Raw genomic sequence first — 57,671 nt, forward strand, 5'->3', positions numbered from 1 at the left:
ACGCCAGCGGCGCCGGCAAGTGCCTGGCGCCGGTGCTTACCAAAAGCCTGATGATTGCCCGCCTCAGCAGCTTTATGCAGGCCCATTCAGGGGTGCATAAAGATGTGGTGTACCTCCTGCGGGACCTGATCAACCATAACATTTACCCCTGCATATACGAGCACGGGGGCGTAGGCGCCAGCGGAGACCTGGTGCAGCTGGCCCACCTGGCCCATGCCCTCATTGGCGAAGGCCACGTGCTGTACGAAGAAGAGATACGCCCCGCCGCGGAAGTGTACAAACAGCTGGGCCTCAAGCCCATGCAGGTGCATGTGCGCGAAGGGCTGGCCGTTATCAACGGTACGTCTGCCATGACGGGCATTGCCCTGGTGAACATCATTGAGGCCCGCAAGCTGCTGATGTGGAGCTGCGCCCTTTCCGCCATGATCAACGAAGTGGTGGAGGCCTTTGACGACCACCTCAGCTACGAGCTGAACGCGGTGAAAAAACACGCCGGCCAGAACGCCGTTGCGGAGCTGATGCGCGCCATGCTGAAAGGCAGCAAAATGATCCGCCACCGGCCGGACCACCTGTATAAAGAACTGGAAGAAGAAATATTCAAGGATAAAGTGCAGGAATACTACTCCCTGCGCTGCGTGCCGCAGATACTGGGCCCTATTTACGATACCCTGGCCCACGCGGAAACCATTGTAGTGGGAGAGCTGAACTCCGTGAGCGACAACCCCGTGGTGGACCACCACCACAAGAACGTGTACCACGGCGGCAACTTCCATGGAGACTATATCTCCCTGGAAATGGACAAGGTGAAGATAGCCATGACCAAACTGTCCATGCTGAGCGAGCGCCAGCTCAACTACCTGCTGAACGACAAGCTGAACCACAAGTTCCCGCCCTTTATGAACCTGGGCAAGCTGGGCTTCAACTTCGGCATGCAGGGCGTGCAGTTCACCGCCACTTCTACCGTGGCCGAGAACCAGACGCTGAGCTTCCCTATGTACATCCACAGCATTCCCAACAATAACGATAACCAGGACATTGTGAGCATGGGCTGCAACGCCGCGCAAATGACCTATAAAGTGATAGAGAACACTTTTGAAGTGCTCACGGTACAGATCATGACCCTGCTGCAGGCGGTTGATTACCTCAACTGTCAGGACAAGCTCTCCGGCTTCTCCCGCAGGATCTACCAGGATGTGCGGGCTATTTTCCCTAAATTTATAGATGACGCTCCCCGGTATGCAGACGTACAGCAGATAAAGGCTTACCTGATGCGCCACGAACCTTCTGTGGTGGCGGGGCCCAAAACCGGCAAACGGCAGAAAAGTTCCGTGCAGTAACTTTGGCGGGCAAACGAAAAGAACAAATAACGAAAGATGATACGATGTGCATTGATAACAGGCGGTTCCCGGGGCATCGGCAGGGCGGTATGCGTTAAACTGGCGGAGCAGGGGTACCACATCCTGATCAATTACAAAGGCAATACGGCCGCCGCGGAAGAAACGCTGGCCGCCGTAAGGGCCAAAGGAGCAGACGGCACCCTGCTGCAGTTCAATGTAGGCAGGGAAGAAGAGGTACAGCAGGTGCTGGGCGCCTGGCTGGAAGCCAATAAAGACAAACAGGTGGAGGTGCTGGTCAACAATGCCGGCATCAGGGAAGATATGATGATGTTCCAGATGAGCGCCGAAAAATGGAAAGGCGTGCTGGAACCCAGTCTTGACGGATTTTTCTACGTTACCAAACAGGTGCTTACGGGCATGTTGCTGAAGCGCTACGGCCGCATCATCAACATGGTGTCCCTTTCCGGCCTGAAAGGCACGCCGGGGCAGGTGAACTACAGCGCCGCCAAGGCCGGCCTGATAGGCGCCACCAAGGCGCTGGCGCAGGAAGTGGCCAAAAGGAACGTAACCGTGAACGCTATTGCGCCCGGTTTTATCAGAACAGACATGACGGAGGGGCTGCCGGAAAAAGAGCTGGCGGCCATGGTGCCCATGCAGCGCTTCGGCACGGCGGAAGAAGTGGCGGAAGCAGTGGCCTTTTTTGCATCAAAAGGCGCTTCCTACATTACCGGCGAAGTGCTGAACATCAACGGCGGCCTTTATTCCTGATACGGTCAATAGGGGTCATCCCGCAAAAGAACGTTACAATTATTGTTTGGCCCGCGTCCAGTTAGCGGCAAATAAGTATACAAGCACATGAACAGAGTAGTGATTACAGGCATAGGTATTTACTCCTGCATCGGCAAGGACCTGGAAGAGGTACGGGAATCCCTGTTCCGCGGCCGCTCCGGTATTGTGCTGGATGAGGAACGCAAGCAGTTCGGCTACCGCTCCGGGCTCACCGGCGCGCTGCCCCGGCCCGAGCTGAAGGGCCTGCTGGACCGCCGCGCCCGGCTCATGATGCCCGAGCAGGCGGAATATGCCTATATGTCTACCCGCGAAGCGCTGGCCAACGCCCGAATGGACCAGGATTACCTGGACAGCCGGGAGGTGGGGCTGCTCTTCGGGAATGACAGCTCCGCGAGACCCACCATTGAAGCAACAGATATTATCCGCGAAAAAGGAGATACCATGCTGGTAGGCTCCGGCTCCGTGTTCCAGACCATGAACTCTACCGTGAACATGAACCTGGCCACTATTTTCAAGCTGAAAGGCGTGAACTTCAGCGTGAGCGCGGCCTGTGCCAGCGGCAGCCATGCCATTGGCCTGGGGTACATGTTCATCCGCAACGGCCTGCAAGACGCCGTGATCTGCGGCGGCGCGCAGGAAGTGAATAAATACGCCATGGGCAACTTTGACGCCATAGCCGCCTTCTCCGTGCGGGAAAACGAGCCGGCACAGGCCTCCCGCCCCTTTGACCGGGACCGGGACGGGCTGGTGCCCAGCGGCGGCGCGGCCACGGTGATACTGGAAAGCCTGGAATCAGCACAGCGCCGCGGCGCGCCTATACTGGGAGAAGTGCTGGGCTACGGTTTCTCCAGCAACGGCGCCCATATCAGCAACCCCAGCGTGGAAGGCCCCCGGCGCTCCCTGGAAATGGCCCTGAAAGAAGCCGGCCTGCAAGCCGGGGACATAGGCTATATCAACGCCCACGCCACCTCCACCCCCGCCGGGGACGCTAGCGAGGCCCGCGCCATCCACGAAGTGTTCGGCGATGCCCGCACCCCCGTTAGCTCCACCAAAAGCATGACGGGCCACGAATGCTGGATGGCCGGCGCCAGCGAGATCGTTTACTCCATGCTCATGATGCAGAATGGCTTTATTGCCCCCAATATTAATTTTGAGAACCCCGATGAGGATTCTGCTAAATTAAATATCATCAGCAATACAATTAATAATAATTTTAATATATTTTTGTCTAATTCTTTTGGCTTTGGGGGTACAAACTCCTCCCTGATCATCAGGAAATGGCAGTAAATCCTTATATGAGCATCCTGTAAGGATTTTATATAATTTTGCCGGAGCAAGCCCATTGAGTGGATAACGGAGCATGCTGTATTTGTCATCAACCTATATCTGGAACACACTATTTATGGAAATTAATGAGATTATAAAAAAGACGAATGCTTTTTTAGCGGAGGAATTTGAGGTTGCTCCGGAAAGCATAACCCCCGGGGGAGACCTGAAGTCTACCCTGGAGCTGGACAGCCTGGACTATATAGACCTGGTAGTGGCCATTGAAAGTAACTTCGGTTTTAAAGTGAAGCCGGAAGACTTCCAGGGTATTGTTACCTTCCAGGATTTCTATGATTACGTAATTGCCCGTGTTAAACAAAAAGAGTTGGTATAATGCCTTCCTGGCAGGGTAAGTCCAAAGGAAATAAGCTGGGGTACAGGATCTTTATTGGTGTATTGCGGTATGGAGGAGTGCGGCCCGCTTATTTTCTCCTGGGATTTGTAGTGTGCTACTACTGCCTGTTCTCCTGGCGCTCTACCCGGTCCATATTTCAGTATTTTCGCTATAAGATTGGCCAGCCCCGCATGAAAGCGCTCTGGAGCGTTTACCGGAACTATTACGTGTTCGGGCAAACGCTGATAGACAAGATCGTGGTGATGGGAAACATACCGAACCGTTTCACCTTTGAGTTTGACGGCGAGGAAAACCTCCATGGGCTCGTATCAGGGCAGCATGGGGGCATTATGCTGAGCGCGCACCTCGGCAACTGGGAGGTGGCCGGCCACCTGTTCACCCGTTTGAACACGCGTATCAACATCGTGATGTTTGACGGGGAGCACGAGCGCATCAAAAGTTACCTGGCCGGCGTTACAGGTGGGCGGAATGTAAATGTCATTGTTTTAAAGGACGATTTGTCGCATATTTACGCCATCCACGATGCATTGAGCAAGCGCGAGTTGGTGTGCATGCATGCGGACCGTTTCCTGGAAGGGAACAAGACCATGGAAATGCCTTTCCTGGGAGAAGCGGCCCGCTTTCCCATGGGGCCTTTTCTGTTGGCCGCCACGTTCAGGGTGCCGGTTTCATTTGTGTTCGCATTCAAGGAAACCGCCACCCATTATCATTTATACGCCACCACGCCAAAGGCGTACCCCGGCGCCAAACAGGGCGGCCTGGAGCAGTCAATGGCGGATTTTGTGCAGGTGATGGAAGAAAAAGTGAAACGGTACCCCCTGCAGTGGTTCAATTATTACGATTTCTGGTCCAAGGACTGATATGCATAACAACATGACCCATACAGAAAATATTACGGAATACATTCCGCAGCGCCCTCCCATCGTGATGATCAGCCGCCTGCTGGAGGCAGGAGAGAAGAACATCCGCACCGGCTTTGACATTGTCGCGGATAACGTGTTTGTGGAAAACGGGCGGCTGCAGGCCCCCGGCCTGGTGGAGAACATTGCGCAGACCGCCGCGGCGCGCATCGGCTACCTGGCCAAACAGAACAATACGCCGGTGCCCCTGGGCTTCATCGGCGCCATCCAGCACCTGGAAGTACTGGAGCTGCCCGCCGCCGGCAGCAGCCTGGAAACGGAGATCGTGATCGAGCACGAAGTGTTCAACGCCACCGTGGTACATGGGGCCGTAAGGCAGGAGGGAAGGATACTGGCGCAGTGTGATATGAAAATTTTTGTTTCCCAATCAAAATAAACAAACACAATGAAGAAAATCGTAATGCCCCTGCTGGCCCTGGTAGTAAGCGTGTCAGCCGCCACTGCACAAACCGCCAAAGACGTATTTGACAGATCGGTGAAGCTCACTTACCTGGGCCTTGACTTTACCAAAGCGCGCATTGTAGGCGATGCCGCCGCCAAAGTGGACGAGATCATTGACAACCACTATCCCAATATCAATCAGAAAGTGGTGAACGAAGCCAAGAAATTTGACGTGGCCGGCGCGTTCAGAAGGGAAGAAGTGTCTACAGACATTGGCCCCGTGAACAAACGCAACGCTAAAATAGACCCCGACAATGTAAAGTCAGACAACTCTGATGATTACCAGGCCATGAAGCCCGAAGACGTGGCCGCCCTGGTAAAAGGTTTTGACTTTGCCGGTAAAAGCGGCATCGGCATCCTCATTGTGATGGACGGTATGAACAAGACCAAGAAGGAAATATCAGGCTACGTGACCCTGGTAGATATGAAAGCCAAAAAGGTGCTCTTTACAGAACGCGTGGAAGGCGGCCTGGGCATGGGCTTCGGTTATACCAACGTGTACCTCACCGGTATCAAGAAAATGATAGATGCCATTGAGAAAAAGAAATACACCGAGTGGAAATCCACTTACGGCGGGTAATTTGATCAACTCTTTAAAATAGTACATGCAACCTGTATTGAGAGACAGTGCGGAGGTAGTCATCCGGTTCAACGAAGCAGATCCCCTGGGCATAGTCTGGCATGGCCACTATATCCGGTATTTTGAGGACGGGCGTGAATCCTTCGGCGCAAAATACAGGTTGCGTTACCTGGATATCTTTGATCACGGCTTCACCGTACCCGTGGTAAACGTGGAATGCAATTACAAAAAACCCCTGCGTTACGGGGATACGGTGGTGATAGAGACCCGGTACGTGCATACGGAAGCGGCCAAGATCCGCTTTGAGTACACGCTGTACAACAAGGCCACGCAGGAGGTAGTATGTACCGGCGCTTCCGTGCAGGTATTTCTTGACAAGCAGGCCTCTATGTTACAATTGACCATACCCGCCTTTTTTGCGGAATGGAAAAAACAGTGGGGAGTGGGATGATGAACGTATTTGTAGCCGCCGATAACATTATTTCGCCGCTGGGCGTTACCACCCGTTCCAATGTAGAACAGGTGCTGAAAGGCGCCGGTGGTATCAGCCGCCGGCCCGGCGGCGGCTACGGGGCGGTGATCCCTCCCGGTACCCTGGAGCCCCTGGCAGACGCCGCGCAGCTCCAGGCCTATACCCGGTTTGAACAGCTGTTGATACTGAGCGTGAAAGACGCCCTTTCCCGCACGCACATCAGCCTCCGCAACGAACGCACCGCGTTCATTGTATCTACCACCAAAGGCAATATTGCCCTGCTGGAAGAAGGAGATGTGCCCACCCTCCGCCTGCACAACACGGCGGAAAGAGTGGCCGCCTGCCTCGGTGCAAAAAACAAACCCCTGGTGGTCAGCAATGCCTGCATATCCGGTCTGCTGGCCATTCTCATCGGCCAGCGCCTCATCCGCTCCGGCCAGTTCGACCATGCGGTGGTATGCGGCGCAGACCTGTTCACCCCGTTCGTGCTCTCCGGCTTCCAGTCTTTCCAGGCCGTAAGCGATGAGCCCTGCCGCCCCTTTGACGCCGCCCGCAGGGGCGTTACCCTGGGAGAAGGCGCCGGCACCGTGGTACTGACCAACCAGGCAACATCACTTGCAGGCATGGTGGCCCGCCTGGGCGAAGGCGCCTCCTGCAACGATGCCAATCATATTTCAGGCCCTTCCCGCACCGGCGGCGAGCTGGCGGGCGCCATCCGCAAAGCGGTGGCCGGCAGCGGCCTGCGGCCGGCAGATATCGGCTTCGTATCCGCCCATGGCACCGCCACCCTGTATAACGACGAGATGGAGGCCAAAGCCTTCCACCTGGCCGGTTTGCAGCAAACGCCGGTGAACAGCCTGAAAGGTTATTACGGCCACACCCTGGGTGCGGCCGGCCTTATTGAGGCCATTGTGGGCATGCATGCCATGTTTGAAGGCATTGTGCCGGCTACGGCCGGTTTTCAGCAGCCGGGCACCAGCCTCCCGCTGGTGGTGAGCGGCCAGCCGCGGCAGCGCCCCATGGAGCATTACCTGAAAACCACTTCCGGTTTTGGCGGGTGCAACGCCGCCATGGTGTTCAGCAAGGTCATTTTGTAAATCATTTTTAAAAACGCATACCGCAACATGAATTTTTTTACCAAGGAAACAAAAACCGCCCTGCAGGCCAAGGAACAGGCCCTCTGGCTGGCATTTGCCCCTATTGCCTTCCAGGCCTCCAAAGCGCTGCGGGACCTGGGCATTCTGAAAGTAGTGGCAGACAGTGGCACCCAGGGTGTTACCATTGAAGAAATTCTGGAAAAGGTACAGCTATCCCGCTATTCCGCCCGCGTACTGCTGGAAGCAGGCCTGGGCCTAGAAATGCTGATCGTCAACAATAAAAGATATACGCTTACCAAAACAGGCTTTTTTATCCTGAACGACCGCCTTACCCGCATCAATATGGACTTTTCAGCAGACGTTTGCTACAAGGCCATGTACCACCTGCAAGACAGCCTGGTGGAAGGCAAGCCCCGCGGCCTGCAGGAGCTGGGTACCTGGGAAACCATCTATCCCGGCCTCTCCCTGCTGCCGGAGCCGGCCCGCACCAGCTGGTTCAACTTTGACCACTACTATTCAGACCTGGCCTTCCCCGCCGTACTGCCCATCGTGTTTGAGCAGCAACCGAAAAAACTGCTGGACATTGGCGGCAACACCGGCAAATGGTCTATGGCCTGCGCCGGTTATGACCCTGACGTGCAGGTAACCATCGTAGACCTGCCCGCACAGGTGAACGTGGCCCAAAAGAACATTGAGGAAGCCGGGCTGCAGCACCGCATTGATTTTTACATCACCAACATACTGGATGAAAGCCAGCCGTTTGCGCAGGGCTATGACGTGATATGGATGAGCCAGTTCCTGGACTGCTTCTCCGAACCCGAGATCATCAGCATTCTGCGGCGCTGCCGCGAAGCGCTGAACGAGGGCGGCAGCATTTTTATACTGGAACCTTTCTGGGACCGCCAGCAGTTCAAGTCCGCCGCCTTTTGCCTGCAGCAGACCTCGCTGTATTTCACGGCCATTGCCAACGGCAACAGCCAGATGTACCATACAGACGATTTCTTCAGCTGCATCCGCGCCGCGGGGCTGGAAGTAGTGCTGGAAAACAACGATGTAGGCCTGAGCTATACATTGCTGAGATGTGTAAAAGCATAATAAACATTTTAAATCCCAAAACATATGCAAACTGAAAAGGTGGACGTACTCGTAATAGGCGCCGGTCCCTCCGGAACGGTTGCCGCGTCTATAATCAACAAAGCCGGCTACAAGGTCAGGATGGTGGAAAAACAGAAATTCCCCCGCTTTGTGATCGGGGAGAGCCTGCTGCCCCGTTGTATGGACGCTCTCACGGAAGCCGGCTTCATTGACGCCGTAGCCGCCCGTGGTTTCCAGCAAAAAACCGGCGCCAAGTTTGTCAAGGATGGCAAAATTTGCGACTTCACCTTTGAAGACCAGCACACCCCCGGCTGGACCTGGACGTGGCAGGTGCCCCGTGCGGACTTTGACAAAACCCTGGCAGACACCGTAGAGAAAATGGGCGTGCCGGTAGAATATGAAACAACCGTAACAGACATTAAATTCTTTGGCTCCGATTCTGTAACCACCGTGGAAGACATTCACGGCAATAAAAAACAGATAGAAGCCCGTTTTATAGTAGACGGCAGCGGCTATGGGCGTGTTATTCCCAAGCTCTTCGGGCTGGACAAACCTTCCGTAATGCAGCCGCGCAAGGCGCTCTTTGCGCATACCAACGACGTGCGCCGCGCCATGGCGGACGAGCCGAACCGCATCACCGCCGTGGTACACCAGAAAGGCGTATGGATATGGATCATCCCCTTTTCCACCGGTATCACTTCCGTGGGTTTTGTGGGAGACCATACCTTCCACGGCCAGTTTTCCGGCTCCAACGAAGCGCAGTTCCGCGCCATGCTGGAGGCGGAACCTCATACCCGCGAGCGTTTCCGGGATGTGGAACTGATATTTGAGCCGAGGGTGCTGGAAGCCTGGTCTGCCACCACAGACCGCTTTTACGGAGACGGTTTTGTGCTCACCGGCAACGTAACAGAATTTTTAGACCCTATTTTCTCATCCGGCGTAACTTTGGCCACTGTATCCGCCCAAAAGGCGGCTAACCTGGTGGTGAAAAAGCTGCAGGGCGGAGAAGTGGATTGGGAGAAAGATTATATGGAGCCTACCATGCAGGGCGTGAACGTATTCCGTTCTTATGTGCTGGCCTGGTACGAGGGTACGCTGGACACTATTTTCTTCAGCAAGAACCCTGACCCGGTCATCAAGCGGCAGATATGTTCCGTTTTGGCAGGGTATGTGTGGGACCAGAGCAACCCGTACGTGCAAAATCACGAAGAAGGGCTGAAACGCCTTGCCAGGCTCATTGAGGTAACGGACAAACTAAATTCACCGGCTTGAGTAATACCAGCGCGCATATCACCGCATCGTGCATCATCCGCGGCAACACCGTGGTGAAGAACGGCGTGCGGGTATATGAAGCGCCGCCCGATGTAACGCTGCCGGAGTTTTTGCGCGGCCTGTATGACCGCTACAGCGGGCAGTATCCCAAGTTCCATAAAATGGACCTGCTCAGCAAGCTGGGCTGGGCCGCCGCGGAAATATTGCTGCAGGAAGTACCCATGGAGCACTACGCGCCGGAAGATACCGGCGTGATACTGGCCAACACCAGCAGCAGCCTGGATACGGACGAGCGGTACGCGGAAACCATGAAAGAGATTGCCAGTCCCGCGTTGTTCGTATACACCCTGCCCAACATTGTGATAGGGGAGATCAGCATAAGGCATACGTTCAAAGGCGAGAACGCTTTTTTTGTGGCAGATGCTTTTGACATTCCCTTCATTACCGGGTACGTGCAGCAGCTCCTGAACGAAGGCACGCTGCAGGCTGCCGTTTGCGGCTGGGTGGAACAGTATCACAGCGGGTACGACGCGGCGCTCTACCTGGTGGAAAAAAAGCCGCGCAACGGCTCATTGCCGTTTACCGCCAACGAAGCAGAAAAATTGTACAGATAATTATATGGAAAAGTTGATGGCAGATCTGAAAGTACAGATCATTCAGCAGTTGAATTTGCAGGAAGTAAAACCGGAAGACATAGAAAATGACCAGCCCTTGTTCAAAGAAGGCCTGGGGCTTGATTCCATTGATGCGCTGGAGCTGATCGTATTGTTGCAGCAGCATCATAACGTACGTATTGCCAACCCGGAAGACGGGCCGGAAATTTTTTATTCCGTACGCACCATGGCGGAATATATTACCGCGGAAAAAAGCAAACAGGGATGAGTGAGCAGGTGTGGATAGCAGGCGGCGACGTAATTTGCGGCACAGGCCTCAACCTGGCGGCCTGCCTGGATGCGTTCGAAAAGATGCAGCCGGGCATGGGCGCCATGCAGCACCTGCGTTCTGCGCATGCCAACACCTTTCCCGTAGCGGAAGTAAAAGCCGGTAACGATGAACTGGCCGCCATGGCCGGTATGCCCGCCCACTGGAGCAGAACGGCGCTGCTCAGCATGATAGCGGCACAGGCCGCCTGGAACAGCACCGGGCTGGGGGCCGTATCCAATTACAGGGTGGGCCTGGTGTCTGCCAATACGGTTGGCGGCATGGACAAAACGGAGCATTTTATGGAAACCTACCTGCAGGATACGGCCACAGGCCGCCTCCGGGAGGTAGTACACCACGAGTGCGGGAGCATTACGGAACTGGTGGCCGATGCGCTGGGCGTACGCCACCATGTGAGCACCATCAGCACCGCCTGCTCCTCCGGCGCCAACGCACTGATGTACGGCGCCCGCATGATACGCGCGGGCATGCTGGACGCGGTGATAGCCGGCGGCACCGACGCGCTCACCCGCTTTACGCTCAACGGTTTCAATACGCTCATGATACTGGACCAGCAGAAATGCCGGCCCTTTGACGATACGCGCACCGGCCTCAACCTGGGCGAAGGCGCGGGGTACGTGGTGTTGGTGTCTGACCGCCTGGCGGAGCAAACCACCGCCTGGTGCCGGCTCAGCGGTTTTGCCAATGCCAATGACGCTTACCACCAAACCGCTTCCTCGCCAGAGGGTACCGGCAACTTCATAGCCATGCAGGGCGCGCTGAACATGGCCGGCGTGCAGCCCGCAGATATCGGTTACATCAACTTGCACGGCACCGGCACGCAGAACAATGACAGCTCCGAAGGCCTCGCCATTGTACGGTTGTTTAACGGGCATTACCCGCCGGTAAGCTCCACCAAAAGTTTTACCGGGCATACGCTGGGGGCCAGCGGCGGCATTGAAGCGGTGTTTTCCGCTTATGCCCTGCGGCACGGCATCATTTACCCGAACGCGCAGTTCACCACACCCATGAAAGAGCTGCCCTTTGCGCCGGTCACCACGTTTTCGCGGGGTAACGCGCTGCGGCATGTGATGTCCAATTCATTCGGGTTTGGCGGGAATTGTTCTAGTTTGGTGTTTTCGGAGTAGGGGCAATGAGAGGCATCCTGCGCGGCCGGCGGCTCAAAGTATTGACAGCTGTATGTTCAGGTTTGGAACCAGGCACCGGATCATCCTGAAAAGGCAGAGATAAAAAGTTAATCACGCAAAAGGGAGGAACGCAAGTTTTTCTCTTTTACATTTTAATATGAAAGCATTCATACAAGGCACAGGCAGTATATCCGCACAGGATAGTACCGTATTTCCCGCCACCATACGGGAATACGAAGGCAACCGCCTGCCCGTTGCCGACCCGGACTACAAGCAGTGGATAGACATCAGGCAGATCCGCCGCATGGGCCGGGTGATCAAGATGGGTGTGGGCGCGTCGCACATCAGCTTGCAGGATGCAGGCCTCACCATGCCGGATGCCATCATCACCGGTACGGCCTACGGCTGCCTGGCAGATACCGGCGTGTTCCTCAACAAGCTGGTTACCCAGCAGGAAGACATGCTCACCCCCACCGCTTTCATTCAAAGCACGCATAACACCGTGGCCGGGCAGATAGCGCTCATGCTGGGCTGCCATGGCTACAACAATACATTTGTACACGGCGCCTTTTCCCTGGAAAATGCATTGCAGGACGGCCTGCTCTTGCTGCAGGAAGACCCTGCGCGCAAGGTGCTGGCCGGCGCGCTGGATGAGATCACGGAGTATTCCCACACCATCCTTTCCCGCTTTGGCCTGTATAAAAATGCGCACACACAGCAACTGCTGCGCTCCGGCACGCCCGGCACCATGGCCGGCGAAGGCGCCGCTTTTTTTGTATTGGGCGCGGAAAAGAACGCACGGTCCAAAGCAGAGCTGACGGGCGTTGAAATGATCTACCGCCCCGCCTCCGCGGAAGAGACCGCCGGGCATATCGCCGGTTTCCTGCAACGCCATGGCCTGCAACCGGCGGATATAGACCTGCTGCTCACCGGCAGGAATGGCGATGTACGCGGAGATGCTTATTATGACAACATAGAGACCACCCTGTTTGCAGGGCGGCCCGTGGCCGCTTTCAAGCATTTTTGCGGGGAGTACCCCACCGCCGCGGCCTTCGGGATGTGGATGGCCGTGCAGGCCCTGCATACCGGGCAGGTACCGGCGGCGGCCATGTTCAAAGGCCATGCCCCCGCCACACTGAAACGGGTGCTGATCTGGAACCACCAGCATGCCACCCATCATTCACTGATATTATTAACGGCATGCTGAAGCACTGGATAGTCATATATATCAGCATCGCCGTAGCCGGTTTGCTGCTGCTCCTGGGCCTCAGCCTGTGGCAGGCAGTGGCGCCCGTGCTGCTGGTCAAGCTGGGTATAGACGCCTGGGGCGCCATACGGGTAGATTCCAACTATTACATGAACGTGCTGTGCAAGGCCCCGGCCACAGAAAAAGCCGTAGCGCTTTCTTTTGACGACGGGCCGGTTAACAGCTTCACCCCGCAGATACTGGACATCCTGAAGGAACACCAGGTGCCCGCCGCTTTTTTTTGCATTGGGCGGCGCGTGGAGGAAGCGCCCGGGCTGGTGAGGCGCGCGGAGGAAGAAGGGCACCTCATCGGCAACCACAGCTACTCGCACCATGCCCTGTTTGACCTTTACCCGGTGTATAAAATGAAGGCGGAGCTGCAAAAGGCCAACCAGGCCATAGAGGCTGCCAGCGGCGTAAAACCCGCGCTGTTCCGCCCGCCTTACGGGGTTACCAACCCCATGCTGGCCAGTGCCGTAAAGGCCACCGGCTACACGCCCGTGGGCTGGAGCGTCCGCTCGCTGGATACGGTGATCAGGGAAGAAGATAAACTCTTTGAAAGAGTGACCCGCAAAGTATCCGCGGGAGATATTTTCCTCTTTCACGATACGGCCGCGGCCACGGTGAAGATCCTCCCCGCCCTCATCAAACAGTTGAAGCGGGAGGGTTTTGCCATCAAAAGAATAGATGAACTGTTAAACATACCGGCTTATGCGTAGATGGGTATTTTTAGGATGTTGTGTAATGCTGGCGCTGCAGGCCGCGGCGCAAAAGGGTTTTACGCCCGTGGCCAATATGGAGCTGTTCAAACAGCAGTTCACAAAGGCCGCGCAGCAAACACAGACCATCAAAAGTGATTTTGTGCAGGAGAAGAACCTGAGCATGCTGTCTGAAAAAGTGGTAAGCAAGGGGAAGTTCTGGTTCAAGAAAGAGAACAGGGTGAGAATGGAATACGCATCGCCTACTTATTACCTGATGGTGATCAACGGGAAAAATTTCCGGATCAAAGACGCGCGTACGGACAAGCAGATCTCCGCCAGCGGCAACAAACTGTTTGAACAGATCAGCAGGATAACGGCAGACTGCGTGCAGGGCAATATCCTGGGCAATAAAGATTTTACCGCCAGGGTACTGGAAAGCCCGCAGCACTACCTGCTGCAAATGACGCCGGTGGCCAAAGGCCTGAAAGATTTTTTTTCCAGTATAACGCTGCTGGTAGATAAAAAAGACCTGTCTGTGATCAGGATCACCATGCACGAGCGCTCCGGAGACGATACGGTGATCAGCTTTATACAGAAAGAAGTGAACGTAGCCATACCAGATGAACTGTTTGCGCTTAAATAGCCTGTTGCCCGCGTTGTTGTGCCTGCTGGCCTCCTGCGGCTCCGCCTACCGCCATTTGCAGGGTACGGAGGAGAATGCGGAGTGCCTGGCGCCGTTCCGCCCCCGGTTTGACACCACCGTGCTGTACAATACGCAGGTAGACGTGCTGCAACACCATTTTTCCGGGCTGCTGCTGTTCAAACCTATGGAAAACGGCAGCATGCGCGTAGTGTTCCTGACGGAAACGGGCGTGAAGTTTTTTGATTTCGAGTTCGGGGAGAACGGCAGTTTCACCAAACACTACGTGCTTCCTAAAATGGATAAAAAAGCCGTGGTGAAAACGTTGCGGAAAGATTTTGAGATGATACTCATGCGCCAGCCGCACGCCGGCGGCACCGCGCTGACAGACGGGCAGTACCGCTACACCGCGTTCCCGCTGCGGAAAGGCCGCATCTACTACATTACCGGCATGGATTGCAAAGAGCTGGTACGGGTGGAGAACGGCGGCCGCCGGCCGGTAGCGGAGGTGTTCATGAAAGATTATAAGAACGGTTTGCCAGATAGTATACTGGTACAACATAAAAAAGTAAAATTCAATATTTCATCACAACGCGTGTATCAATAATGTTAGCAGGAAAATTTTATACCATTGTTGCGCAACAGCAGCCGGCAGAACAGGCGGTGCATACTACCATTGCCTGGAACGCAGACCATGATATTTTCAAGGGCCACTTCCCTGACCAGCCGGTAGTGCCGGGGGTATGCATGATGCAAACCATACAGGAGCTGTTAAGCGCAGCCGCCGGTAAAAAGCTGCTGGTGAAAAAGGCCGCCAACATGAAGTTCCTGAACATGATAGACCCGCGGCAAACGCCGCAGGTAACGGTTGAAATTACTTACACGGAAACGGAAGAAGGGTACAAGGCCAATGCTGTTGTTAAACATGAGGCCACCGTTTTCATGAAATTCCAGGGGCTTTTCCGGTAGGGAAGGAATGCCAGTGACGCTAACACCGCCATATGAAGAATACTATCAGCAAATGACACCAGCAGCGCCATATGACCAACGCACCACGCCCATGACGCTAACGCCGCCATATGACCAGCAGTGCAGCATGCAGAAGATCTGTGTGCTTATACCCACGTACAACAACGCCGGTACGCTGGGCGGGGTGCTGCGCAACGTATTGCAGTACACCAGCCACGTTATTGTGGTGAATGATGGCGCTACAGACCACACGGCCAACGTACTGGCGGAGTTCCCGCAGGTGAGGGTGGTGGCGTACCAGCCTAACCGCGGCAAGGGTATTGCCCTGCGCAGGGGCTTTCAGTATGCGCAGGAGAACGGGTATGACTTTGTTATCACCATTGATGCGGACGGCCAGCATTTTGCCAGCGACCTGCCGGCGTTTTTCGATGCCGTACGGCAAAAGCCCCGCGCCATCCTGATAGGCGCGCGCAACCTGCAGCAGGAGAACATGCCGGGTAAAAACACTTTTGCCAACAAGTTCTCCAACTTCTGGTTCTACGTGGAAACGGGGCTGAGAGGGCCCGACACGCAATCCGGTTACCGCCTGTACCCGCTCCACGCCATGAAAAAAATGTGGTTCATCTGCACCAAATACGAATTTGAAATAGAAGTATTGGTAAAAAGCGCCTGGCGCGGCATCAAAATAGAATGGGTGCCCGTGCAGGTATATTATCCGCCTGCGGAGGAAAGGGTATCCCACTTCCGGCCGTTCCGGGATTTTTCCCGCATCAGCGTGCTGAACACCGTGTTGGTTACCATTGCTTTTCTATACATCCACCCCCGCAACTTTATCCGCTTCCTGTTTTCCAAAGGAGGCTTCAGGCAACTGCTGCGGGAGCAACTGCTGGCGCCGGAAGAAAGTAACGCCACCAAGGCGCTGTCTATCGGCTTCGGGGTATTTATGGGCATTGTACCCATCTGGGGTTTCCAGATGCTGACGGCGCTGGTACTGGCCGCGCTGATGCGGCTCAACAAGGCGCTGGTGATCATTGCGGCCAATATCAGCATCCCGCCCATGATACCGGTTATCGTATACCTCAGCTTTTTCACCGGCCGGTTGTATGTACAGGAAGACGCCACCTGGGTGCTGTTCAGTAAAAACCTGACCATAGACGCCATGAAACAGAACGTGTTCCAGTACGTTACCGGCGCTGTTACGCTGGCGGTAATAGCAGGCGTGCTGGCCTGGGCGCTGGCGTACGTGCTGCTGGCCGTGTTCAGGAAAAAACGCATATCATAATTGAGACCATGGGAGTTTTGTTTATATCCATCTATAATTTCTTCAACGCACGCAAATGGCTGCTGTGGCTGTTCACGCTGGGCTGCTTTGTGCTGTGCGGCTGGCTGGCCTCCCGCATCCGGCTGGAAGAGGATATTACCCGCATTCTCCCCCGGGATAAAAAAATAGACCACCTGCAGCAGTTCATGCAAAACTCGAAGTTTGCGGACAAGCTGGTGGTAATGCTGGCCCAGCAGGACACCACCGCCCCGGCGGAGCCAGACAGTCTTGCCGCGCTGGCGCAGGCGTTCACCGAAGGCCTGCAGCAGGCGCGGTTGCAGCCTTATATCAAAACCGTGCAGGGCCAGGCGGATGATGCGCTGGTGATGGAGCTGATGCAGGCGGTGCAAAACCACCTGCCGGTGTTCCTCGATGAAAAAGATTATGCGGCTATAGACTCGCTCATTACGCCGCAGGCGCTGCGGCAAAAAATGGCGGACAACTACAACACGCTGCTTTCTCCCGCCGGGCTGGTATTGAAGCGCATGATACAGGCAGACCCCGTGGGCATTTCCTGGCTGGGCGTCAAAAAGCTGGAGCAGCTGCAGGCGGGCGGGCAGTTCGAACTGTACAACGGGTACGTGATCTCCAAAGATCACCGCAACATATTGCTCTTCATCACACCGCAATACCCGCCCAATGAAACGGGTAAGAACAAACAGTTCCTCGCCGGCCTGGATGCGCTCATGGACTCGCTGCACACGCAGCACCCGCGGCGGCAGCTCAGCTACTTCGGCGCCACGGCTGTGTCAGTGGGCAACGCGGAGCAGCTCCGGCAGGATACCTATTTCACGCAGGGTATTACCGTACTGCTGCTGATAGTGCTCATAGCCCTGTTCTTCCGGAAAAAACGCGCGCCGCTGTTGGTGATGCTGCCGGTGGTATTTGGCGCCCTGTTTTCCCTGGCCATGATGTACCTGCTCAAGGGGCAGGTGTCTGTAATAGCGCTCGGCGCTGGCTGCGTGGTGCTGGGCATTGCGGTGAACTACTCGCTGCATGTGTTCAACCACTACCGCCATTTGCCCAACATCCGGCAGGTGATCAAAGACCTGGCCATGCCCATGACGGTGGGCGGCCTTACCACGGTAGGCGGCTTTCTCTGCCTGCAGTTCGTAAAGTCTCCCATGCTGCAGGATATTGGCCTGTTTGCGGCTTTCAGCCTGGTGGGCGCCTCGCTGTTTTCCCTCATTATACTGCCGCATTTGATGGCCGCCGGCAAACCCGCGCCGGTGCAGGCAAGGCATAATGTGATAGACCGGATTTCCCGGTGGCGGCCGGAGCGCAGCAAGTACCTCGTGTACGGCATACTGGCGCTTACCGTGCTGTTCTTCTTCACGGCCCGCCACGTAACGTTCGAAAGCGACATGATGCGCATGAACTTTATGCCGGAGCGCCTGCAAAAGGCGGAAGCGCAGCTGAACAGGCTGAATGCTTTTGCCGCACAGTCCGTATACATGATATCCGAAGGCGGCACGCTGGGCGAGGCCTTGCAGCGCCGCGAAGCGGCAGCTTCCGCCATCCATGCGCTGGAGCAAAAGGGCATTGTAAAACAGGTAAGCGGCACCGGCGGCCTGGTGCTGTCTGAACAGGCGCAGGCGGAAAAGATAGCCCGCTGGAAGGCATACTGGACGCCGGAGAAACAGGCCCGCGTGCTGCAAATGCTGCGCGCGGAAGGAGCGCAGTACCGTTTCAGGCCGGATGCCTTTGATAATTTTGCCACGCTGCTGTCAAAAGAATACGCTCCCATACCCCCGGAACGGTCTGAACTGCTGCAGGTAAGCGGCGTCAGCGATTATGTAACGCTCAAACCCGGCGCCGCTTCCGTGATCAGCCTGCTGAAGGTAGACCCGGCGCAAAAAGCGGCCGTATATGACGCCCTGGAACAGCAACCCGGCACCGTGGTGTTCGACAAACAATACACCGCCAACCGCCTGGCCGAAATTATCCGGGACGAGTTCAACACCATTGCCTGGATGACCTCCCTGCTCGTATTTTTTGCCCTGCTGCTTTCTTATGGCAGAATAGAGCTGGCGCTTATCACCTTCATTCCCATGCTCATCAGCTGGGTATGGATACTGGGTATTATGGGGCTGTTCGGTATTCCCTTCAACATTGTCAACATCATTCTTTCCACCTTTATATTCGGCCTGGGGGATGATTACAGCATATTTACCATGGACGGGCTGCAGCAGGAGTACAAGAACGGCAGCAAACACCTGCCTTCCTTCAGATCGTCTATCATCTTTTCGGCCATTACCACCATATTGGGGCTGGGCGTGCTCATTTTCGCCAGGCACCCTTCCCTGCGCTCCATTGCGCTGATTGCGGTCATAGGCATTATGAGCGTGGTGCTCACGTCCCAGGTGCTGATACCGCTGTTCTTCAACTGGCTCATCACCCGCCGCGTGAAGAACGGCCGCCCGCCGTGGAAGCTCTGGAGCTGGGGCAAGTCCATGTTCGCATTCACCTATTACGCCACGGGCGCGGTGTTGCTGACCATATTGGGAGTATTGCTGACACGCATCAATCCTTTCAATATTGAAAAAGGGAAGAAGATCTACCACCGTATCCTCAGCTCGTTTACCTGGAGCCTGCTGCACATTATGGGCAACATCCGCAAACGCACCATCAACACCACCGGTGAAGATTTCAAAAAGCCGGCCGTGGTGATCAGCAATCACCAGAGTTTTTTGGACATCCTGATGTCTACCGCCATGCACCCCAATGTGGTGCTGCTCACCAACCAGTGGGTATACAATTCCCCGCTGTTCGGGTACGTGGTGAAGATGGCGGATTACTATCCCGTGGCGGAAGGCGTGGAAGGCAGTATTGACAAGCTGCGCAACCGCGTGGAGAACGGCTATTCCATCGTGATCTACCCGGAGGGCACCCGCTCTACGGACGCCAGCATCAAACGTTTTCACAAAGGCGCCTTTTACCTGGCGGAACAGCTGCAGCTGGACATTCTGCCCGCCGTGATACACGGTACGGCCTACACCATGTCCAAAAACGATTTTCTGCTGAAAGACGGTATTGTTACCATGAAGTACCTGCCCCGCATCAAGCCGGAAGACAAGCGCTGGGGCGATAACTACAGCACCCGCACCCGCCTCATCAGCCGGTACTTCAGGCAGGAATATGAACAGTTGCGCAACGAGATCGAGACCCCGGCCTATTACCGGGAGCAACTGATTTACCAGTACCTTTACAAAGGGCCCGTGCTGGAGTGGTACATGCGTATAAAAACAAAACTGGAGAACAACTACGCCCTCTTCCACGAGCTGCTGCCCAAAAGCGGCAGGATCATGGACATTGGCTGCGGGTATGGTTTCATGAGCTATATGCTGCACTTTCTCTGCCCGGAGAGGCAGATACTGGGCGTGGATTACGACGAAGAGAAAATTGCCGTGGCGCAGCACTGCTACCTGCGCGGAGAACAGCTCCGCTTTGAAGCGGCGGATATTACACAATACCCGCTGGAGCACCAGGATGCGTTTGTGATGCTGGACGTGCTGCATTACCTGCAGCCGGACGCGCAGGAAAAGCTGTTGCAGCAATGCATCAGCAGGCTCAACCCCGGCGGGGTGATCATTGTGAGGGATGGGGATGCGGACCTGGCGGAACGCCACAAGGGCACCCGCCTTACCGAGCTGTTCAGTACCCGCCTGCTGGGTTTCAACAAAACGGGCAACCGGCCGCTGTCTTTCTTCTCCGCCACCGCCCTGCGCAATATTGTAGAGCGCAACGGGGCCATCATGGAACGGATAGACAATACCCGGTACACGTCTAACGTGATCTTTATCATTAAACATTCATTCACCGAGCAATATGCATAATTACGATGTGGTCATCATTGGCAGCGGCCTGGGCGGTTTAGCCTGTGGAGCCATTCTGAGCAAGAACGGCTACAAAGTATGCGTGCTGGAAAAAAATAAACAGATCGGCGGCTGCCTGCAGACCTTCAGCCGTAACAAGACCGTGTTTGACTCCGGCGTACACTACGTAGGCGGGCTGGCGCCGGGCCAGAACCTTTACCAGGTATTCAAATACCTGGGCATTATGGACAAGCTGGACCTCAAGCGGCTGGACATGGACTGTTTTGACCGCATCGCTTTCCACAACGACCCGAAAGAATATAAAATGGCCCAGGGGTACGAACACTTCATCCAGGGCCTGTTGCAGGACTTTCCCGGAGAAGGGAAGGCGCTGCGCGAATACTGCCATATGCTCCGCCATATCTGCGACAAATTTCCGCTGTACAACCTGCGGATGGGCGGCTTTGAAGAAAAGGAATCTGTGCTGGGCATTGACGCCGCTGAATTTATCAACAGCCTCAGCAGCAACCGCCGCCTCACCGAAGTGCTGGCCGCCAACAATGCCCTCTACGCCGGCGTGGAAGGCAAAACACCCATGTACGTACATGCGCTGGTGCTCAACAGTTACATAGAAAGCTCCTGGAAGTGCGTAAACGGCGGCTCCCAGATAGGGAAGTGGCTGGCGCGGGGCATCCTGGAGAACGGCGGTACCATCCTGAAACACCAGCAGGTAAAAAGGATAGTGGCAGATGGGCCGGCGGTACAATATGTAGAGACCACGGCCGGTAAACGTTTTACCGCAAAACACTTTATTTCCAACGTACATCCCGCCGTTACGCTGGATATGCTGGAGAGCGACGCCATCCGGCAGGCCTACCGCACCCGCATCAAATCCCTCCAGAACTCCAACTCCGCATTGATGGTGAACGCCGTGCTGAAACCCGGCATGTTCCCGCATATGAACTACAATTATTATTACCATAGCGCAGACAGCGTATGGGGCAGTCATGACTACACGCCTGATACCTGGCCCGGCAGCTATGCCATGTTCATATCCCCGGAGCCGAAAGACCACCGTTTTGCCAACGCCCTCTCCATCATGTCTTACATGCACATCAGCGAAGTAGAGCAGTGGAAAGACACGTTCAATACGGTATCTAATGAAACCAGCCGGGGCGCGGACTATGAAGCGTTCAAGCGGGAGAAGGCGGAAAGGCTGCTGGACATGGTGGAGCAGCGCTTCCCCGTGCTGCGGCAGTGCATACACAGCTATTATGTGGCCACGCCGCTGTCTTTCCGGGATTACATCGGTACGGCAGACGGCTCCATGTACGGCATTATGAAAGACAGCACAGACCCGCTGCGTACTTTTATATCCCCCCGCACCAAACTGTCCAATTTGTATCTTACAGGCCAGAACCTGAACATGCACGGCATATTGGGCGTTACAATGAGCGCATTGGTGACCAGTGCGGAGTTACTGGATTTTGAGAAATTGTTGCACGAGATCAAGACGGCATAACATGGCGAACGGGAAAAAAATAGCGAAAAGGATATTCAAAGGCTTTTTATACTTCATGGGCTTTCTGGCGCTGCTGCTGGCAGGTCTTTTCATATACCTCTACATCGTGGCCCGCATGCCGCCGCCGGAAGTGGCGGATAAAGGCGCCCTGGCCTGGCAGCGCCGTGCGCTGGACAGTACGGCCTTTACCCTCGGCAACAACTGGTTCCGCAAAAGCCGCAGCGGCCTGTACGAAATGTATGTGGAAGGCAAGCCTTTTGAGCGGGGAGTAGTGTACGGCAAGCTGGCGGCGGAACTGGTGCAGCGGCAGGAAGATCATTTTACCGAACAGATCGGTAAAATGGTGCCTTCAAAAAGTTACCAGCATTTCCTGAAATACCTCATTGGCTGGTTCAACCGGCATATGGACGAGAACGTGCCGGAAGAATATAAAGAAGAGATCTACGGCGTGTCCTTTGCCGCGTCAGACAAATATGGTTACATCGGCTCCAATTACCAGCGCATCATGAACTACCATGCCGCGCACGACATTGGCCATGCCCTGCAAAACCTGGCGCTGGTGGGCTGTACCTCCTTCGGCACCTGGAACGGGCGGTCTGCGGACAGCAGCCTCATCATAGGCCGCAACTTCGACTTTTACGTGGGAGACAAGTTTGCGGAAGACAAGATAGTGGCCTTTTACCGCCCGGAGAAAGGGCATCCCTTCATGATGATCACCTGGGGCGGCTTTACCGGCGTGGTGAGCGGTATGAACACGGAAGGCCTCACCGTTACCATCAACGCCGCCAGGTCAGACATCCCTTCCGGCTCCGCCACGCCCGTATCCCTTGTAGCGCGGGAAATACTGCAGTACGCAAAAAATATTGAAGAGGCGTACGCCATAGCGCAGCGGCGCAAAATGTTCGTGTCGGAATCTTTCCTGGTAGGCTCCGCTAAAGACAACCGCGCGGCCATCATAGAGAAAACGCCGGAGCAACTGGCCCTGTACGATCCCAAAGGAGACGAAATATCCTGCGCCAACCACTTCCAGAGCAACAGCCTGGGCGCCTCCGCTTCCAACCAGGCGCAGTTGGCGGAAAGCGCATCGCCCTACCGTTACAAGCGCCTGCAGCAACTGCTGGAGCGCAACGGGAAAAACACGGTGGCCAAAACAGTGGCCATTCTACGGGACCAGAAGGGGTTGAACGATGCAGACATCGGCATGGGCAATGAAAAAGCCCTCAACCAGCTGATCGCCCACCACTCCGTGGTATTTGCGCCGCAGGAGCTGAAGGTATGGGTATCTACCGCCCCCTGGCAACTGGGCGAGTTTGTAGCGTATGACCTGCATAAGATATTTGCCATGAAGGGCCTGCCCGCTGATAGGGAGGTGTGTGACAGTGCTGCCATCATTCCCGCGGACACATTTTTGCAAACGGACAATTACCGGAAATTCGTAGATTTCAGGCGCTGGAAGGCCGCTTTTATGGACAAGCAGCCGGTGAACGTGGAGCAGATGGTGGCAGACAACCCGCAGTACTACCACGCTTATGTAATGGCGGGAGACTACCTGTACCGGCAAAAGCAATACGCACGGGCTAAAACATATTACCAGCAGGCGCTTGCAAAAGAAATTGCCACCAAAGCGGAAAAAGACCATGTGCTGGAACGCATGGCGGCATGTGATAAAAAACAATGACAGGCATAGGCACCGATATTGTGGAAGTAGACCGGATAGCCTCCAAAATACAGAAGGGGCAAGGCTTCCGGGAGCTGGTGTTTTCACCGGCGGAGATAGCCTATTGTGAAAAACAGGCAGATGCCTACCAGAGCTACGCCGCCCGCTTTGCCGCCAAAGAGGCTTTTTTGAAAGCGCTGGGCACGGGCTGGGGCGGAAGCGGCATGCAGTTTAATGAAATAGAGATCAGGAACAACGAGGCCGGCAAGCCGGAAATTCACCTCAGCGGGAACGCGGCCGGCCGGCTGGAAGGGCGGCAGGTGCTGGTATCCCTTTCTCATGTGAAAACCATGGCCATGGCCACCGTTGTGATCCTGTAAGCCATACAATATGTACATACCAGATATAGAACTCCAGTCTGCCGCGGCCATCAGCCAGTTCCAGGCAAAAGAGCTGCAGCACCTGCTGGGCTACCTCCGGCAGTTTTCTCCCTTTTACAAGGAATGGTTTGCCCGCCACGGGGTGGATACAGACCAGGTACGCAGCATTGAAGACCTGCAAAGCATTCCTACCGTAGGTAAAGAAGAGCTGCAGGAGCGGAACTGGGATTTTCTCTGTGTAGACAAAAGCAAAATAGCGGAATATACCACCACCTCCGGTACCCTGGGCCGGCCCGTGATCATCCCCCTCACGGAAAAAGACCTGCACCGCCTCACGTACAACGAGTTCATTTCCTTCAGCTGCGCCGGCGGTACAGACAAAGACATTTACCAGCTGATGCTCACGCTTGACCGGCAGTTCATGGCCGGCATGGCCTATTACGCCGGCATCCGCAGGCTGGGCGCGGGCGTGCTGCGCGTGGGGCCGGGCGTGCCCTCGCTGCAATGGGAAAACATCCGGCGCATTCAGCCTACCACCATTGTGGCCGTGCCCTCCTTCATTCTCAAGCTCATTGCCTTTGCGGAAGAGCATGGCATAGACATCAATGCATCGTCTGTCAAAAAAGCCGTATGCATTGGCGAGAACATCAGGAACATAGATTTTTCCTACAATGTGCTGGGCAAAAAAATTACAGACAAGTGGAACATCCAGCTTTTTTCCACCTATGCCTCCACGGAAATGCAGACCGCGTTCACGGAGTGCAAGGCGGGCAAGGGCGGCCATCACCACCCGGAGCTGCTCATTGTAGAGCTGCTGAACGAGCAGGGCCACCCCGTGCCCCCGGGAGCGGCAGGGGAGGTGACCATCACCACCCTGGGCGTGGAAGCCATGCCCCTGCTGCGTTACAGAACAGGAGATATCTGCCAGTATATTGAAGCGCCCTGCAGCTGCGGCCGGCAGACCATCCGCCTTTCTCCCGTAATTGGGCGGCGCCGGCAGATGATCAAATACAAGGGCACCACGCTGTACCCGCCCGCGCTGTACGACCTGCTGAGTGAAATGGAAGAAGTGAAAGAGTTTATTGTGGAAGTATTTTCCAACGAAATAGGCACGGACGAAATATTACTGCACCTTAGCCCGGCGGAAGAATCAGAAGAAACAGACCGCAAAATAAAATCTTACCTGCAGGCCAAACTCCGCGTGATCCCCCAGGTGAAATACTGCAGCATGCAGGAAATACTGAAAATGCAATTCCCAGAAGGGAGCCGCAAGCCGGTGAAGTTTGTGGATAACAGGGGAAGTTAAAAACGGCCTCCCGCTAACCGATGATGCCTGTGGGTACGGGAAGCAGCGCTGAATACGCTACCAGCTGCTGGCATTTATAGGGAATCAGAAGCTGAACCCCGCCGTCGCATTCGGGTTGTCTATTTTGGTGCTTTGCCGCTTGTTGTTCACAATGGCATGTATCATATGGCTCTGCGTGGCATGCTCTTTATACAGCATATCATTCCGCAGGTCCAGCTTTTTAACGTCAGGCACGCCGGCAATTTCCAGGAAGCACCAGGTGGCGTCTTCCTCAATGCGGTACCCGAGGTAACGCAGGGAAAGGGGCTTGCCGTCTGCCTTGATCTGCAAATGCCGGCCAATGTATTGGGCAATCATGGTATCTACGGCGGGCCTGTTTTGGGGCCGTACAATATCAAAACTTGTGCTGTAGTGTTTTTTTAGTGCGTTCTCCAGGTCGTCAGAAAAGATGCGGCAACTGATTTCCAGGGTCTTGCGCGGGGCGTTGTGCCGTATTTCCGTTACGCTCAGGTAAAAGGGGTGTACTGCGCTTATCCATAGCGGCAAAAACCATTTGCATAATAATAAACCCATTTACCCTAAAAATTTTTATTATTAACTTTCCTTGATTATCATTACGAAGTTACAAAAATCTAGACCATGCAGGAGTTCAGCTTGTATTTCCAGGAAGGCTGGCAACATATTCTTGACCTGAACGGGTACGATCATATACTTTTTGTGATGGCCCTTTGCGCCATCTACCTGGTGAACGACTGGAAAAAAGTGCTCATACTGGTTACTGCTTTCACCGTGGGGCATTCCATCACCCTGGCGCTGAGCGTGCTCAACGTGATACGGGTGCCTTCGGCGCTCATCGAGTTCCTGATACCGGTTACCATTGTGATCACCGCGTTCAGCAACATATTGCGGAAACCGCAGTCTGCGGGCAGCATGCAGCTGAACTATTTTTTCGCCCTCTTTTTCGGCCTGATTCACGGCATGGGCTTTTCCAACTACCTGAAGAGCATGCTGGGCTCGCAGACCAATATCGTACAGCCCTTGCTGGCCTTTAACCTGGGGCTGGAGTTCGGGCAGATCATCATTGTGATCATTGTGCTGCTGCTGGCCCAGTTGCTGGTGAACTTCACTACGGTGAAGCGGCGAGACTGGACGATGTTTGTCTCTGCCGCCATCTTCGGCATTGCCCTCATGATGAGTATTGAAAGAATGAAAATCTTAATGGATTGAGTATGAAACAAAAGATCCTGCTCTGCCTGCTGACGGCAGCCCCTTTGCTGCTGCAGGCGCAGAACCCGGGTTCCAACCATGGCAACCGTTTTGAACAGTTGGGGTACCTGCTGGCAGACCCCAACATGTACCGCTCCGCCTCCGGGGTGCCGGGGCCCAAATACTGGCAGCAGCGGGCGGATTATGATATCAGTGCCGAGCTGGACGATGAAAAGCAGCGCCTCACCGGCTCCGAGACCATCACTTATTATAATAATTCCCCTGACCCGCTGACCTACCTCTGGCTGCAGCTGGACGAGAATGAGCACAACCCGAAAAGCGATAACAACAGTTTTGACGGTAGCCGGATGTCTGACAGGATGAGCAGCCGCCAGGTCAATGGCATATTGGGCCTGGAGCCTGGCAAAGGCGTGAACATCACCAAGGTGACAGACGCCGCGGGCAAGGCGCTGCCTTACACCATCAACCAGACCATGATGCGCATTGATCTGCCCAAAACACTGATGCCGGGAGAAAAGATACGTTTCAATGTAGACTGGTGGTATAATATTGCAGACCGCATGACCTATGGCGGCCGCGGCGGTTTTGAGTATTTCCCGGAAGACGGCAACTACCTCTATACCATCACCCAGTGGTACCCGCGCATGGCCGTGTATTCAGACTTCCAGGGCTGGCAGAACAAACAGTTCACCGGCCGAGGGGAGTTTGCCCTCACCTTCGGCAATTTCAAAGTACGCATGACGGTGCCGGCAGATCATATTGTAGGCGCTACCGGGGAATGCCGCAACTATAAGGAAGTATTAACGCCCGCGCAGTTCCAGCGCTGGCAGCAGGCGCAAAATGCCAGCGAGCCGCTGGAGGTTGTGCCCCTGGCGGAAGCGCAGCAGGCCATGAAAAGCAAGGCCGGCGGCAAAAAAACATGGGTGTATGAAGCGGAGAACGTGCGTGACTTTGCCTGGACCTCCAGCCGCCGCCTTGTTTGGGACGCCATGGCCACCAACATTGAAGGTAAAAAGGTAATGGCCATGAGCTACTACGGCCAGGAGGCTTATCCCCTCTACCGCCGTTATTCCACCAAAGCGGTGGCCCACACGCTGCGGGTATATTCCAAACACACTATTCCCTATCCCTACCCGGTGGCCATTTCCGTAGAGGCGGCCAACGGTATGGAATATCCCATGATCTGCTTCAACTACGGCCGCGCGGAGAAAGACGGCACCTATTCCGAGGCTACAAAATACGGCGCTATCAGCGTGATCATTCATGAGGTGGGCCACAACTTCTTCCCCATGATCGTGAACTCTGACGAGCGCCAGTGGACCTGGATGGACGAAGGCCTGAATACCTTCTGCCAGTTTCTGGCGGAGCAGGAGTGGGACAACAACTATCCCTCCCGCCGCGGCCCCGCGCATAAGATCACAGAGTACATGAGCCTGCCGAAAGACCAGCTGGAGCCCATCATGAGCAATTCAGAGAATATCACGCAATTTGGCCCCAATGCGTACGCCAAGCCGGCTACCGCGCTGAACATACTGCGGGAAACGGTAATGGGCCGCGAGCTGTTTGATTACGCGTTCAAGGAATACGCCCGCCGCTGGGCCTTCAGGCACCCCACGCCCACAGACCTTTTCCGCACCATGGAAGACGCCTCTGCCGTAGACCTGGACTGGTTCTGGCGCGGCTGGTTCTTTGGCACGGAGCCGGTAGATATTTCGCTGGACAGTGTGAAGTGGTACCGCATGGACACCCGGGACCCCGCCGTGGAAAACAAACTTTCAAAAGCCGCTGAAGAAAAAGACGCCAAACATATTGCGCAGGCCCGCAACCGCGAAAAGGGCGTAAAGTTTGCCGTAGAGCAGGATACCAGCCTGCAGGATTTTTATAACAAGTGGGACCGCTATGCCGTAACACCAGACCAGCAGGAGGCTTTCGGGAAAATGCAGGCGTCTCTCAGCCCGGAAGAAAAGCGGCTGTATGAAAGCAAAAAGAACTTTTACGAACTGCATTTCAGGAACGTGGGCGGTAACGTAATGCCGCTCATCATTGAGTGGACGTTTGCAGACGGTACAAAAGAAATAGACCGCATCTCCGCCTACATCTGGCGGCATGATGAATATAACGTGACGAAGGTTTTTGCGAAAGACAAACAGGTAACCGCCATCCGGCTGGACCCGTACCGCGAAACAGCCGATATAGACGAGGGCAATAACGCCTGGCCAAGGGAAGCCACGCCGTCCAAGTTTGAACTGTTCCAGCGGGAAATGCGGGCGCGGGGCACGTCTACCGGCGGCAACCCCATGCAGCAGGCGCAGCAGCGGTAATAATGCTACGCATCATGATAAAAAAATTAAAACCGGCGCAGGGCGTACTGCGCCGGTTTTTTATGCCGGTGGTTTGAGAATGGGCTTCAAGGTTTTTTGTCCTTCCCTTTTTTATCCCTTCCCGCGTCTCTCAGCGCTTTGGCAATGACCCATTCCATTTGCCCGTTCACGCTGCGGAACTCGTCTGCCGCCCAGCGCTCCAGCGCTTCGTAGGTGGCCTGGTCTATTCTCAGTACAAAACTTTTTTTCTCCTTGCCGCTCATGCTGTTATTGATATAAAGACCCGGTGTTCAATACAGGCGTAGCCGCTTTCTCACCACACAATACCACCATCAGGTTGCTCACCATGGCGGCTTTCCGCTCTTCGTCCAGCGTTACGATCTGTTTGCGGGACAGGTGCTCGAGCGCCATTTCCACCATGCCCACGGCGCCTTCCACAATTTTGGAGCGGGCCGCTACAATGGCGGTGGCCTGCTGGCGTTGCAGCATGGCGCCGGCTATTTCAGGGGCGTAGGCCAGGTGGCTGATGCGCGCTTCCTTTACAGTGATGCCCGCGGCGGCCAGGCGCTCGTTCAGCTCCAGCTCCAGCAGCTCGTTCACCTTGTCACCGCCATCGCGCAGCGTAATTTCGGCGTTCTCGTCTTCCAGGCGCTCATAAGGGCAACTGGTGGCCAGGTGGCGTACCGCCGCTTCACTTTGCACCTGCACATATTGCTGGTAGCCTTCTACCTCAAAGGCAGCCTTGTAGGTATCGCTTACCTGCCATACAATAACGGCGGCTATTTCTATAGGGTTGCCCATTTTGTCGTTCACCTTCAGGGTTTGCCCGTTCAGGTTGTTGGCCCGCAGTGAAATTTTCTGTGTGCCGAACAGCGGGTTCACCCATAAAAGGCCGTTCTGCTTGATGCTGCCTACGTATTTCCCGAAAAAGGTCAGCACCAGGGAATGGTTGGGGTTCACGATCTTGATGCCTTTGGCGGTGAATACAAAGGTGATGAAGAGGAGGGCGGCTATTATTGACCAGCCACCGTTCCCCTGTACGGCATTATAAAAAGCGAGTATGCCGAAGAGGCCGATGAGAATGCAGAGCACAAAGGCCAGGTAGCCGCTCATGGGTTTATTGATCTTTTCCATCTGATATCAATTTGATATCAAATATAATCATCTTCCAGGAATAAAAAAATAGCTTAGTGTACGTGTTACGCTAATTAATATTGGGGATTTGCTGCGTAAAAAAGTTTTAATTTTAGATGGAATCGTTATTTTCATCCCCGTTTAACCGGCAAATAACACGTTAGAAGAATACAGGAATTACAGCGCAGTCACCGCCATTTTATCAACCGCATCTTTGTATGTTCAACAGTTTTTCTGACGAGCAACTGCTATCCCTTCTGAAAGATAGCAACACTACGGCGTTCAATACTATTTACGACCGGTACAGCCGCCCTTTGTACCTTTACATTCTCAGCAAAACAGACCGTGGGGAAACCAGCAAGGACCTGTTGCAGGACCTCTTTACTACGCTTTGGGAAAAGCGCTGCCAGCTTGACGTCCAGCAATCGCTCCGTTCTTATCTTTACCAGAGCGTGCGTTACAAGATCATAGACCTGTACCGCAAAGACGCTACTTACCGCAAATACCTGCAACAGTTGATAGAACATTTTGACGCGCAGCCGCACAGCGTATCAGAAACGTATGACTACAAGGCCAAGGCCACGGAAGTATTCGAGGCCATTAACCGCCTGCCTGCCAAAATGAAAGAGATCTTTATGCTGAGCCGCTTCGAGAACCTTAGCATTGAACAGATTGCCACCCGGCTGGACCTTTCCCAGCAAACGGTAAAAAACCAGATATCAAAAGCCCTGAAAATACTCCGCAGCCATTACACCCAAACAGACCTGCTGGCGCTGGCCGTTTTACTCTCTGTTATTTAGCAGCAGCGTTCTTTGCTATTAATTATCAACGCCTTTCGAAATTTTTTAAGCCCAATGGTACTTTTCTGTTGTTGAAACGACTCCTTTATGTCAACAACAAAAACTTACCACAGTGGATATTGAACAGATCAAAAAAGTATTGGAACGGTACACCCAGGGCAAGTGTACGGAAGAAGAAATACGGATCATTGAGCAATGGTTTGACAGTGTGAACCGGCACCGTTCCGCTGTGATCGAAGATGATTTTCTGAAGGCGCAGCTGGAAGAAGTGCGCTCGCGCATTCATGAACAGATAACGACACCGGTGGTGGAAATGCCTGCCAGGCGCAGGCCCTGGCGCAGATGGCTGTATACCGGCGCAGCCGCCATGCTGGCCGGCATTATTATGTTTTCCCTGGTAAACAAGCAGGGGCCTGCCGCTCCTTCCGGCACCCCCGGCCATCTGGCCGTACGGTCTGCTGTGGTAAAAACCAACAAGGTGATCAGGAATGGCTACGTAGAGATTTCCACCACCAAAGGCACTACAGAAAAGATCGTACTGGCCGATGGGACCACCATCAGCCTCAACGCCTCATCCCGTTTGCGGTACCCGGAAAAGTTCGGGCCTTCGCAGCGCAATGTTTACCTGGATGAGGGGGAGGCCTTTTTCAAGGTTGGCACTGACCCGGCCCGGCCGTTCATTGTGCATTCCGGAGATGTGGCCACCACCGCGCTGGGTACTTCCTTCAACATCCGCGCCTACTCCCGCGAAGAGAAAATTACCGTGGCTCTCATTACCGGCAAGGTGAAAGTAGACCATGCCCAGAAACCCAAACCGGTGATACTGCTGCCCAGCGAACGGGTGAGCATAGACCGCGAGTCTGCGCTGATGGCTAAAACCACGTTTGACCGGGAAGATGATGTGGTTGGCTGGAAGCAAGGCTTCATGGTGTTCAAAGACGCATCGTACAAAGAGGTGGTGGCGGAAATAGAAAACCGATACAACGTAACGGTGATCAACGAAAGCGGCAAGAACGAGTGGCGGTATACCGGCTTCTTCAAAGACGAAAATCTCCAGGATATTATCGAAACCATTTGTTTGACCAAAAACATCCACTACAGCATTGAGAACGATACAATTTTCCTAAAAAGCAAAAACTAGATGTATGAAAAAATGCCTACGCCTGATTTCCCTGGTATTACTTGCATCTGGCATTGCGCTGGCGGCTCCTTACACCGCCAGTGCCAATGCCGGGTCGCAGGACACTAAAAACGTCAGTATCACCATCCAGGTCAAGAACAAGAACATGGAGGATGTGTTTACTGAAATTTCCACGAAAACGGGCTTTAGTTTCCATTACGACAAATCCGATCTGAACCTCCGGAAGAAGGTAACCCTGAACTGTGTGAAGCTGCCTGTAGACGAGGTGCTTCAGCAACTGTCAGAACAAACCGGACTGAAATTTACAAGAAAAAACAATAAGATCATAGTGAACCCGGAAACCCATACCGGCGGCTCCTTAACTGCCGTAAACCTGGTAAACGCGGCCCCGCTGGCAGACAAGGAGGTAAGCGGCACCGTGCGGGACAGCAGGGGCGCCGCCCTCCCTGGCGTAACCGTGATGGTCAAAAACACCAACCGCGGCACCCAAACAGCCGCCAACGGCGCTTATGTGCTCAGTGTCAACCCCGGAGACGTACTGGTATTCCGTTTTTTGGGGTTTACCACCCGGGAAATAGCGGTAGGCCCAGGTGATGTATATGACGTGGTGCTGGAAGAAAGCGCCCGCTCCCTGAGCGAGTTTGTAGTAACGGCACTGGGCATCGAAAAAAAATCCAAAGAGCTGACCTATTCCACGCAGCAGCTGACCAACAGTGACCTCAGCCGCGTTAAGGACGCCAACGTGATCAACAGCCTGGCGGGCAAGGCCGCGGGCGTTACCATCAGCAGAAGCGCCTCCGGCCTGGGCGGCACGGCCCGCGTGATCATGCGGGGCAACAAATCCACCCGGGAAAACCAGCCGCTGTACGTAATAGACGGGGTGCCTATGGCCAACTTTTCCCCGTCGCAGCCGGCCAACGTGTACGGGCAGTCTTCAGACATACAGTCTGGCGCCGGCCGGGACGGCGGTGATGGCATCTCCAATATCAACCCTGATGATATTGAGACCATCAACATTCTGAAAGGCGCTTCCGCCGCCGCCCTTTACGGCAGCCAGGCGGCTAACGGCGTGATCGTTATCACCACTAAAAAAGGGCGCGCCGGCAGAACGCGCATCGATTTTTCTTCGGATGCCACCTGGGAGTCTGTGCTCAAAAAGCCAGACATGCAATACCGCTACGCACAATCCCCTTCCACGTCAGAACCGGGCAGCAACCAGAGCTGGGGCCCAAAAACAAGCGTGAAAGACCACACCAAAGATTTCTTTAACACCGGGGCTACCTATACCAACAGCCTGGCGCTCAGCGGCGGCAATGAAATAGCGCAGTCTTACTTTTCCTATTCCAATACCAGCAGCAAAGGCATTATACCCACCGCCAAATTCAACCGCCACACGTTCAACTTCCGCGAAACGCTGAAGCTGCTGAACGACAAACTGACGGCAGACGCCAACATCACCTTCGTTACCCAGAAAGCGCATAACAGGCCCGGCAGCGGTTTTTATTTCAACCCGCTCACCGGCCTCTACCTGTTGCCCCGCGGCATCGATTTTAATACTTACAAGCACAATTACACCTATTTTTCCACCAGCCGCAATACAGACCTGCAAAACTGGTGGAACATCAATCACGATAAGAACTGGCAGGGTGACCCCGAGCAGCAGAACCCTTACTGGATACTCCACCGCAATGAGCGCGATGAAAGGAGAGACAGGGCCATGGCCTCCCTTTCCCTCCGTTACCAGTTGCTGGACTGGCTGAGTGTACAGGCACGCGGCAGCTTTGACAAGAGTTATGACGAATATGAACTGAAGGCCCACGCCAGCACCCAGTCTTCCCTGGCGCCCTCCAACGGCCGCTACACCCTGGAGCGCGAGTTCAATACGCAACTGTATGGAGACCTGATATTCACCGCCAATAAAAAGCTCAGCGAGCAATTGAGCCTCACGGCCAACCTGGGTACCAGCATCACCGATCTCAGAACAAGAGACAGGAACCTGACAGACGTGAACTTCAACTCCGAGCCCGGCCTCATTTACCCGAATAAGTTCCAGCTTACCAATATTGATCCCCGCTCGCTTACACAATTGCAGGGCGTAGACAGGCGGCAGCTGCAGGCGTTGTTCGGCAATGCGCAGCTGGGTTTTAAAGATTTCCTGTTCCTCGACCTCACGGGGCGGAACGACTGGTCAAGCACCATGGCATTTACCCCCGTGGCCGGCAAAGGTTTCTTCTACTATTCTGCGGGCATTACCGGTGTGATCAGCGAAATGGCGAAACTGCCCGAAGTGATCAGCTTTGCCAAAGTGCGTTTCTCCTACGCCAGGGTAGGGAACGATATTGCCCCTTACAGCTCCAACCAGCCTGACTTTACCGTGCGCATTGTAGGCGGCGCGCCGCAATTGCTGGTCAACACCCGCGGCCCCTTCCCGGGTACCTACCTGAAGCCGGAAGACAACCGCTCGCTGGAAGCAGGGCTGGATGTTCGTTTCTTTAACGACCGCCTGTCTCTCGACCTTACGTTCTACAAGAACAACAACTACCGCCAGTACTTTGAAATACCGGTATCCGGCGGGGCGGACGATAATATCAAGACCAACTTCGTGAACCTCGGCAACATCCAGAACAAGGGGATAGAAGGCATGCTCACCGTGGTGCCTGTAAAAACCAAAGCCGTTACCTGGACGTCCAACATCAACTTTGCCGCCAACCAGAACCGGGTGGTAAAACTATCTGACGAGAACATAGACGGCGCGGACGCTTCCAACCGTTTCACCCTGACGGAGTTCGGCTCCAATATGTACGGCTCTTTCATACAGGAAGGCGGCCAGTGGGGCGATATTTATACCAACCGCCATCTGCGTTACACGCACGACGGGGCGCTGATCGTAGACGCGGACGGCAAACCGCTTGACAGTACCAGCGGCTTTTACAACATCGGCAATCCCAATCCCAGGTTCAACCTCGGCTGGAATAACACGATTGATTTCAGGAACTTCTCATTGAGCTTTTTGATAGACGGCCGCTTTGGCGGCAAGGTAATGAGCATGACGCAGGCCGTGCTGGACCAGTACGGTGTAAGCGAGGCCACCGCTGAAGCGCGTGATGCGGGCGGTGTGAACGTACGGGCGGTGTATGAAGACGGCAAGCCGGCCGGCACGCTGGATGCCAGGCAATACTACCAGGCCGTGAGCGGCCGCGCCGGTGTGGGTGGCCTGTACATGTACAGCGCTACCAATATCCGCCTGCGCGAACTGGCCATCAGCTACAAAATACCCGTCAGGTCAAAAGTGGTGCGCCACCTGCAGGTGGGCCTGATAGGGCGTAACCTGCTTTTCTTCAAGAACGATGCGCCGTTTGACCCTGAGGTGAGCGCCGGTGGAGATAACCGTTTGCAGGGCATAGACGTGTTCGGCCAGCCCGCTACCCGCAGCGTAGGGGCCAGTTTGAAAGTAGGCTTCTAAAACATGATCAAAAAAATTACGCAGATGAGAACGATTAAACTTAAACATATAAGGAACCTGGCGGCAGCCGGTGTTGGCGCATTGATGCTGGCCGCCTGCACAAAGGATTTTGAACGTATCAATACAGACCCTTACGGGCTGAGCGAGGAAGACCTGAAGGCAGACTTCCGCCTGATAGGGGAGCCTTTCCGGCAGATACAGACCAATATCTACGCGGTGTCTCCTGGCTGGGTGATGCAGGTGCAGCAAAACCTGCAGGGCGATATCTGGAGCGGCTACATGGGTGTACCCGGCCCTTTCGGCAACGGCGGCAACAACAACTCCACCTATAACCTGATAGACGGCTGGAACGAAGTGATGTGGGGCTGCGCTTACGGCTCTTACGCGCCCGCGCCCAACGTGGCCGTAATGCCGGTGGCCAGTACCATTAACCGGCTGGCAGGGGAGGAATTTAAGGATTTCAAAGCCTGGATGCTGATACTCAAAGTGCTGGTGATGCACCGGGTAAGTGATGTGTACGGCCCTATTGTGTATACCAAATATGGCAAACCGAACCCGGACAAAAGTGTGGACTATGACGCGCAAAAGGACGCCTATTACGCCTTTTTTGAAGACCTGAACACCGCCATCGGCACCCTTACGCCGCTGGCCAGTTCCCCGCTGAAGCCCTTTGAGCGTTTTGACCTGGTATACGACGGCACGTACAAAGCCTGGCTCCGTTTTGCCAATAGCCTGCGTTTGCGCCTGGCTATCCGCATTGCCAAGGCAGACCCCGCCAAGGCCAAAACGGAAGGGGAGGCCGCCCTGGCCCATCCGGCAGGGTTGTTGGAACTGCCGGCAGACGATGCTGCGGTAGATATTTCCCCCACGCCCAACCCGTACAACACGTACACCAACAGTTATAACGACATCCGCATGGGCGCGCCCATGGAATCACTGCTCACCGGTTACAACGACCCGCGCATCGGTAAATATTTTGTGCCGGCCACCGCGGTGCCGGGCGGCGTGTACAAAGGTGTGCGCACCGGTATAGCCTTGCCTGATAAGATCTATGCGGACTATTCCAGGCTGGCGGACATGCCCGGCAGGATGCAGCTGATGACGGCGGCGGAAGTATGGTTCCTGAAAGCTGAAGCGGCCCTGCGCGGCTGGGCGGGGGCTGGTAATGCCAAAAACAACTATGAGAAAGGCGTGCAAACCTCTTTTGCGCAGCATGGCGCCGGGGATGCCGCGGCCTACCTGGCCAACAGCACCAGCAAGGCCGCGCCTTACACAGATACAAAAAATGCCGGGAACAACGTGCCGGCAGGTAACCCCTACCTCAGCACCATTACCATCCGCTGGGAAGAGGGAGATGCTTTCGAGAGAAAACTGGAACGGATCATTACACAGAAATGGATTGCCATGTTCCCGGACGGGCAGGAGGCCTGGAGCGAGTTCAGGAGAACAGGTTACCCAAAGCTGTTCCCGGTGGTGGTAAACAACAGCGGCGGCAAGATACCCACCGCTACCTTCATCCGCCGCGTCAATTTTTCACAGACGGAATATGCAACCAACCCGAAAGGGGTAGAGAAAGCCGTGACTTTACTAGGTGGCCCGGACAACGGAGGCACACGCCTCTGGTGGGACAAGCCATAAACCCAACATAGACATAGCTCATCAATAACCATGAACGGCCGGCCCTTTTGGGCCGGCTTTTTTTACGCCGGCAGCCACAAAAAGAACGGCCGCCATTACCGGCGGCCGTTCTGAAAAAAAAGTATGTGCAGCCTCAGGCCTCTTTCAGCCGCAGCTCGTTCTTGTATTCCTTGGGTGTTTTTCCCACTATCTCCTTAAAGAAGCGGTTGAAGTTGGAAAGGTTCTTGAAACCGCAGGAGTAGGCTATTTCCGCAATAGACCAGTCTTCTTCCGTAAGGCGCTTGCAGGCATGGCCAATGCGCACTTCGTTGAGGAACTGTACAAAAGACTTTTTAGTACGGTTCTTGAAAAACCGGCAGAAAGACTGCGGGGAAAGGTTGGTGATGCTGGCTACGTCCTGCAGGGAAATTTCCTTGGAGAAGTTGTTCATCACGTACTTGAACACCTCATCTATCTTGTGGTTGTCCTTCACATTGTAGGCATGGGAATAGCCTGTGCTGGCCAGGTAGTAGCAGTCTTTGGTCTCAGACAGCGTTTTCAGGATCTGGAGCAGGGATATGATCCTTTCCAGGCCTTCCTTTTTGGGCAGGGCAAGTATCTCGTCTTTCAGCGCTTCCTGGGTGGCGCCAATGATCTTCATGCCGCGCTGCGCCCGGTGGAACAGGTCTGTCAGCGCCTTGGTTTCCGGCAGGCCGTAGAACTTGTCCCCGAAAATGTCTTTCGGGAAATAGATCACAACGGAACGGGCCTTTAATGATTCGTCGTTCCGGTGATACGCTTCATCATTGTACCATACATGCGGTATGTTAGGCCCCAGAAATACCATATCGCCTACATCAAAGCTCTCAATGCTGTCACCCACTATACGCTTGCCCTGGCTTTCAGTAACGTACACCAGCTCACATTCAGGGTGAAAATGAAAAGGTGTGTTGAAGTACGGATCGCAACGTTCAATGATGGTGATCTGGTTGTCGGCAAAGGCTCCCACTTTTATGAGAATGGGTTTCATACTTGCTTCCTTGGTTTGTTTAGTCCTATGAAAAGCTGGCAATAAAACATCTGCCATTTTAAATTCTATTTTGCCAAATTATTAAATTTAAGTTAAAAAAATACTAGTTTTCCCGAAATTCCCGGAATAATTGTCTAGTTCCGAAATTCTTTTCCCGCATCTGCCCAAAGGGGGCCGTTCGGTGGCGGTTTTGACCGGAAGTCCCGTAGAACAGGCCCTGAGAGCAGGAAATTCTTTTTTGTTTCATTTAATTTTCCGTACCTTGTCGATGCTAAATCGATTAAGCACGTACTTACGTATCAGCAGCATATGAAGGGCATATCAATCAAAGACATCGCAAAACAGGCGGGCGTATCACCAACTACAGTTTCTTTTGTACTCAACGGCAAAGGCCGTGAAAAACGGATCAGCGAGCAGGTCAGCAAGAAGATACTGAAGCTGGCGGCCAAGCTGAAATACAAGCCTAACCAGCTGGCCAGAGGGCTGCGCACCGGCAAGACCAAAACCATCGGGTTGATCGTGGAAGACATTGCCAACAACTTTTTCGCCAACGTGGCCAAAATAGTGGAAGAAGAGGCAGACAAGTTCGGCTACAAGGTGCTGTACGGCAGCACGGAAGACAACCTGGTGAAAGCCCGCGGCCTGCTTGAGGTGCTGGAATACCGGCAGGTAGACGGGTATATCATTACCCCCACGCCCAACCTGGACAAGGAGATAGAAATGCTGAAACATGCGCGCAAGCCCATGGTGCTGATGGACCGTTATCTCCCGCAGATACCTACCAATTACGTAATGGTCAACAACTTCCAGGGCGCTTACGATGCAGGGGAATACCTGCTGAAGCTGGGCTATACAAAAATTGCGCTCATCACCACCACTTCGGAACAGATACAGATGAAGGAGCGCCTCAACGGCTTCACGGCCGCCATGAAAGCGCACCGCGCATCCTTTCCCCGCAAGTTCCTCAAGAAGATACCTTTTGCCGCCGCAAAAGATGAGGCCGTTAGCCAGATCAAGGCCTTCATAGAAAACAACCCCGACCTGGACGCTATTTTCTTCTCCACCAACTACCTGGGCGTATACGGCATTGAATGTTTTAAAGACCTGGGCATTAAAATAGGGGATGATATTGCCATAATCAGTTTTGATGATCATGACCTCTTCCGCCTGCACACGCCGGGCATTACCTGCGTGGCGCAGCCCATACACGATATTGCCCGCAACCTGATACAGGTGCTGATGAACGAGCTGAACCACAACAACCAGCAGATCAACCAGGTGGTGCTGCCGGCTACGCTGGTGAAACGGGAAAGCTGTAAAAAAAGGAAAAAAGCCACCGTTCAATAAAAGAAATACAGGCTGGCGCCGGGCAGCAGCAAGCCTCGCCAGATATCGCATATACCTTGCCAGTATTACAGATAAAAGGGATGTGCCGTAATGACCGGCACATCCCCTTTTTTTAGCGGCGCGGGTTGGGTCAACGCCCTGTCCACCACACCGGCGTGGTATAGTTATTCTGTTGTTTTACCGCCTGGAATTTTTCCCCGTTGTTCAGCTCTTCACTGGTGGGGTATACCGTTCTTTCCATCATTCTCACATTGCTGGGGCCCTTGCGCACCCTGGCGCCGTAGTCTTTCATGAGCCGGCGGGTATCCGCCCACAGTTCGTATGGTTTGAGCATGTTAAAATGCACGTACTTCTGGTCATACATCAGCCCCATTTTTTCAGCGGCCGCCGCTGCGTTGAACTCGTTCACCATAGCGTCAAGAAATGCGGTAATGGTGGCCTGCGGCGGCTTGGTGGCCTTGGCGGCGCTGATGAAGCCGGTGTAGCTGCTGTCTTTGGCAATGCCGTTGATCTCGTAATAGATGTCTATAGATTCCTGCATGGCGGCCCTGTACTCGTCCGCCGCGTTGATGCCCAGGTCCGGCCAGCGGAGGGCGGCCTCTACCTTCAGCAGGTGAACTTCAGATGAAGTAATGACCTGGTACGGCATGCCGAAGTTCCGTTCAAAGGTGAAGCGGTTGTAAAAGGACGGGAACGTTTGGGCCATGTTGGAAGAAGTGATCTGCGGCGAAATGGCCGTTACGTCCGCTCCTTCTGAAGGCATGGGCGTATAGTTGCCGTCTTTGTCAGGCTGGAACAGCACCGGGATGCGCGGGTCTTCCGGGAAACCGGCTTTCCGCATTACCCGCATCATATTTTGCGGCGCCCACAGCGTTTGCGGCAGCCTCTCGGAAATAGAGCGGAAAATAAGCAGCTCCATGGCTTTTTCCGGCTGCCGGTCTACCAGCGTAATGGTAGTGGCACGGTCTTTCGCGTACACCCCGTCCGCCAGCACTTCCTGTATGGTGCTTTTGGTGAGGGCGGGCTCTACATTGGTCAAACGCATGGCCAGGCGCATGCGCAGGCTGTTGATGAACACCCGCCAGGTGTTGATGTTGCCGGCAAACCAGATATCGTTCCGCGGGAACTGCTGCTGGATGAAGCTGGTGTTGAGGCTGTAGCCTTTCAGCTTGTCAGACACGTCTTTCAGGTTAGCCAGAATGGCGTGGTAGATATCCTGCTGCTTGTCGAACGACGGGAAGAAATTCAGGTCCTGCGCCTGCATGGCATCGGTGAAAGGCACGTCGTTGCAGGCATCTGTAAGATGATAAAAAACATAGTCCCGGATCACGGAAGCCGTCCACATAAATATTTCATAGTTCTTTTTATCTTCTTCAGACAGTTTGTTGAACATGTCCTGCATGGCCCGCAGGGAGCGCAGTTTGCTGTATGAGTCGCTGTACGGGTTGTGTACCCACGAGAAGTTGGAGGGAGAGCCGTCATTGGCATACCCGCCGGAGCCCAGCATGGGGCCAAAGGTGTTGAAGTTGTGGAACATTTCCCCGTAAGAGTACCTGAAAATGCCGAGCTGTTGCTGGGCATTGGCATAAAAGCCTTCTATGGTGGGTGATGTGAAACCGTTCGGGTCCAGGTAATCGTCTTCCAGTTTTTTCTGGCAGGCCGCCGCCAGCAGCAGCGTGGCCCCCAGTATGATGTTGAATATTTTCCTTTTCATGATATGCCGTTTTAGAATGAAGCCCTGATACCTACCCCATAGCTCCGGGTGGAGGGGAAGGCGTTGTTCTCAAAGAATACGTTGGTGCCGTTCAATGCCTCCGCGTCTACATTGGGCATGGTCTTGTAGATGTACCAGAGGTTATTGGCAAATGCGGAAATGGCCAGCCTTTCAAAATGCATTTTATCCGTTAGCCGTTTGGGGAAGTTGTACGTGAGCACAATGTTCCGGAGCTTGATATAATCGTTTTTGTAAACGATATCCGGCTGAATGTCCATGAACGTTTGCCAATAGTAGGAGTGTTTGTCTGCCGCGGTGATGATGGTCTCGTTGGGTTTGCCGTCTGCTTCCACGCCGGGGAGTATCACCCCGTCGTGCATAATGAACGGGTACTTGGAATCTGCCGGCACCGGGGCGGTATGGCTGGGCAGCTGTACAAACGCACCGGCGTTGTTGATGTAGTAGGGCAGGCCGCCATGCGCTTCATCGCGGTAGGTCACGGTCTGTTTGGCGGAGCCGTTGCCTACCATGTACATGTTGGTTTGAGACACCAGGGTGGAACCGAACTGGAAGTCTATGTTGAAGTTCAGCTCCAGGCCTTTGTAACGGAGGGTATTGTTGAAACCACCCAGGATGTCTGGCAGTACCTTGCCTACTATTTCCTCCTTGGTGGGGTCTGTGGAGTAGTACCCGCCTTCGGTGATGCGCACGCCCTGGTCGTTGGTGCGGTAGGGCCTTACAATGATCTGGCCCCAGGGCTGGCCTTCCTTGGCCACTACGGAGGCGCCAGACATGCCCCAGAGGCCCTGGGAGGTAATGCCCTGGGCCAGTTTTTTCACTTTGGGCTTGTCGTTATGGAAATTGAGCACGGTTTCCCAGCTGAAGTTCTTGCCTTGCACGGGCGTGCCGGTCAGCATCACTTCCAGGCCGCTGTGGCCGATCTGGCCTGCATTGATGCGGGTGGTGTTTACGCCGCTGGCCTGCGCCACGCTGAGGCCCATGATCTGGTCGTACGTATTGCCGTTGTAATAGTTCACTTCCAGCCCGAAGCGGTTGTGGAACATTTTAGTTTCAATGCCCAGCTCCAGCTCCCGTTTACGTTCCGGCTTCAGGTCTGTGGGCGGCAGGTCTGCCCGCGGGGCGTAGGTAACAACGCCGCCATAGTTGCCAATGTCATACACGGTATTGGCGAAGTATTCCGGGCCGGGGCGGCCCACGTCTGCCCAGGATACCCTGAACTTGCCAAAGTTAAGCCAGGCCGGTTTTTCGAGTGCCTCGCTGAATATCCAGGATACGCTGGCGCCTGGGTAGAAGTAGGAGTTGTTTTGCGGCGGAAGGATGGAAGACCAGTCGTTACGCCCCTGCAGGTCCAGGTACAGCCAGCCTTTCCAGCCAAACTGCACCGAGCCGAAGAGGCCGTACAGGCGGCTGTAACGGCGCGTATCATCGCTCAGTACCGGGGTTGTTTTGGCGTTGCGGAAAGAGAACCAGTCCCGGGTAATAAAGCCGTCTCCCGGTGTGGTCCTGTTGGTAGACTCGCTGGTGCGGCGCTGTATTACACCGCCCACAAAGGCGTTGATATCAAAGTTGGAGGTCACCTGTTTTTCGTAGCTGAGTACGGCCTGGCCATTGTAGAACACGTCTGTGCTGTTAGACAGGTAGTAGCGGCCGCCGTTGGCCACGGAGAGGGGGCGGCGTACCTTTTCTTTTTGTTCGTTCTTGTTGGTGATCCAGTCAAAGCCGCCCAGCAGCTCCAGCCGGAAGCCGTGGCCGATGTCTACGCTGACGGTGGCGGAGTTGATGAAGTGGTTGCGGGTATTATCGTAGTCGTTCTGCGTCTGGTTCCAGAGGTAGTTGCCGGCCAGCCCGTCCCGCACAATGCCGCCCACGGGGTAGCGGGTATTGCGGTCATTCATGTACCACCAAAAATAATTGTCGTTCTCCTTGTCTACGATCTGCGTGCGGAGCAGGTCTACGTCCAGCTGCCGGGGCACGCCGTAGGTCACGAACACGTCCTGGTTGGTGGGCGGGGCGTTGTGGTTGAAGGTGGTGGCGTATGTACTCACCAGCTTGAAGTTGACGCGGTTGGTGATCTTGATGTTGCCGTTGAAGTTGAAATTGTCGTCGTGCAGCTTGAAACCTTCAAAGATGCCTTTATAGTCACGGCGGGTGTAGGAAATGCGGAACCCGCCTATTTCGCTGCCGCCCTGCAGGGCAACGTTGGCGGAGTTGGTGAAGCCGTTGCGGTAAAAGCTCTTGATATTATTGGGCTGCGCCACATAGGGCCGCATCACGCTGTCATACCAGAGTATCTGCCGCCCGTCCATCCTGGGCCCGAAGTTATAATTGGTAGGGTAGTAGGCCTGTTTGCCGAAACGCTGGTAAAAGCCTTCCGCATCCACGGTGCCGGGAACTACCCAGGCGGCGGGGAAGCCGGAGCCGAACTCGTTCTGGAACTCCTGCATGATCCATACGTTGTCACGCGAGTGGCTGAGGTTCACGTCTACCCCGAAGCCTTTCTTTTTGCTGCCGCTTTTGGTGGTGATGAGTATTACGCCGTTGGCGCCCTGTGAACCGTAGAGCACGGCGGCCTTGGCGCCTTTCAGCACTTCAAAGGAGGCAATGTCGTCCATGTTGAGGTCATTGAGGCCGTTGCCCGTGCTTCGGTTGATGTCTGTCTGCCAGTCAAGCATGGGAATACCGTCTATCACGAACAGGGGGCGGTTGGTGGAGCCTTCGTAGAGCGATACGGCGTTGCGGATGTTGATAGACATGCCGCCGGCCGGGCCCAGCGCCGTGGAGGTGATCTTGAGGCCGGCCACCTGCCCGTAGAGGGCGCCGAAGGCGTTGATGGGGCTGCCGATGTTTTCCAGCTTTTCGGTGTTGATGGTACCCTGGGAGTAGCCGAGGGATTTTTTTGCGCGATTGATGTTCAGCGCCGTTACCACCACTTCATTGAGGCCCGTAACATCTTCACTGAGCGTGATGTTGTAGACGGACTGGCCGGAAACCGGTACTTCGCGGCGGGTGTAGCCGATAAAGTTGAACACCAGGGTGGCATTGGGCGCGGTGCTGAGGCGGAAGGAGCCGTCTGCCCCGGTAATGGTGCCGTTGCTGGTGCCTTTTTCTGAAATGGTGACGCCCGGCAGCGGGGTGCCGGAGGCGTTGCTGACGGAGCCGGTGATGGCCTTCTTTTCCTGTGCAAGGGAAACCTGTACGCACAGGGTCAGCAAGACCACCGCGAGGAGTAGCGTTCTTTTCATTGTTCAACTGTTTTAGATAAAAAATAGCCTGTGGGAGTGACGTCACTCCGCATGGTGTCTGGTGAAAAATAGTGTCTGGTAGCAGCTGAGGGGCACGCATTCATGGAGGGTACCCCCAGGTAGTTCACTGTTCGTTTTAGGTGTTAAATAACGTCTGTTCTGTTTTGGTTGAATGTGTCCGTTCTGGTGGTAAACAAATCAGTTGTCGGAATGTTCGTTCCTGCCGGGTTGATTTTGGCCGTTCTGACGGTAAACAAATGTTGATGGGGAGAGTAAAACGTTTTAGCGATGCCGGTTAAAAAAAAGAAAAGCCTGTTTGCAGGTCCATCCCTTTCCCCGTTCTCTCTTTGATTCGTACATACCAAACTTAGCGAGTTTTTTGCTAATAACCATGCCATTTATCAATTAATTGCGGCCGCTGTCCATACAAGAGAAGTTGATCGCTCCCCTAAAAACGTGCAGCCTTGCCCGGGAGATGGTGTAGTGACGGTAACGCGGGGTGGGAGCGGGTTTCCTCCTGATGTACGTTATAACCCATATCAAATTCGCACAAAATGATAGTATTTTCAGGAAGATGAACGCCGCGTAAACCCTTCATCAAAAAAAAGTTAAATTTTGCTTTGCACGTTAACCAACTTTAACTAAGTTGCAGACGTTCGTTTTTCAGAACAGCAAACTTGTGCGTGAAGCAGAAAATGGAGAGCGTTGGCGGTCACAGGTTTTTTTTATTGCATATTGCTAAATCGTTTTATGCAATCAGAAAATTACCTGCAAACCGGCCACGGGCGCAATGTACAGGTTTTTAAAAGGGAAGATCGATAAAACGATTTATTCACTTTTTGTTTGTTCCGGAATAACGGAGTATAGTGAACAACGCTGACAGAGATACGCCACACTTTAGGTAGCAGGAAACCATCTCTCCGTTTTTATCAGCCGTTTCTATGTAGCCGGAACTGCCGTAGCAGGCGGGCGCTGCCGTGTACGCGGTAATTGCCCGGCCGCACTGCCGCACACCGGAACCGCCGCCCCATGCGGGCGGCCAGGCATTGTATTGTATGCTGGTTGACGCATGGCCGTCAACTATCAGCCAATAAAGGGATAACTATTGTTTACAGTAACCAGTTCTCAAATTAAAATCTAAGGAAGCTATGCGAAGAATTCTGCTGCTCGCCACGTTGCTGTCTTTCTGCTTTGCCCCCCTCTCCCGGGCACAGGAAAAGAAAGCAGTTACCGGCTCCGTCAGGGATGCCAACGGCACCCTGCTGCCCGGTGTTACGGTAAAGGAAAAAGGTACGTCTAACGGCGCCATGACCGCCGCGGACGGCTCTTTTAAAATCAGTGTGCAACCCGCTGCAACACTGGTTTTTTCATTTATGGGCTATGTAACCCAGGAAACGCCTGCCGGCACCGGCCCGCTTAACATTGTACTGAAAGAAGATTCCAAGAACCTGAACGAGGTAGTGGTGACCGCGCTCGGCATCAAACGTGAAGCGCGCAAGCTGGGGTACGCCATGACGGAGCTGAAAGGTTCCGAGATTGCCAAAACCAACTCCATCAACCCGGTAGCCGCCTTGCAGGGCAAAGTAGCCGGTGTGGACATTTCCGGCGCGGCCGGCGGCCCGCAGTCTGCCAACCGCATTGTGCTCCGCGGCGCCAAATCGCTCAACGGCAAAGACCAGCCCATCTTCATTATAGACGGGGTGATCTTTGAGAACGACAAGGCGGACGACGCGGTGAACTTCGGTAACGTGCTCAAGAACTTCAACCCGGACGAGTTTGAGTCCGTATCCGTATTGAAAGGCGCCGCCGCTACCGCGCTGTACGGTTCCCGCGCTATCAACGGCGCCATCCTCATCACCACCAAAAAAGGCCTCACCCGCAAAGGCCTGGGCGTGGAAGTGAGCCAGACGGTGCAGTTCGAGCAGGTATACCGCACGCCCATTGCCCTGCAAAACGTATATGGCGGCGGTACCAACGGTACCTTCAGCAAAGATGCGCAGGGCAACAACGTGGTGGTGCCCGGCGGCAACAGCTTTGGCCCCCGCATGGAGGGCCAGATGGCCAAACTGCCCAATGGAGATATTGTGCCCTTCAGCCCCATGCCGGATAATGCCATGGACGGCTACCAGCTGGGTAAATATTACAACACCAATGTGGCCGTGGAAGGCGGTAACGATAAAGCGAACTTCCGCTTCTCTTACTCCCGCCTTTCCAATAACAGCGTAATGCCCAATAACGATTTTAACAGGAACTCCTTTTCCCTGAAATCTTCCGCGGTACTGAGCAAGTTCCTCTCCGCGGAAGGCGGCATCACCTACGCATTTTCCAATACGCTCAATCCCACCCGCCAGGGGGGTGACTATACCAACCAGAACGTTGGCCGTAAATGGATCTATGTATTTCCCCGCAACTACGACCCCGCTTACTGGGCAGCCCGCTACCTGGGCCCCAACCCCGGCTTAAGCAACATGGACGATTACCTGGGGCAATACCCCGGCGCGGACTACTGGTTCAGCCTCAACCACGATACCTGGGAGAGGAAAGAGAACCTCTTTATGGGTAACCTGAACCTGACCGCCACCGCAACAGACTGGCTGAAATTCCTGCTGCGCGGTACCTTCAGCAACGAACAGAACAAGGATGACCGGCGCGAGCTGGGCTGGGGACCCAACTTCAGCGGGGCCCGCGGCCTCTATGCCGTTAGCGGCGTTAACAGAACGCAATACACCTTTACCGGTATGGCTATGTTCTCTCCGAAAATGAAAGATGACTTCACGCTCAACGTAAACCTGGGCGCCGAGACCTGGAACTCCGGCATTGGTAACGAGTACAGCGCGCGCACTACCAATGGCCTGCTGGTGCCCGGCAAGTTCACCATCAGCAACAGCGTGGGCACGGTAGACGCACGCGGTAACAAAATACTGCCCCGCAAACAGATCAACTCCCTGTTTGCCGCGGCCAGCCTGTCTTACAAGAACGCCTTCTTCCTGGACGTAACCGGCCGTAACGACTGGTCTTCTTCTCTGGCGTACCCCCTCGGCGGCGGTAACTTCTCTTATTTCTACCCCTCCGTGAGCGCGGCCTGGGAGTTTACCGAAACGTACAAGAACGCCCTGCCCTCTTGGATCACGTACGGCAAGTTAAGGGCCTCTTACGCGGTAGTGGGCGGTGATACCGATCCCTACCAGCTGAACAGCGGCTATGTAATGGAAGAGCTGTGGAACGGCGGTATCAACAACGGGTACCTTTATTATCCGTATAATAAAGACACGTACCCGAACGATAACCTGAAACCTTCCATGGCCCACTCTTACGAAGTAGGCGCGGACATCAGGTTCTTCAACAGCCGCCTGGGCCTGGATGTGGCCTTGTACCAGTCAGACATTAAAGACCAGATACTGAAGCTGGACGTTCCGGTAGAATCCGGCGTAAAGAACAAGTTCATCAACGCCGGCCACTTCCGCAACAAGGGCATTGAGCTGGCCATCAACGGCCGCCCCGTACAGGGCAAGCACTTCCAGTGGGACGTTACCTTCAACGGCAGCCGCAATACCAACAAGATCATTGCGCTTGACCCCGGTATCGATACCTACGAAATGGGCAGCGACCAGGACGTAAGGGTGGTAGCCCAGGTAGGCCGCCCCTACGGCGTGCTGGTCACCAACTACGGCTACACCCCGTACGTGTCAGCAGACCCCGCTAAAAACGGCAAACCCGTTATTGAAAGATCAGCCAGCTTCCCCGTGCAGTTCAAACGCAGCACCGCGGAAGTGGGCAATATTACGCCAGACTTCAACCTGGGCCTGAACAACAGCTTCAGCTACAAGAACTGGTCGTTGAACGTATTGCTGCAGGCGCGCATGGGTGGAGACATGTTCTCCGCTTCTCACCAGTACGGTACCGGCCGCGGCACTATTGAAAGCACGCTGCCCGGGCGCGATGCCGCATCAGGCGGTATTGCCTGGACGGATAAGGACGGCGTACAGCGTAACGACGGCATGATCCCTGACGGCGTGTTCGGCGAAGGCATGAAAGGCACTACCGCCACCGGCCTCAGCCAGGACGTAAGCGGCATGACCTACCGCGAGGCCTATGATAAAGGCTACGTAACGCCTTTAACGCCTTACCAGTATTACAGCATGATAGGGGAGTGGGGCATCGGCATCCGCGAGGCATCCGTGTTTGACGCCTCTTACGTGGCCCTGCGCGAAGTATCGCTGGGGTATACCTTCCCTGCCAAACTGGTGGAGCGCTGGAAGCTGAACAAGGCCCGGGTGCTGCTCACCGGCCGCAACCTCGGTTACCTGTTCAACAACCTGCCGGACCATATCAACCCGGAAGGCCTGCGTAACAACAGCACTTTCGCATTCTCCGAGTATGGCGGCGCGCCCTTTGTGCGCAACATGGCCCTCACTATTCAATTGGGTTTCTAATTTTTAAAAAGGAAGATCATGAACATCAAACATAAAATAGGCATCGGCGTACTGGCTATGGCCGCTATGGCAAGCGCCTGTACGAAAGATTTTGCTGAGTACAATACAGACCCGGAAGTATCTCCCTCCATTTTGCCCGAAACCATGATCACCAGCTCGCAGAAAGCAATAGTAGACCGCGACTTTGACTGGTATTACGACAACTATGGTTTCCTCATGCGCTGGATGCAGTTCACCGTAGCATCGCCGGAAGGCAATGCCGCCGGTATGTTCGGCGGGCAGAACACCAATAATTTCTACCAGGCCTTTTACACCACCATTGGCCGCAACCTGGTGGAAATTGAGAAGCTGGTGAACAAAATGCCTGACGCACAACGGGCGCAATACCGCAACATCAGCGCTATTGCCAAAATACACAAGGTATACGCGGCCTTCCGCGTATCTGACGCCAACGGCTCCATTCCTTACTCGGAGGCGCTGCAGGCCCGTGAAACGGCCAACTTCACCCCGGTGTACGACAACCAGGAGCAGCTGTTCAACACGTTTGACAACGAGCTGAAAGATGCCGTAGATTCCCTGCTGAAGCCTGCTGAAGGCCAGATCAGCTACGGTACTTACGATATGTTCTACACCAACGCCGCCACCGCGCCGGCCAACTACGCCAAAACGGCCAACGTGCTGCGCCTGAAAATTGCGATGCGCCTGCTGAAGCGCGATCCTGAAAAGGCCAGGCAGGTAGCGGAAGAAGTGCTGGCCAGCGCCGCCGGTCTTTACGCCGGCAACGCGGATGAGTGGAAATTCATTTCCAGCACCCAGTTTGCCCGCGGCGGCAACTGGAACTCCCAGGGCAACAATGCCAGCGCGGCCAGCATCAACATGCTGGCTTTCCTCCAGGCGCAGGCAGACCCGCGCCTGTCCCTCTTCTACAAGAAGAACGGCATGACGGAAGAACGTTTCAACTATATTAAGTCAGGCGGCGGTTTCCCCGAAACGGCCGTGTATAACCCGCAGCGCTACGTAGGCCTGCCGGTAAGCCCTGACAGCCGGGACCTGCCGCAATACCTGAGCCTGTTCGGCACCAAAACCTATTCCCTGGTGTTTGCCGGCGGCAGAAAGGAAGAAGTGACGGTAGATACGCTGACCCGCTACCAGAACCGTTTGTTCGACCTGTCTCAAGACGGTGGCGCGGATGGCCAGTACACCCAGCCGCTGGTTACTTACGCGGAACAATGTTTCATGCTGGCAGAGCTGGCCGTACGCGGCATTGTTGCCGAAGATGCGGCAGCCTGGTATAACAAAGGCGTTACCGCCTCCATCAACGCCTACGATGCCATGGGTAAACTGGCCGGCATTGTGGAATACACGGCGGTAGACCCCGCGGCCATCACCGCTTACCTGCAGCAGCCGGGCGTTGCGCTCACCGGCGGCACAGATGAGCAACTGGAAAAAATAGGCGTACAGGTTTTCCTGCATCACTTCAAATCCCCCTGGGAAGCATGGGGCTCCTGGAAACGCCTGGGCATTCCCAAAAAAGGCGGCATCCTTTCCCTGGAGCCGGTGCTGATAGGCGGTGCGGAAGGCGTCATTCCCCGCCGCTGGATCCTGCCTACGCCCAACTCCGCCAACATGACCAACTTTAACAATGCGCTCACAGCCATGGGCGCCACCGGAGAATACGGCAGCCCGAACGATATTACGGGCCGCGTATGGTGGGACAAGCAGTAGAACTGTAAAATTTGCACTGCAATAAACAGGCGGCCCGGGGCGGATGCTCCGGGCCGCTGTTGTTTTCCGGTAGAGCATGAGTAGCTGATTTTCAGCTGGTTAGTGTTTTTGCTGGATAGTGGCTTAAGGTTAAAAGTGTTGCTGCTATTGGCTTTGAGGTAGGATATCTTACCCATATCCCACCCATGTCACAAGGATATCTCATCCATATTATACCTCTATATAGAGGTAAGTTATCTATGCTTCATCCTTGCCTAAACCTTGAGATAACCTGCCGGCAACCTGCTTTCTGACATAAAACAGGAAAGGGCTGACCTGGAAGCAGCGATATGCTTTCAGGTCAGCCCTTTTTATGTAACTATGTTTTGCTACTGCAACAAATCCTTGATCTCTCCCAGCTTCAGCAGCGCCTCTACCGGCGTTAACCGGTTAATGTCTACAGACGCCAGTTTTTCCCGGATGGTGTGGAAGGTATCGCTGTGCGCGTCAAAAATACTGAGCTGCACTTTATGCGTGGGCGCTGCTATCTGCTGCATGGGCGCTTCAATATGCTGGCTTTCCAGCTGGCTGAGTATCTCGTTGGCGCGGTTGATCAGCTGCGGGGGCATGCCGGCTATTTTGGCCACGTGTATGCCGAAGCTGTGGCGGCTGCCGCCCTGCGCCAGCTTGCGGAGAAATATGATCTTGTTGCCCACTTCCTTGTTGGTGATGTGGAAGTTCTTCACCCGGCTGTGGGTATTCTCCAGTTCGTTCAGCTCGTGGTAGTGCGTGGCAAAAAGGGTTTTGGGGCGGTGCGGCGTCATGCTGTGCAGGTATTCCACAATGCTCCAGGCAATGGAAATGCCATCGTACGTGCTGGTGCCGCGGCCTATTTCGTCCAGTATGATGAGACTGCGGGAAGTGATGTTGTTGATGATGCTGGCGGTTTCGTTCATCTCCACCATAAAGGTACTTTCGCCGCCGCTCAGGTTGTCTGACGCGCCTACGCGGGTAAATATCTTGTCGGTAAGGCCTATTTCCGCCGCGCCGGCAGGCACAAAGCTGCCCATGTGCGCCATGAGGGTAATGAGGGCGGTTTGCCGCAGCAGGGCGGATTTACCGCTCATGTTGGGACCGGTAAGGATGATCACCTGCTGCTCGTCCTGGTGCAGCAGGATGTCATTGGCCACGTAGTGCTCTCCCGGCGGCAGGCCCTGTTCTATCACGGGGTGGCGGCCGTCTTTGATATCAATGTAATGCGCCTCCGTTACCTGGGGGCGGCGGTATTTGAACTGCACGGCGTTGTGGGCAAAGCAGAGCAGGCAGTCCAGCCGCGCCAGCGCCTGCGCGTTGCGCTGCACGGGTTGTATGTAATCCTGCAGGCTCAGCAGCAGCGCATCGTACAATTGCATTTCCAGCGCCAGTATTTTTTCTTCCGCGCCGGTGATCTTCTCTTCGTATTCTTTCAGCTCCGGGGTGATGTACCGCTCCGCGTTGGCCAGGGTCTGTTTCCGTATCCAGCTGGCGGGCACCTTGTTCTTGTGGGTGTTGGTCACCTCCAGGTAGTAGCCGAACACGTTGTTGAAGGCCACTTTCAGGGAGGGGATGCCGGTGGCTTCCGATTCCTGCTGCTGGATGCGCAGCAGGTATTCCTTTCCGGAGCTGGCAATGGCCCGCAGATCGTCCAGGTCTTTGTTCACCCCTTCGCGCACCACGCCGCCTTTGTTGGCCAGCACGGGCGGGTTGTCTGCCACTTCTGCCAGAATGCGCTGCAGCATGCTGTCGCACGGGTCCAGCTGTTCCAGCAATTGCCGCAGCAGCGGGTTGGTGGTGTTTTCCAGCAGCTTTTGTATCTCGCACACCTGCTGCAGGGCTTTGGCCAGCTGCGTCACCTCGCGCGGGTTGATCTTTTTCAGGGGAATTTTGGACACCACCCGTTCCAGGTCTCCCACTACCTTGAGGTGCTGCCCCAGGGCAATGCTGCGGTCCGCTTCGCGGATGAGATCTTCCACCGCGTCCAGCCGCTCGTTGATCTGGCGGATGTCCCGGAGCGGGAACACGGTCCAGCGTTTCAGCAGGCGCGCGCCCATGGGGGTAAGCGTATGGTCAAGCGTGCCCAGCAGGGTCTTTCCCTGCTCCACCGTGCTTTGCAGCAGCTCCAGGTTGCGGATGGTAAAGCGGTCCATCCACAGAAAATCGTCCTGGTTGATGCGCTGCATGCTGGTAATATGCTGCAGGTTGGGATGTTCGGTATCTTTCAGGTAGTGCATGGTGGCGCCGGCGGCAATCACCGCCTCCGTCATGTCTTCTGTTCCGAAGCCTTTCAGGGAATGGGTCTCGAAATGTTTATGCAGGATCTCGCGCGCATAGGTGTTGGTGAAGATCCATTCTTCCAGCGTATAGGTGTAAAAGCGGCTGCCAAAGGTCTGGCGGAAATGTTTCTGCTGCTGTTTGGCAAAGATCAATTCTGCGGGGCGGAAGCTCTGCAGCAGCTTGTCTATGTATTCCAGGCTGCCCTGCGCCACCAGCAGCTCGCCGGTGCTGATGTCCAGGAAGGCCGCGCCGGTCTGCTCCGCGCCAAAATGCACGGCGGCCAGGAAGTTGTTATGGCTGTTTTCCAGCAGTTTGTCGTTCACGGCCACCCCCGGCGTCACCATTTCGGTTACGCCGCGTTTCACAATGCCTTTTACGGTTTTGGGATCTTCCAGCTGATCGCAGATGGCTACGCGATGGCCGGCTTTTACCAGTTTGTGGAGATAGGTATCCAGCGAGTGGTGGGGGAAACCCGCCAGGTCAATAAATGCCGCGCTGCCGTTGGCCCGTTTGGTGAGCACAATGCCCAGCACCCGGGAAGCGATCACCGCGTCTTCGTTGAAAGTTTCATAAAAGTCGCCCACCCTGAAAAGCAGCACCGCATCAGGGTATTTGGCCTTGATGGCTTTGTGTTGCTGCATTAAGGGCGTTTCTTCGGATTTACTTTTAGCCATGCGGCAAATATAAGAAGCCGGCGGCTCCGTTCGGTAATTAAAATTATCTTTGCAGGCATGCGCAAGTTAGATATGCATGAGCTGGGCCGGAAAACGGTGGCGGAGTTTAAAGCGGCCAATAAAACGCCGCTGGTATTGGTGCTGGATAATGTGCGGAGCATGCATAACGTGGGTTCCGTGTTCAGAACGGCAGACGCTTTCCTGTTGCAGGGCATTGTGTTGTGCGGGTATACCCCCGTACCCCCGCACCGGGATATCCAGAAAACCGCCCTTGGCGCCACGGAAACGGTAGACTGGCAGTATGCCCCCACCACGGTGGAGGCGGTGCAGGCGCTGAAAGCCGAAGGGTATGCCGTAATGGCCATAGAGCAGGCGGCGCAAAGCGTGATGCTGCACGATTTTCAACCGGTCAATACGCCCCTGGCCCTGGTGTTCGGCAACGAAGTGTCCGGCGTGGACGCTGCAGTGATGAAAATGGCGGACGGCTGCATTGAAATACCGCAGCTGGGCATGAAACATTCGTTGAACATTTCCGTGAGCACCGGCATTGTAATATGGGACCTGTTCTGTAAATTAAAAAAGTAAAATTATACCATGTCCACCACCACTATCAGGAACTACCTTTCGCTTGTGAAGTTCAGCCATACCATTTTTGCCATGCCTTTTGCCATGATCGGTTTTTTTATGGCGGTATCCCTGGCGGGGCATTCTTTTGACTGGACAAAGCTGCTGCTGGTAGTACTTTGCATGGTTTTTGCCCGGAGCGCGGCCATGGCCTTCAACCGCTGGCTGGACGCTGATTTTGACAAGAAGAACCCGCGTACCGCAAAGCGGGAGATACCCGCGGGCATCATCTCTTCCGGCAATGCGCTGTATTTTGTGATCGGCAATGCGCTGCTGTTCATGGCCACCACCTGGTTCATCAATCCCCTTTGTTTTTTCCTTTCGCCCGTGGCGCTGCTGGTAGTGCTGGGCTATAGTTATACCAAACGTTTTACCGCCCTGTGCCACCTGGTGCTGGGCGTAGGCCTTTCCCTGGCGCCCGTGGGCGCTTTTCTGGCGGTAACGGGTTATTTTGCCCTGCTGCCGGTGCTGCTGAGCGTAATGGTGCTGTGCTGGGTATCCGGCTTTGATATTATTTATGCGCTGCAGGACGAGGAGTTTGACAAGTCTCAGCAGCTGCATTCCATCCCCGCATGGCTGGGCAAGGCCGGGGGCCTGCGTTTTTCCGAAGGGCTGCACCTGGCCGCGGCCGCGCTGGCCGTTACCATTGGCCTGCTGGGCGCGTTCCACTGGCTGTACTGGATAGGGGCGGGGGTGTTCATTCTGATGCTGTTCATGCAGCACCGGCTGGTGAAACCCGCAGACCTTTCCCGCGTGAACCTGGCGTTCATGACCACCAACGGCGTTGCCAGCGTGGTGTATGCCGTATTTGCCATTACAGACATGCTGATCTTCAAATAATCATATGCCCCGGATATTAGCCATCGATTACGGAAAAAAACGCACGGGCCTGGCGGTAACGGACCCGCTCAAGATCATTGCCAGCGGGCTGGGCGCCATTCCCTCGCACGAGCTGGTGCCGTACCTCAAAAAGTACTTCGCCGCCGAAGCGGTGGAGCTGATCCTGATCGGCCTGCCGCGCAACCTGGACGGCAGCAACACGCATGCCACGCCGCTGGTGGAGGAATGCATCCGCATCCTGCACAAACATTTTCCGCAAATACCGGTAAAAAAAGTGGACGAACGTTTCACTTCCAAAATGGCCTTCCAGAGCATGCTGGACAGCGGCCTGAAAAAGAAAGACCGGCAGCAGAAGGGCCTGGTAGACGAGATCAGCGCCACCATCCTGTTGCAGGAGTACCTGCAATACCACGCCGGGTAAAGGCTAAAATCCCTATTTTTGCATTTTCCTGTTACGAAATTATAACATGATATTACCAATAGTAGCCTACGGCGCCCCGGTACTAAGAGAGGTAAGCCAGGACATTACGCCGGATTACCCCGGTTTGCAGCAACTCATAGACAATATGTGGGAAACCATGTACGCTTCCAGCGGGGTAGGCCTTGCCGCTCCGCAGGTGAACAGGCCCATCCGCCTGTTTGTTGTGGACAGCGAGCAGATCATCAATAACCTGGACGAAGACGAAACAGACGCCTACCCCGGGGACCACGGCATCAAGCAGGCGTTCATCAACGCCCGTATTATTGAAACCGATGGCGATGAATGGCCCTACCAGGAAGGCTGCCTCAGCATCCCCAAGATCCGGGAAGACGTAAGCCGCCCGGAAAAAGTGAAGATCCGGTATATGGACGAGCAGTTCAAGCAGCACGAGCGCACTTTTCATGGCATTACCGCCCGCGTTATTTTCCATGAATATGACCACATAGAAGGCAAGCTGTTCATAGACTACCTGAAACCGCTTAAAAAACGCCTGCTGAAAGGCAAGCTGGACGATATTTCAAAAGGAAAAGTGAAAGTGGATTACAAAATGAGCTTTCCCAGGTAATACGGAAGGGGCCTTGAAAAAGGCCTCTTTTTTTTGCCTTTCCTTAACAATTATAAAAAATAATTATGCCTAATAATTTCATATTGTAACATTTTTCATTATTTTAGTGCCGTTATTTTCTGACCTCTATCTTTTGAGCACCGCTAATACATACACTGAACAGGAACTGGTACAAGGACTTCAAAACCATGACCAGCAAATATTCGGGTACCTGTATGATCACTATTCTCCCGCCCTGTACGGGGTTGTTCTCAAAGTTCTTAATGATGAAACCGCCGCCAGCGATGTGCTGCAGGAAGTATTCCTGAAGATCTGGCGTAGCATGGATAAATATGACACAGAAAAAGGGCGTCTGTTTACCTGGATGCTCAATATTGCCCGTAATACCGCAATAGATGCGCTCCGTTCCAAGGCGCATAAGCTGGACCAAAAAATCCAGGAGTTGAGCAATGACGTATATGCACATACAAGTCAGTTAACAGTTCATCCTTCAGTAGACCATCTTGGGCTCGCCAAGGTGATAGAAAAGCTCAACAAAGAACAGCGGACTATTATTGACCTGGCCTATTACAAAGGCTGCACCCAGGAAGAAATTGCAAGGGTACTGGATATTCCTTTGGGTACAGTGAAGACCAGGATGCGGAATGCGATCATTCAATTGAGGAACATTCTTAAACAGATCTAGCAAAGTGGACGTACAACGTTACATATCATCCGGATTGATCGAAAGCTACGTGGTGGGCCTGGCTACGGACCAGGAGGCCCGTGAGCTGGAGACCGCCATGGCGCAGAGCCCGGAAGTGAAAGCCGCGGTAGGTGCGGCCCAGCTTGATATGGAACGGTATGTGCAGTTCTTTTCCATAGCGCCGCCCGAATCCGTCAAAGAACGCATCTTTCAGCGTTTAACTACGGATGGTGCTGAATCGATTGTGCCTGCGGGAGGCGCTACAGATGAGGCTTACAGCTATCCGGAAGAAGAAGTGGTGAAGGAAAAAAGGATGGTGGGCGCCGTATGGCAATATATTGCCGCCGCCGCCATTATTGGCCTCATTGCCAGCATCTACTTCAACTATAACTACCGCAATACCATTAACGAGTGGGAAAATAAATACCAGGCACTGCTGTTTGACCAGGAGAAAATGGTGGCGCAGCAAGGCGTACATCAAACCAAAATGCAGGAGGCGGAACAAATGCTGGAGCGCTTGCGCCAGTCAGACCTGAAAATGGTGCGCATGTACACTGCTTCCAAAACGCGCCCCGGCCTGCTGGCTACGGTATATATGATCCCCAGATCGGAAGACGCCTACCTCACCGTGAGCAACCTGCCGGAACCGCCCGCAGATCAGCAATACCAGCTCTGGGGCATTGTGAACAACAAACCTGTGGATGCCGGCGTATTTGACATGGGCGATGCCACCAAAGGTTTCCAGAAAGTAAAATACGTGCCGGGCGCACAGCTCTACGCCGTTACCCTCGAAAAGAAAGGCGGCAGCCCCACACCCACCCTCACCGCCATGTACGTGGCCGGCAGAGTAGGCGGCTAACCTGCGCGCATACAGCCATAGCGCCGGAACTCCCCTGCAAAATTTCCTTACATTTGCCAGATGCGAAGAACCCTGCTACTGTTATTCCTGTTTCCCGGCCTCCCGGTTTTAGCGCAGGACACAGCT

The 57,671-nt window shown here is 54.6% G+C and carries 48 protein-coding genes (2 of these 48 running past the window's edge); 41 read left to right on the forward strand and 7 right to left on the reverse strand.

Translation table 11 applies throughout. The annotated features are described in order from the left end of the window. The 25 genes from flxA to flxY form a co-directional block, all read left to right on the forward strand. Positions 1-1,337, forward strand: the 3' portion of a protein-coding gene (gene flxA, locus D3A97_RS13065) for a flexirubin biosynthesis tyrosine ammonia-lyase FlxA (protein WP_119078933.1). Its footprint begins 241 nt before the window's first position; only the last 1,337 of its 1,578 coding nucleotides appear in the window; the start codon falls outside the window, past its left edge; it ends in the stop codon at positions 1,335-1,337. Positions 1,338-1,373: 36 nt separating this feature from the next. Next, positions 1,374-2,105, forward strand: coding sequence for a flexirubin biosynthesis SDR family reductase FlxB (gene flxB, locus D3A97_RS13070; RefSeq protein ID WP_232825959.1), 732 nt, complete (start codon positions 1,374-1,376; stop codon positions 2,103-2,105). Between the two features lie 87 nt (positions 2,106-2,192). Further along, positions 2,193-3,413 carry a beta-ketoacyl-[acyl-carrier-protein] synthase family protein gene (locus D3A97_RS13075; RefSeq protein WP_119078934.1) on the forward strand — a complete coding sequence of 407 codons (1,221 nt, stop codon included), beginning with the start codon at positions 2,193-2,195 and terminating at the stop codon, positions 3,411-3,413. Between the two features lie 115 nt (positions 3,414-3,528). Beyond that, positions 3,529-3,786: a phosphopantetheine-binding protein gene (locus D3A97_RS13080; protein WP_119078935.1), complete on the forward strand. Its 258-nt coding sequence runs from the start codon at positions 3,529-3,531 to the stop codon at positions 3,784-3,786. Further along, positions 3,786-4,667 (forward strand): lysophospholipid acyltransferase family protein, encoded by an 882-nt coding sequence (locus tag D3A97_RS13085; protein ID WP_119078936.1) that lies wholly within the window; start codon positions 3,786-3,788, stop codon positions 4,665-4,667. The genes D3A97_RS13080 and D3A97_RS13085 overlap by 1 nt, the downstream gene beginning before the upstream one ends. Positions 4,668-4,680: 13 nt before the next feature. Further along, positions 4,681-5,103 (forward strand): hotdog family protein, encoded by a 423-nt coding sequence (locus D3A97_RS13090; protein ID WP_119079558.1) that lies wholly within the window; start codon positions 4,681-4,683, stop codon positions 5,101-5,103. Between the two features lie 9 nt (positions 5,104-5,112). Beyond that, positions 5,113-5,748, forward strand: a complete 636-nt coding sequence (locus tag D3A97_RS13095; RefSeq protein WP_119078937.1) for a hypothetical protein — start codon at positions 5,113-5,115, stop codon at positions 5,746-5,748. A gap of 25 nt (positions 5,749-5,773) precedes the next feature. Further along, a complete protein-coding gene (locus D3A97_RS13100) occupies positions 5,774-6,199 on the forward strand; it encodes an acyl-CoA thioesterase (protein ID WP_119078938.1) in 426 nt (141 codons plus the stop codon). After that, the gene (locus D3A97_RS13105) at positions 6,196-7,317 is read left to right on the forward strand and encodes a beta-ketoacyl-[acyl-carrier-protein] synthase family protein (protein ID WP_119078939.1); all 1,122 of its coding nucleotides are present in this window, start codon (positions 6,196-6,198) and stop codon (positions 7,315-7,317) included. The genes D3A97_RS13100 and D3A97_RS13105 overlap by 4 nt, the downstream gene beginning before the upstream one ends. Before the next feature lie 27 nt (positions 7,318-7,344). Next, positions 7,345-8,412: a class I SAM-dependent methyltransferase gene (locus D3A97_RS13110; RefSeq protein WP_119078940.1), complete on the forward strand. Its 1,068-nt coding sequence runs from the start codon at positions 7,345-7,347 to the stop codon at positions 8,410-8,412. A 24-nt stretch (positions 8,413-8,436) separates the two neighbouring features. Then, complete coding sequence (locus D3A97_RS13115; protein WP_119078941.1) at positions 8,437-9,684, forward strand: NAD(P)/FAD-dependent oxidoreductase; 1,248 nt, start codon at positions 8,437-8,439, stop codon at positions 9,682-9,684. Further along, the gene (locus D3A97_RS13120) at positions 9,681-10,298 is read left to right on the forward strand and encodes a hypothetical protein (RefSeq protein WP_119078942.1); all 618 of its coding nucleotides are present in this window, start codon (positions 9,681-9,683) and stop codon (positions 10,296-10,298) included. Before D3A97_RS13115 ends, D3A97_RS13120 begins: the two co-directional genes overlap by 4 nt. A gap of 4 nt (positions 10,299-10,302) precedes the next feature. Beyond that, positions 10,303-10,566 (forward strand): phosphopantetheine-binding protein, encoded by a 264-nt coding sequence (locus D3A97_RS13125; protein ID WP_119078943.1) that lies wholly within the window; start codon positions 10,303-10,305, stop codon positions 10,564-10,566. Continuing rightward, positions 10,563-11,753 (forward strand): beta-ketoacyl-[acyl-carrier-protein] synthase family protein, encoded by a 1,191-nt coding sequence (locus D3A97_RS13130; protein ID WP_119078944.1) that lies wholly within the window; start codon positions 10,563-10,565, stop codon positions 11,751-11,753. The genes D3A97_RS13125 and D3A97_RS13130 overlap by 4 nt, the downstream gene beginning before the upstream one ends. A 157-nt stretch (positions 11,754-11,910) precedes the next feature. Further along, positions 11,911-12,960 carry a beta-ketoacyl synthase N-terminal-like domain-containing protein gene (locus D3A97_RS13135; protein ID WP_119078945.1) on the forward strand — a complete coding sequence of 350 codons (1,050 nt, stop codon included), beginning with the start codon at positions 11,911-11,913 and terminating at the stop codon, positions 12,958-12,960. Further along, a complete protein-coding gene (locus D3A97_RS13140) occupies positions 12,954-13,718 on the forward strand; it encodes a polysaccharide deacetylase family protein (RefSeq protein ID WP_119078946.1) in 765 nt (254 codons plus the stop codon). The genes D3A97_RS13135 and D3A97_RS13140 overlap by 7 nt, the downstream gene beginning before the upstream one ends. Beyond that, complete coding sequence (lolA2, locus tag D3A97_RS13145) at positions 13,711-14,343, forward strand: flexirubin biosynthesis/transport protein LolA2 (RefSeq protein WP_119078947.1); 633 nt, start codon at positions 13,711-13,713, stop codon at positions 14,341-14,343. The genes D3A97_RS13140 and lolA2 overlap by 8 nt, the downstream gene beginning before the upstream one ends. Next, positions 14,321-14,947, forward strand: coding sequence for a flexirubin biosynthesis protein LolB2 (lolB2, locus tag D3A97_RS13150; RefSeq protein ID WP_498365909.1), 627 nt, complete (start codon positions 14,321-14,323; stop codon positions 14,945-14,947). The genes lolA2 and lolB2 overlap by 23 nt, the downstream gene beginning before the upstream one ends. Beyond that, positions 14,947-15,309, forward strand: a complete 363-nt coding sequence (locus tag D3A97_RS13155; RefSeq protein ID WP_119078949.1) for an ApeI family dehydratase — start codon at positions 14,947-14,949, stop codon at positions 15,307-15,309. Before lolB2 ends, D3A97_RS13155 begins: the two co-directional genes overlap by 1 nt. Before the next feature lie 52 nt (positions 15,310-15,361). Beyond that, positions 15,362-16,591: a DUF2062 domain-containing protein gene (locus D3A97_RS13160; protein ID WP_232825960.1), complete on the forward strand. Its 1,230-nt coding sequence runs from the start codon at positions 15,362-15,364 to the stop codon at positions 16,589-16,591. An 8-nt stretch (positions 16,592-16,599) separates the two neighbouring features. Beyond that, positions 16,600-20,466 carry a trifunctional MMPL family transporter/lysophospholipid acyltransferase/class I SAM-dependent methyltransferase gene (locus D3A97_RS13165; RefSeq protein ID WP_119078951.1) on the forward strand — a complete coding sequence of 1,289 codons (3,867 nt, stop codon included), beginning with the start codon at positions 16,600-16,602 and terminating at the stop codon, positions 20,464-20,466. Continuing rightward, positions 20,459-21,967 (forward strand): phytoene desaturase family protein, encoded by a 1,509-nt coding sequence (locus D3A97_RS13170; protein WP_119078952.1) that lies wholly within the window; start codon positions 20,459-20,461, stop codon positions 21,965-21,967. The genes D3A97_RS13165 and D3A97_RS13170 overlap by 8 nt, the downstream gene beginning before the upstream one ends. Before the next feature lies 1 nt (position 21,968). Next, positions 21,969-23,645: a C45 family peptidase gene (locus D3A97_RS13175; RefSeq protein ID WP_119078953.1), complete on the forward strand. Its 1,677-nt coding sequence runs from the start codon at positions 21,969-21,971 to the stop codon at positions 23,643-23,645. Then, complete coding sequence (acpS, locus tag D3A97_RS13180) at positions 23,642-24,004, forward strand: holo-ACP synthase (protein ID WP_119078954.1); 363 nt, start codon at positions 23,642-23,644, stop codon at positions 24,002-24,004. Before D3A97_RS13175 ends, acpS begins: the two co-directional genes overlap by 4 nt. Before the next feature lie 10 nt (positions 24,005-24,014). Then, positions 24,015-25,310, forward strand: coding sequence for a flexirubin biosynthesis putative acyl-CoA ligase FlxY (gene flxY / locus D3A97_RS13185; RefSeq protein WP_119078955.1), 1,296 nt, complete (start codon positions 24,015-24,017; stop codon positions 25,308-25,310). Positions 25,311-25,394: 84 nt separating this feature from the next. Here the strand turns inward: flxY and D3A97_RS13190 are convergent, their stop codons facing one another. Next, positions 25,395-25,883: a DUF6702 family protein gene (locus tag D3A97_RS13190; protein ID WP_119078956.1), complete on the reverse strand. Its 489-nt coding sequence runs from the start codon at positions 25,881-25,883 to the stop codon at positions 25,395-25,397. Positions 25,884-25,949: 66 nt separating this feature from the next. Between D3A97_RS13190 and D3A97_RS13195 the strand changes: the two genes are divergently transcribed. Together D3A97_RS13195 and D3A97_RS13200 are read left to right on the forward strand one after the other, a co-directional pair. Beyond that, entirely contained in the window at positions 25,950-26,537 is a 588-nt protein-coding gene (locus D3A97_RS13195) for a HupE/UreJ family protein (RefSeq protein WP_119078957.1), read from the forward strand. A gap of 2 nt (positions 26,538-26,539) precedes the next feature. Continuing rightward, entirely contained in the window at positions 26,540-28,858 is a 2,319-nt protein-coding gene (locus tag D3A97_RS13200; RefSeq protein ID WP_119078958.1) for a M1 family metallopeptidase, read from the forward strand. A gap of 86 nt (positions 28,859-28,944) precedes the next feature. Here the strand turns inward: D3A97_RS13200 and D3A97_RS25035 are convergent, their stop codons facing one another. After that, positions 28,945-29,121, reverse strand: coding sequence for a type II toxin-antitoxin system antitoxin (locus D3A97_RS25035; protein ID WP_198673982.1), 177 nt, complete (start codon positions 29,119-29,121; stop codon positions 28,945-28,947). A 4-nt stretch (positions 29,122-29,125) separates the two neighbouring features. Continuing rightward, positions 29,126-29,992 carry an SPFH domain-containing protein gene (locus D3A97_RS13205; protein WP_119078959.1) on the reverse strand — a complete coding sequence of 289 codons (867 nt, stop codon included), beginning with the start codon at positions 29,990-29,992 and terminating at the stop codon, positions 29,126-29,128. 218 nt (positions 29,993-30,210) lie between these two features. Here D3A97_RS13205 and D3A97_RS13210 point away from each other — a divergent pair, with 218 nt between their 5' ends. From D3A97_RS13210 to D3A97_RS13225, 4 genes are all read left to right on the forward strand, one after another. Beyond that, on the forward strand, positions 30,211-30,792 hold the full coding sequence (locus tag D3A97_RS13210) for an RNA polymerase sigma factor (protein WP_119078960.1): 582 nt from the start codon (positions 30,211-30,213) through the stop codon (positions 30,790-30,792). A gap of 112 nt (positions 30,793-30,904) precedes the next feature. Beyond that, positions 30,905-31,933: a FecR family protein gene (locus D3A97_RS13215; RefSeq protein ID WP_119078961.1), complete on the forward strand. Its 1,029-nt coding sequence runs from the start codon at positions 30,905-30,907 to the stop codon at positions 31,931-31,933. Between the two features lie 4 nt (positions 31,934-31,937). Further along, positions 31,938-35,396 carry a SusC/RagA family TonB-linked outer membrane protein gene (locus D3A97_RS13220; RefSeq protein ID WP_119078962.1) on the forward strand — a complete coding sequence of 1,153 codons (3,459 nt, stop codon included), beginning with the start codon at positions 31,938-31,940 and terminating at the stop codon, positions 35,394-35,396. A gap of 24 nt (positions 35,397-35,420) precedes the next feature. Beyond that, the gene (locus D3A97_RS13225; protein ID WP_119079559.1) at positions 35,421-37,034 is read left to right on the forward strand and encodes a RagB/SusD family nutrient uptake outer membrane protein; all 1,614 of its coding nucleotides are present in this window, start codon (positions 35,421-35,423) and stop codon (positions 37,032-37,034) included. A 133-nt stretch (positions 37,035-37,167) separates the two neighbouring features. Here D3A97_RS13225 and D3A97_RS13230 read toward each other — a convergent pair whose 3' ends face one another. Next, positions 37,168-38,043 carry an AraC family transcriptional regulator gene (locus D3A97_RS13230; protein WP_157986527.1) on the reverse strand — a complete coding sequence of 292 codons (876 nt, stop codon included), beginning with the start codon at positions 38,041-38,043 and terminating at the stop codon, positions 37,168-37,170. Positions 38,044-38,352: 309 nt separating this feature from the next. Here D3A97_RS13230 and D3A97_RS13235 point away from each other — a divergent pair, with 309 nt between their 5' ends. After that, on the forward strand, positions 38,353-39,390 hold the full coding sequence (locus D3A97_RS13235) for a LacI family DNA-binding transcriptional regulator (protein ID WP_119078964.1): 1,038 nt from the start codon (positions 38,353-38,355) through the stop codon (positions 39,388-39,390). A gap of 130 nt (positions 39,391-39,520) precedes the next feature. Here the strand turns inward: D3A97_RS13235 and D3A97_RS13240 are convergent, their stop codons facing one another. Both D3A97_RS13240 and D3A97_RS13245 read right to left on the reverse strand, forming a co-directional pair. Next, complete coding sequence (locus tag D3A97_RS13240; protein ID WP_119078965.1) at positions 39,521-41,104, reverse strand: SusD/RagB family nutrient-binding outer membrane lipoprotein; 1,584 nt, start codon at positions 41,102-41,104, stop codon at positions 39,521-39,523. Positions 41,105-41,115: 11 nt separating this feature from the next. Further along, the gene (locus D3A97_RS13245; protein ID WP_119078966.1) at positions 41,116-44,367 is read right to left on the reverse strand and encodes a SusC/RagA family TonB-linked outer membrane protein; all 3,252 of its coding nucleotides are present in this window, start codon (positions 44,365-44,367) and stop codon (positions 41,116-41,118) included. A gap of 1,148 nt (positions 44,368-45,515) precedes the next feature. Between D3A97_RS13245 and D3A97_RS13250 the strand changes: the two genes are divergently transcribed. Together D3A97_RS13250 and D3A97_RS13255 are read left to right on the forward strand one after the other, a co-directional pair. Then, complete coding sequence (locus tag D3A97_RS13250) at positions 45,516-48,800, forward strand: SusC/RagA family TonB-linked outer membrane protein (RefSeq protein ID WP_119078967.1); 3,285 nt, start codon at positions 45,516-45,518, stop codon at positions 48,798-48,800. An 18-nt stretch (positions 48,801-48,818) separates the two neighbouring features. Continuing rightward, positions 48,819-50,525: a SusD/RagB family nutrient-binding outer membrane lipoprotein gene (locus D3A97_RS13255; protein WP_119078968.1), complete on the forward strand. Its 1,707-nt coding sequence runs from the start codon at positions 48,819-48,821 to the stop codon at positions 50,523-50,525. A 368-nt stretch (positions 50,526-50,893) separates the two neighbouring features. Here the strand turns inward: D3A97_RS13255 and mutS are convergent, their stop codons facing one another. After that, positions 50,894-53,491, reverse strand: coding sequence for a DNA mismatch repair protein MutS (gene mutS, locus D3A97_RS13260; protein WP_119078969.1), 2,598 nt, complete (start codon positions 53,489-53,491; stop codon positions 50,894-50,896). Positions 53,492-53,548: 57 nt separating this feature from the next. Between mutS and D3A97_RS13265 the strand changes: the two genes are divergently transcribed. From D3A97_RS13265 to D3A97_RS13295, 7 genes are all read left to right on the forward strand, one after another. Continuing rightward, positions 53,549-54,076, forward strand: coding sequence for an RNA methyltransferase (locus D3A97_RS13265; protein ID WP_119078970.1), 528 nt, complete (start codon positions 53,549-53,551; stop codon positions 54,074-54,076). A 9-nt stretch (positions 54,077-54,085) separates the two neighbouring features. Beyond that, positions 54,086-54,955, forward strand: a complete 870-nt coding sequence (locus D3A97_RS13270) for a UbiA-like polyprenyltransferase (protein ID WP_119078971.1) — start codon at positions 54,086-54,088, stop codon at positions 54,953-54,955. Between the two features lie 4 nt (positions 54,956-54,959). Beyond that, positions 54,960-55,376 carry a Holliday junction resolvase RuvX gene (ruvX, locus tag D3A97_RS13275; protein WP_119078972.1) on the forward strand — a complete coding sequence of 139 codons (417 nt, stop codon included), beginning with the start codon at positions 54,960-54,962 and terminating at the stop codon, positions 55,374-55,376. 46 nt (positions 55,377-55,422) lie between these two features. Continuing rightward, positions 55,423-56,001, forward strand: a complete 579-nt coding sequence (gene def, locus D3A97_RS13280; protein ID WP_119078973.1) for a peptide deformylase — start codon at positions 55,423-55,425, stop codon at positions 55,999-56,001. A 133-nt stretch (positions 56,002-56,134) separates the two neighbouring features. Further along, positions 56,135-56,686 carry an RNA polymerase sigma factor gene (locus D3A97_RS13285; RefSeq protein ID WP_119078974.1) on the forward strand — a complete coding sequence of 184 codons (552 nt, stop codon included), beginning with the start codon at positions 56,135-56,137 and terminating at the stop codon, positions 56,684-56,686. 34 nt (positions 56,687-56,720) lie between these two features. Next, complete coding sequence (locus D3A97_RS13290) at positions 56,721-57,545, forward strand: anti-sigma factor (RefSeq protein WP_119078975.1); 825 nt, start codon at positions 56,721-56,723, stop codon at positions 57,543-57,545. Positions 57,546-57,605: 60 nt separating this feature from the next. Then, positions 57,606-57,671: the 5' portion of a hypothetical protein gene (locus D3A97_RS13295; RefSeq protein ID WP_119078976.1), read on the forward strand. 849 nt of this gene lie beyond the right edge of the window; only the first 66 of its 915 coding nucleotides appear in the window; it begins with the start codon at positions 57,606-57,608; the stop codon falls past the right edge of the window.

The organism is Chitinophaga alhagiae, from assembly GCF_003568665.1.
Taxonomy (GTDB): domain Bacteria; phylum Bacteroidota; class Bacteroidia; order Chitinophagales; family Chitinophagaceae; genus Chitinophaga; species Chitinophaga alhagiae.

Excerpts from the sequence above, each read along its gene's own strand:
- flxB (WP_232825959.1), top strand. The coding sequence starts at position 1,374 with ATGATACGATGTGCATTGATAACAGGCGGTTCCCGGGGCATCGGCAGG.
- D3A97_RS13075 (WP_119078934.1), top strand. The coding sequence starts at position 2,193 with ATGAACAGAGTAGTGATTACAGGCATAGGTATTTACTCCTGCATCGGC.
- D3A97_RS13080 (WP_119078935.1), top strand. The coding sequence starts at position 3,529 with ATGGAAATTAATGAGATTATAAAAAAGACGAATGCTTTTTTAGCGGAG.
- D3A97_RS13085 (WP_119078936.1), top strand. The coding sequence starts at position 3,786 with ATGCCTTCCTGGCAGGGTAAGTCCAAAGGAAATAAGCTGGGGTACAGG.
- D3A97_RS13090 (WP_119079558.1), top strand. The coding sequence starts at position 4,681 with ATGACCCATACAGAAAATATTACGGAATACATTCCGCAGCGCCCTCCC.
- D3A97_RS13095 (WP_119078937.1), top strand. The coding sequence starts at position 5,113 with ATGAAGAAAATCGTAATGCCCCTGCTGGCCCTGGTAGTAAGCGTGTCA.
- D3A97_RS13100 (WP_119078938.1), top strand. The coding sequence starts at position 5,774 with ATGCAACCTGTATTGAGAGACAGTGCGGAGGTAGTCATCCGGTTCAAC.
- D3A97_RS13105 (WP_119078939.1), top strand. The coding sequence starts at position 6,196 with ATGATGAACGTATTTGTAGCCGCCGATAACATTATTTCGCCGCTGGGC.
- D3A97_RS13110 (WP_119078940.1), top strand. The coding sequence starts at position 7,345 with ATGAATTTTTTTACCAAGGAAACAAAAACCGCCCTGCAGGCCAAGGAA.
- D3A97_RS13115 (WP_119078941.1), top strand. The coding sequence starts at position 8,437 with ATGCAAACTGAAAAGGTGGACGTACTCGTAATAGGCGCCGGTCCCTCC.
- D3A97_RS13125 (WP_119078943.1), top strand. The coding sequence starts at position 10,303 with ATGGAAAAGTTGATGGCAGATCTGAAAGTACAGATCATTCAGCAGTTG.
- D3A97_RS13130 (WP_119078944.1), top strand. The coding sequence starts at position 10,563 with ATGAGTGAGCAGGTGTGGATAGCAGGCGGCGACGTAATTTGCGGCACA.
- D3A97_RS13135 (WP_119078945.1), top strand. The coding sequence starts at position 11,911 with ATGAAAGCATTCATACAAGGCACAGGCAGTATATCCGCACAGGATAGT.
- D3A97_RS13140 (WP_119078946.1), top strand. The coding sequence starts at position 12,954 with ATGCTGAAGCACTGGATAGTCATATATATCAGCATCGCCGTAGCCGGT.
- lolA2 (WP_119078947.1), top strand. The coding sequence starts at position 13,711 with ATGCGTAGATGGGTATTTTTAGGATGTTGTGTAATGCTGGCGCTGCAG.
- lolB2 (WP_498365909.1), top strand. The coding sequence starts at position 14,321 with ATGAACTGTTTGCGCTTAAATAGCCTGTTGCCCGCGTTGTTGTGCCTG.
- D3A97_RS13155 (WP_119078949.1), top strand. The coding sequence starts at position 14,947 with ATGTTAGCAGGAAAATTTTATACCATTGTTGCGCAACAGCAGCCGGCA.
- D3A97_RS13160 (WP_232825960.1), top strand. The coding sequence starts at position 15,362 with ATGACACCAGCAGCGCCATATGACCAACGCACCACGCCCATGACGCTA.
- D3A97_RS13165 (WP_119078951.1), top strand. The coding sequence starts at position 16,600 with ATGGGAGTTTTGTTTATATCCATCTATAATTTCTTCAACGCACGCAAA.
- D3A97_RS13170 (WP_119078952.1), top strand. The coding sequence starts at position 20,459 with ATGCATAATTACGATGTGGTCATCATTGGCAGCGGCCTGGGCGGTTTA.
- D3A97_RS13175 (WP_119078953.1), top strand. The coding sequence starts at position 21,969 with ATGGCGAACGGGAAAAAAATAGCGAAAAGGATATTCAAAGGCTTTTTA.
- acpS (WP_119078954.1), top strand. The coding sequence starts at position 23,642 with ATGACAGGCATAGGCACCGATATTGTGGAAGTAGACCGGATAGCCTCC.
- flxY (WP_119078955.1), top strand. The coding sequence starts at position 24,015 with ATGTACATACCAGATATAGAACTCCAGTCTGCCGCGGCCATCAGCCAG.
- D3A97_RS13190 (WP_119078956.1), bottom strand. The coding sequence starts at position 25,883 with ATGGGTTTATTATTATGCAAATGGTTTTTGCCGCTATGGATAAGCGCA.
- D3A97_RS13195 (WP_119078957.1), top strand. The coding sequence starts at position 25,950 with ATGCAGGAGTTCAGCTTGTATTTCCAGGAAGGCTGGCAACATATTCTT.
- D3A97_RS13200 (WP_119078958.1), top strand. The coding sequence starts at position 26,540 with ATGAAACAAAAGATCCTGCTCTGCCTGCTGACGGCAGCCCCTTTGCTG.
- D3A97_RS25035 (WP_198673982.1), bottom strand. The coding sequence starts at position 29,121 with ATGAGCGGCAAGGAGAAAAAAAGTTTTGTACTGAGAATAGACCAGGCC.
- D3A97_RS13205 (WP_119078959.1), bottom strand. The coding sequence starts at position 29,992 with ATGGAAAAGATCAATAAACCCATGAGCGGCTACCTGGCCTTTGTGCTC.
- D3A97_RS13210 (WP_119078960.1), top strand. The coding sequence starts at position 30,211 with ATGTTCAACAGTTTTTCTGACGAGCAACTGCTATCCCTTCTGAAAGAT.
- D3A97_RS13220 (WP_119078962.1), top strand. The coding sequence starts at position 31,938 with ATGAAAAAATGCCTACGCCTGATTTCCCTGGTATTACTTGCATCTGGC.
- D3A97_RS13225 (WP_119079559.1), top strand. The coding sequence starts at position 35,421 with ATGAGAACGATTAAACTTAAACATATAAGGAACCTGGCGGCAGCCGGT.
- D3A97_RS13230 (WP_157986527.1), bottom strand. The coding sequence starts at position 38,043 with ATGAAACCCATTCTCATAAAAGTGGGAGCCTTTGCCGACAACCAGATC.
- D3A97_RS13235 (WP_119078964.1), top strand. The coding sequence starts at position 38,353 with ATGAAGGGCATATCAATCAAAGACATCGCAAAACAGGCGGGCGTATCA.
- D3A97_RS13240 (WP_119078965.1), bottom strand. The coding sequence starts at position 41,104 with ATGAAAAGGAAAATATTCAACATCATACTGGGGGCCACGCTGCTGCTG.
- D3A97_RS13245 (WP_119078966.1), bottom strand. The coding sequence starts at position 44,367 with ATGAAAAGAACGCTACTCCTCGCGGTGGTCTTGCTGACCCTGTGCGTA.
- D3A97_RS13250 (WP_119078967.1), top strand. The coding sequence starts at position 45,516 with ATGCGAAGAATTCTGCTGCTCGCCACGTTGCTGTCTTTCTGCTTTGCC.
- D3A97_RS13255 (WP_119078968.1), top strand. The coding sequence starts at position 48,819 with ATGAACATCAAACATAAAATAGGCATCGGCGTACTGGCTATGGCCGCT.
- mutS (WP_119078969.1), bottom strand. The coding sequence starts at position 53,491 with ATGGCTAAAAGTAAATCCGAAGAAACGCCCTTAATGCAGCAACACAAA.
- D3A97_RS13265 (WP_119078970.1), top strand. The coding sequence starts at position 53,549 with ATGCGCAAGTTAGATATGCATGAGCTGGGCCGGAAAACGGTGGCGGAG.
- D3A97_RS13270 (WP_119078971.1), top strand. The coding sequence starts at position 54,086 with ATGTCCACCACCACTATCAGGAACTACCTTTCGCTTGTGAAGTTCAGC.
- ruvX (WP_119078972.1), top strand. The coding sequence starts at position 54,960 with ATGCCCCGGATATTAGCCATCGATTACGGAAAAAAACGCACGGGCCTG.
- def (WP_119078973.1), top strand. The coding sequence starts at position 55,423 with ATGATATTACCAATAGTAGCCTACGGCGCCCCGGTACTAAGAGAGGTA.